Annotated in this window: 43 protein-coding genes, 1 other RNA gene and 1 pseudogene (2 of these 45 cut by a window edge); 24 read left to right on the forward strand and 21 right to left on the reverse strand. The window is 37.6% G+C overall.

The genetic code is table 11. The features are described 5' to 3' along the window. The 6 genes from KO529_RS02230 to KO529_RS23575 form a co-directional block, all read right to left on the reverse strand. Positions 1-2,039 carry the start of a thrombospondin type 3 repeat-containing protein gene (locus KO529_RS02230; RefSeq protein WP_215946308.1) on the reverse strand. It extends 5,110 nt beyond the left edge of the window, so the window shows 2,039 of its 7,149 coding nt (coding positions 1-2,039); the start codon lies at positions 2,037-2,039; its stop codon lies off the left edge, out of view. Between the two features lie 434 nt (positions 2,040-2,473). Then, positions 2,474-4,447 (reverse strand): VWA domain-containing protein, encoded by a 1,974-nt coding sequence (locus tag KO529_RS02235; protein ID WP_215946309.1) that lies wholly within the window; start codon positions 4,445-4,447, stop codon positions 2,474-2,476. An 82-nt stretch (positions 4,448-4,529) separates the two neighbouring features. Continuing rightward, entirely contained in the window at positions 4,530-5,867 is a 1,338-nt protein-coding gene (locus tag KO529_RS02240) for a DUF5723 family protein (protein WP_215946310.1), read from the reverse strand. 508 nt (positions 5,868-6,375) lie between these two features. Continuing rightward, positions 6,376-7,074, reverse strand: coding sequence for a helix-turn-helix domain-containing protein (locus KO529_RS23570; protein ID WP_289847746.1), 699 nt, complete (start codon positions 7,072-7,074; stop codon positions 6,376-6,378). Beyond that, on the reverse strand, positions 7,071-7,847 hold the full coding sequence (locus KO529_RS02250) for an alpha/beta fold hydrolase (RefSeq protein ID WP_215946311.1): 777 nt from the start codon (positions 7,845-7,847) through the stop codon (positions 7,071-7,073). Before KO529_RS02250 ends, KO529_RS23570 begins: the two co-directional genes overlap by 4 nt. Before the next feature lie 14 nt (positions 7,848-7,861). Next, positions 7,862-8,554 carry a response regulator transcription factor gene (locus tag KO529_RS23575; RefSeq protein ID WP_289847747.1) on the reverse strand — a complete coding sequence of 231 codons (693 nt, stop codon included), beginning with the start codon at positions 8,552-8,554 and terminating at the stop codon, positions 7,862-7,864. A 1,923-nt stretch (positions 8,555-10,477) separates the two neighbouring features. Here KO529_RS23575 and KO529_RS02260 point away from each other — a divergent pair. Continuing rightward, on the forward strand, positions 10,478-10,906 hold the full coding sequence (locus KO529_RS02260; RefSeq protein WP_215946312.1) for a BLUF domain-containing protein: 429 nt from the start codon (positions 10,478-10,480) through the stop codon (positions 10,904-10,906). A gap of 126 nt (positions 10,907-11,032) precedes the next feature. Here the strand turns inward: KO529_RS02260 and KO529_RS02265 are convergent, their stop codons facing one another. Genes KO529_RS02265 through KO529_RS02275 form a run of 3 tightly spaced genes read right to left on the reverse strand, consistent with a single transcriptional unit; the run spans position 11,033 to position 12,228 of the window. Beyond that, positions 11,033-11,377, reverse strand: coding sequence for a hypothetical protein (locus KO529_RS02265; protein ID WP_215946313.1), 345 nt, complete (start codon positions 11,375-11,377; stop codon positions 11,033-11,035). Positions 11,378-11,398: 21 nt separating this feature from the next. Then, positions 11,399-11,752, reverse strand: a complete 354-nt coding sequence (locus tag KO529_RS02270) for a hypothetical protein (RefSeq protein ID WP_215946314.1) — start codon at positions 11,750-11,752, stop codon at positions 11,399-11,401. 17 nt (positions 11,753-11,769) lie between these two features. Continuing rightward, positions 11,770-12,228 (reverse strand): hypothetical protein, encoded by a 459-nt coding sequence (locus tag KO529_RS02275; RefSeq protein ID WP_215946315.1) that lies wholly within the window; start codon positions 12,226-12,228, stop codon positions 11,770-11,772. A gap of 147 nt (positions 12,229-12,375) precedes the next feature. On the opposite strand from KO529_RS02275, the gene KO529_RS02280 reads away from it, so the two are divergent. Together KO529_RS02280 and KO529_RS02285 are read left to right on the forward strand one after the other, a co-directional pair. Then, complete coding sequence (locus KO529_RS02280; RefSeq protein ID WP_215946316.1) at positions 12,376-12,594, forward strand: helix-turn-helix domain-containing protein; 219 nt, start codon at positions 12,376-12,378, stop codon at positions 12,592-12,594. A 584-nt stretch (positions 12,595-13,178) separates the two neighbouring features. Continuing rightward, entirely contained in the window at positions 13,179-14,798 is a 1,620-nt protein-coding gene (locus KO529_RS02285; RefSeq protein WP_252734281.1) for a type IV secretory system conjugative DNA transfer family protein, read from the forward strand. Positions 14,799-15,143: 345 nt separating this feature from the next. On the opposite strand, the gene KO529_RS02290 is transcribed toward KO529_RS02285, so the two are convergent. Beyond that, positions 15,144-15,965 carry an AraC family transcriptional regulator gene (locus KO529_RS02290; protein ID WP_215946317.1) on the reverse strand — a complete coding sequence of 274 codons (822 nt, stop codon included), beginning with the start codon at positions 15,963-15,965 and terminating at the stop codon, positions 15,144-15,146. A 332-nt stretch (positions 15,966-16,297) separates the two neighbouring features. Here KO529_RS02290 and KO529_RS02295 point away from each other — a divergent pair, with 332 nt between their 5' ends. The 10 genes from KO529_RS02295 (at position 16,298) to purU (ending at position 37,096) form a co-directional block, all read left to right on the forward strand. Then, the gene (locus KO529_RS02295) at positions 16,298-18,523 is read left to right on the forward strand and encodes an alpha-N-acetylglucosaminidase (protein ID WP_215946318.1); all 2,226 of its coding nucleotides are present in this window, start codon (positions 16,298-16,300) and stop codon (positions 18,521-18,523) included. 136 nt (positions 18,524-18,659) lie between these two features. Next, positions 18,660-20,900: an alpha-N-acetylglucosaminidase gene (locus KO529_RS02300; protein ID WP_215946319.1), complete on the forward strand. Its 2,241-nt coding sequence runs from the start codon at positions 18,660-18,662 to the stop codon at positions 20,898-20,900. Continuing rightward, positions 20,887-22,626 (forward strand): N-acetylmuramic acid 6-phosphate etherase, encoded by a 1,740-nt coding sequence (locus KO529_RS02305; RefSeq protein WP_215946320.1) that lies wholly within the window; start codon positions 20,887-20,889, stop codon positions 22,624-22,626. Before KO529_RS02300 ends, KO529_RS02305 begins: the two co-directional genes overlap by 14 nt. A 127-nt stretch (positions 22,627-22,753) precedes the next feature. Continuing rightward, positions 22,754-24,574 carry a sodium:solute symporter family protein gene (locus KO529_RS02310; protein WP_215946321.1) on the forward strand — a complete coding sequence of 607 codons (1,821 nt, stop codon included), beginning with the start codon at positions 22,754-22,756 and terminating at the stop codon, positions 24,572-24,574. Positions 24,575-25,433: 859 nt separating this feature from the next. Continuing rightward, entirely contained in the window at positions 25,434-28,568 is a 3,135-nt protein-coding gene (locus KO529_RS02315) for a SusC/RagA family TonB-linked outer membrane protein (RefSeq protein ID WP_215946322.1), read from the forward strand. Between the two features lie 11 nt (positions 28,569-28,579). After that, on the forward strand, positions 28,580-30,202 hold the full coding sequence (locus KO529_RS02320) for a RagB/SusD family nutrient uptake outer membrane protein (protein WP_215946323.1): 1,623 nt from the start codon (positions 28,580-28,582) through the stop codon (positions 30,200-30,202). A 544-nt stretch (positions 30,203-30,746) separates the two neighbouring features. After that, complete coding sequence (locus KO529_RS02325) at positions 30,747-30,971, forward strand: hypothetical protein (protein WP_215946324.1); 225 nt, start codon at positions 30,747-30,749, stop codon at positions 30,969-30,971. A 211-nt stretch (positions 30,972-31,182) separates the two neighbouring features. Continuing rightward, positions 31,183-32,967 (forward strand): alkaline phosphatase family protein, encoded by a 1,785-nt coding sequence (locus KO529_RS02330; RefSeq protein ID WP_215946325.1) that lies wholly within the window; start codon positions 31,183-31,185, stop codon positions 32,965-32,967. Between the two features lie 706 nt (positions 32,968-33,673). Then, positions 33,674-36,169, forward strand: a complete 2,496-nt coding sequence (locus KO529_RS02335) for a GcvT family protein (protein WP_215946326.1) — start codon at positions 33,674-33,676, stop codon at positions 36,167-36,169. Between the two features lie 54 nt (positions 36,170-36,223). After that, a complete protein-coding gene (purU, locus tag KO529_RS02340) occupies positions 36,224-37,096 on the forward strand; it encodes a formyltetrahydrofolate deformylase (RefSeq protein ID WP_215946327.1) in 873 nt (290 codons plus the stop codon). 493 nt (positions 37,097-37,589) lie between these two features. Here the strand turns inward: purU and KO529_RS02345 are convergent, their stop codons facing one another. Genes KO529_RS02345 through KO529_RS02360 form a run of 4 tightly spaced genes read right to left on the reverse strand, consistent with a single transcriptional unit; the run spans position 37,590 to position 40,002 of the window. Then, on the reverse strand, positions 37,590-38,102 hold the full coding sequence (locus KO529_RS02345; protein WP_215946328.1) for a hypothetical protein: 513 nt from the start codon (positions 38,100-38,102) through the stop codon (positions 37,590-37,592). Positions 38,103-38,114: 12 nt separating this feature from the next. Beyond that, the gene (locus KO529_RS02350) at positions 38,115-38,900 is read right to left on the reverse strand and encodes an META domain-containing protein (protein WP_215946329.1); all 786 of its coding nucleotides are present in this window, start codon (positions 38,898-38,900) and stop codon (positions 38,115-38,117) included. Positions 38,901-38,926: 26 nt separating this feature from the next. Then, entirely contained in the window at positions 38,927-39,355 is a 429-nt protein-coding gene (locus KO529_RS02355; protein WP_215946330.1) for an META domain-containing protein, read from the reverse strand. Between the two features lie 2 nt (positions 39,356-39,357). Continuing rightward, positions 39,358-40,002 carry a Pr6Pr family membrane protein gene (locus tag KO529_RS02360; protein ID WP_215946331.1) on the reverse strand — a complete coding sequence of 215 codons (645 nt, stop codon included), beginning with the start codon at positions 40,000-40,002 and terminating at the stop codon, positions 39,358-39,360. A 774-nt stretch (positions 40,003-40,776) separates the two neighbouring features. Here KO529_RS02360 and KO529_RS02370 point away from each other — a divergent pair. The 5 genes and pseudogenes from KO529_RS02370 (at position 40,777) to KO529_RS02390 (ending at position 43,726) form a co-directional block, all read left to right on the forward strand. After that, positions 40,777-41,394, forward strand: a pseudogene (locus tag KO529_RS02370) (recombinase family protein). A gap of 11 nt (positions 41,395-41,405) precedes the next feature. Further along, positions 41,406-41,783, forward strand: a complete 378-nt coding sequence (locus KO529_RS02375) for a hypothetical protein (RefSeq protein ID WP_215946334.1) — start codon at positions 41,406-41,408, stop codon at positions 41,781-41,783. Between the two features lie 28 nt (positions 41,784-41,811). Continuing rightward, positions 41,812-41,991, forward strand: coding sequence for a hypothetical protein (locus KO529_RS02380; protein WP_215946335.1), 180 nt, complete (start codon positions 41,812-41,814; stop codon positions 41,989-41,991). 89 nt (positions 41,992-42,080) lie between these two features. After that, on the forward strand, positions 42,081-43,460 hold the full coding sequence (locus KO529_RS02385) for a serine hydrolase (protein ID WP_215946336.1): 1,380 nt from the start codon (positions 42,081-42,083) through the stop codon (positions 43,458-43,460). A gap of 56 nt (positions 43,461-43,516) precedes the next feature. Then, complete coding sequence (locus tag KO529_RS02390; protein ID WP_215946337.1) at positions 43,517-43,726, forward strand: hypothetical protein; 210 nt, start codon at positions 43,517-43,519, stop codon at positions 43,724-43,726. A gap of 105 nt (positions 43,727-43,831) precedes the next feature. Here the strand turns inward: KO529_RS02390 and KO529_RS02395 are convergent, their stop codons facing one another. Both KO529_RS02395 and ssrA read right to left on the reverse strand, forming a co-directional pair. Next, positions 43,832-45,055 (reverse strand): site-specific integrase, encoded by a 1,224-nt coding sequence (locus KO529_RS02395; RefSeq protein WP_215946338.1) that lies wholly within the window; start codon positions 45,053-45,055, stop codon positions 43,832-43,834. A gap of 235 nt (positions 45,056-45,290) precedes the next feature. Continuing rightward, positions 45,291-45,689: a transfer-messenger RNA gene (ssrA, locus tag KO529_RS02400) on the reverse strand. A gap of 454 nt (positions 45,690-46,143) precedes the next feature. On the opposite strand from ssrA, the gene KO529_RS02405 reads away from it, so the two are divergent. Continuing rightward, positions 46,144-47,367 (forward strand): NAD(P)-dependent oxidoreductase, encoded by a 1,224-nt coding sequence (locus KO529_RS02405; protein ID WP_215946339.1) that lies wholly within the window; start codon positions 46,144-46,146, stop codon positions 47,365-47,367. A 64-nt stretch (positions 47,368-47,431) separates the two neighbouring features. Here the strand turns inward: KO529_RS02405 and KO529_RS02410 are convergent, their stop codons facing one another. After that, on the reverse strand, positions 47,432-48,547 hold the full coding sequence (locus tag KO529_RS02410; RefSeq protein ID WP_215946340.1) for an Sb-PDE family phosphodiesterase: 1,116 nt from the start codon (positions 48,545-48,547) through the stop codon (positions 47,432-47,434). A gap of 93 nt (positions 48,548-48,640) precedes the next feature. Here KO529_RS02410 and KO529_RS02415 point away from each other — a divergent pair, with 93 nt between their 5' ends. Next, a complete protein-coding gene (locus KO529_RS02415; RefSeq protein WP_215946341.1) occupies positions 48,641-49,000 on the forward strand; it encodes a DUF1801 domain-containing protein in 360 nt (119 codons plus the stop codon). A 99-nt stretch (positions 49,001-49,099) separates the two neighbouring features. Here the strand turns inward: KO529_RS02415 and KO529_RS02420 are convergent, their stop codons facing one another. Further along, complete coding sequence (locus KO529_RS02420) at positions 49,100-50,707, reverse strand: sulfatase family protein (RefSeq protein WP_215946342.1); 1,608 nt, start codon at positions 50,705-50,707, stop codon at positions 49,100-49,102. Positions 50,708-50,865: 158 nt separating this feature from the next. Beyond that, positions 50,866-51,684, reverse strand: a complete 819-nt coding sequence (gene kdsA / locus KO529_RS02425; RefSeq protein WP_215946343.1) for a 3-deoxy-8-phosphooctulonate synthase — start codon at positions 51,682-51,684, stop codon at positions 50,866-50,868. Between the two features lie 179 nt (positions 51,685-51,863). On the opposite strand from kdsA, the gene KO529_RS02430 reads away from it, so the two are divergent. The 4 genes from KO529_RS02430 (at position 51,864) to KO529_RS02445 (ending at position 56,391) form a co-directional block, all read left to right on the forward strand. Further along, positions 51,864-52,349 carry a DinB family protein gene (locus KO529_RS02430; RefSeq protein ID WP_215946344.1) on the forward strand — a complete coding sequence of 162 codons (486 nt, stop codon included), beginning with the start codon at positions 51,864-51,866 and terminating at the stop codon, positions 52,347-52,349. A gap of 198 nt (positions 52,350-52,547) precedes the next feature. Further along, the gene (typA, locus tag KO529_RS02435; RefSeq protein WP_215946345.1) at positions 52,548-54,347 is read left to right on the forward strand and encodes a translational GTPase TypA; all 1,800 of its coding nucleotides are present in this window, start codon (positions 52,548-52,550) and stop codon (positions 54,345-54,347) included. Positions 54,348-54,654: 307 nt separating this feature from the next. Further along, positions 54,655-55,443 carry an SDR family NAD(P)-dependent oxidoreductase gene (locus KO529_RS02440; protein WP_215946346.1) on the forward strand — a complete coding sequence of 263 codons (789 nt, stop codon included), beginning with the start codon at positions 54,655-54,657 and terminating at the stop codon, positions 55,441-55,443. 39 nt (positions 55,444-55,482) lie between these two features. After that, positions 55,483-56,391: a hypothetical protein gene (locus KO529_RS02445; protein WP_215946347.1), complete on the forward strand. Its 909-nt coding sequence runs from the start codon at positions 55,483-55,485 to the stop codon at positions 56,389-56,391. A 137-nt stretch (positions 56,392-56,528) separates the two neighbouring features. On the opposite strand, the gene ppgK is transcribed toward KO529_RS02445, so the two are convergent. Next, positions 56,529-57,281: a polyphosphate--glucose phosphotransferase gene (gene ppgK / locus KO529_RS02450; protein ID WP_215946348.1), complete on the reverse strand. Its 753-nt coding sequence runs from the start codon at positions 57,279-57,281 to the stop codon at positions 56,529-56,531. A gap of 145 nt (positions 57,282-57,426) precedes the next feature. Then, positions 57,427-57,671: the end of a sulfatase gene (locus KO529_RS02455; RefSeq protein WP_215946349.1), read on the reverse strand. The gene runs 1,243 nt beyond the window's last position; 245 of the gene's 1,488 nt are visible here — the last part of the coding sequence; the start codon falls outside the window, past its right edge; it ends in the stop codon at positions 57,427-57,429.

A 57,671-nucleotide genomic window follows, 5' to 3' on the forward strand; every position in this document is an offset into this window, starting at 1 on the left:
CCCAAAACCAAGAGGCTACCATCAGCATTTATGATAAAATTTATAGCTTCATTTTGGCTGCTATTGAACGTATCAAACGCCTGAAAACCATTATCCTCAATCCCTTCTGGACTGAATTTTTTCAAAGTAAAACTCTTGTCGAAACCATTGGTCAACTCTCCGCTGACAAATATGGCGCCATCTGTCGCAATCTTTATTTTTGAAGGAACAAAATCTCCTCCAGAAATTATTGGCGTAAGAACGCCATTGGTGCCAAATGAATTGTCTAATGTACCTGCATTTGGGCCTTCTGCAAAGTAACGTACAAGCACAAAATCTGAATCGCTTGTGCCAGCGACCAGTAATCTAATCTCCCCATTTATATTTTGTAATGCTGCCGACTTGGCAATATCATCACTTCCATTATTTATATCGGTTCTCACGATTTCGTCTGCTAGTCCCCCAAAGTTTATAGTTCTGAAAGTACCAAAACTAGTCTCAGAAAAGCGTACTAACATAAAGTCATTATTAGTGGTTGCAATTACAGAACCTACTCCAATAATATGTTCGTTTTGCAAGTCTGAAGCATTATTGTCCTTATAATAAAGTCTGTCATTTAGCTCTAAATCAGTATATGTGGTAAGGAGCTCTCCGGTTATTTCCTTTGGCGAATAAGGATTCGTCACTTGTATTATTTTTTGTCCCGTTAATGGTTGCTCACTAATACCGATCAAAGGAAATTGAAAAGTGCTGTTGGGCGTTTTGGTAAGTAGGTTTTTGCCAGCTTTATAGGTTGGTTCTAAAATATATTTACCTGATCGATTACCAAATGACGGATCCTGCTGGGTATTGGATTGCAGTTTAACCATGGATAGGGTATAATTATAATTTTGGCCAGAAGAAATATCCCCCGTTGAACTATAACCCACTGCTAAGGCCTCAGCGTTATCCATCTTAAACCCCTTCACCAAAAAATCCTGAAAGCCTAGCATATCTATTTCGGCCACCCCATCTGGACTAAAGGTATTAACAAGCCCACCTCCTGAGGCTATTTTTCTAAAATGAAAATTGTTAAACTGGTTATCGCTTCCGTAATAGAGAATTTCACCATTTGCATAATCTTTAAAGTCTTCTCTTCCAATTCCATTTGCAGATGTAAAAAGCGCAAAACCTGAATCAAAAGACCCAAAATCACCGTAGTCATGGAGATATTCCCCCGTACTAACGTTGAACATTCTGAAAGTACCCCCACCAGCCATTGTAATACCGTTTGGAGTAAACTTTGCAACGGCTTCATTAATATCATAAGGGCCAACTACAATTTCACCAGTATGCCTAATATAAGTCAGTTTTGCCCCCTGATTTCGTTCTTGATGGGTAACTATATAATCGCCCACCCCATTAAAAGTTTCTTTGTTAACAGAATGTATTCGACCAACTAATGGATCTGTCAGTCCATTATTTCCAAATGTAGCATCTGGCAAGCCATCTGAAGTTAACTTAAACAGGTAGCTTTGGGGATTAATACCTCCTTCAAATATATTAAGGGCAAACACAATTCTATTGTCGGAAGGGAAGGCGATCGGGGAAATGGCCATTTCTACATCCTCTGGTAAGTCTATAATGGCTTCGCCGTTTACCCCAAAATTAAGATCTAACTGCCCTTGTGGATTATATTTAACAACTTTAGGGTTATAGGTATCATATTGCTTAACAACAATAAACGATCCGTCAGGAAAAGCATCTAAATGATTAACTTGAAAAACATCAGTAAAATTTTCTTCAACAACTACAAATCCATTATTTCCAAAATTAGCATCTAAAACCCCGTTGTTATTGAAGCGAAGTACTACATACCTATTTTTAATTCCATCAAAGTAATTGCCTAGTACCGTTATTCTATATTCCTCGTAGGCGGCATCAAGGGTTGTGAAATTAATCTTTTTTAAATAAGTTGAAATCACTCCATTAACCCCGTAGTTGGGGTTCAATTGCCCAGGGGTTTGAGATTGTAAATAAGTGCTGATGAGTAGAATAAATAAAAGTAAATTCTTATTCATATTAATAGAATTTTGAAATTATAAAATTTTCTTGTTGAAAAACGGTCATTAAATATAAATACTGGACCATTTCCGTTATCGACTTGATCACCTCCATCACCACACAGGTCTGGGTTAAGTTTGAATTGCTATGATTGTAAAAACTGGTTGGTCAGTCTTCAAAAATTCTAACTGTTTAATCGCAGGGTACCGTTGAGGCCTCTAATTTCATTGGGATGATCAGTTTAACTACATTAATTATTGGAGGATTGTCGCCTTCATTTAATTTAAAACCAAGATTTAATAGGGCATTTACTAGATCTTGTGGGTAGATATCTTCAATATAAGTTATACAACAATAAAAGGATGAAGATTCTAGTTTATTACATGAATTAAACTGCAAAAGAAATATCAAACCGAGTATGATACGTTTTAATTTTTTCATGATTTAATATTTATAGTTGGCAGTTGCCGTTTAGCAAATCGTCATGGGAAGGATTAAATAAATTGCCCTTAATTTTGGAAGAATTTAGCTTGGTAAAGCTATGTTCAGGTAAGCCACAATAATTTGCCAGTTTAATATTGTCCTCAAAGGATGAGTTGAACCAGGTTCCTGAAGAGGGCTCTTGCAGTTTCTCAAGACCTAGTAAACTTTCCAAATTAAGGTTGTTGGTCAAATTAATTTGACCTAATTTTTCAATATTATTAAGTCCGTTTAATGAAGTAATTGAGCTATTTGTAATCTGCAATGCATTTAGCTCCTTTATGTTTTCAAGACCTTCAAGGCTAAGTAACCTAAATTCATCTTTACAATAAAAACTGATATAATTAGACTTTTGGAGATTGTTTAATCCATTAAGGGTTGTTACTTCTGTATTACTTACTATTAGGTTACCACCAACTAATGTCAATCCATAAAGCCCTTCCAAATTATTTATAACTTCAGTTGTATTAGAATCAGAAACAATGATTAAATCGCCTAAAATCTTATTATAGCAAAACTTGTCAACTTCATGTTGATTGTTTAAAGTGAGATTTCCATTATAGATAGCCTCTTCGAAATAAAATTTATTAACTTCAGTTGATATATCAAGAGAAGAATCATCGTTGTCCTTTGTTATTACCTTCCAAAAATATTCCTTGAAAAATTCTAATTTTCCAGAACTATAGAGGTATATCAGTTCGTTATTTCCTGAAGCAATAAATTCATCCACAATAATCATATTACTTTCTGTTTCTCCAATTAATAATTGATAAGTAATGTTATCTTTATCAGAAACATCTGGGTCTATGCTTCTACCAATTGTGAATTCAACATTACACGTGTTGTATAATGTAATTTCTTCATTTAACGCTGGACTTATCAAAACAGCTTTTGATGGTCCACTAGGTTCATAAAATCCTGTTGATATAAATTCACCCACAGCATATTGGTCGGCACCTGTATTAATATTGTCTTGATGGTAGATTTTGAGATAGTGATTGTTTTCCCCTCTTTTTGGTGTCTCGTAATTCAATACATAAACACTATTGGCAACATTTTCAATTTCAGCTTGAATGAATACAAAGTTTTCGTTGACACTTCCAATAGTTTCAGATGCGAAATAAAAAGAATTACCAAAGAGATTTCTGATATTATCTTCGTCTAAATCTGCACTGCTTAAACCAACGACATAAGCACTTTTGTTAGTAAGTGCCTCTTTGGCCGCCACAAAAGTGTTGCTTGCCTGTGTGTCATCACCATCGGTAAAAATGATGAGGTTGCCAACGCTCACCTCATTCACAATAAAACCGTTCTCAAATGAATTTGCAGCGGTTACCACGGCACCATATAAATCTGTCGAGCTGCTACCCAATTTTAGATTATCGATGGCGGATTTGAGCTGTGCTTTGTCCTTTGAATAATCCAGTACAAGTTCAGTCGTGGAGGAAAAGCTATAAATAGCTATTTCTTGATAAGGCAAGGCCGCATCTATCAAAAGCTTCAACTCGTTTTTAAGTGATTCAAAGTCGGTCTGTATAGAGTTTGAAACATCTATTAAGAGTGCCGTTTTCATTTTTAAATCAAAAGTATTTTTGTCTAGCAAAATCGCCTTTGATTCATCAATAGGGCTCTCTTCATCATTTTCTGTAACCCGCAAGTTTCCAATATTTAGGTTAGGTACACCTCTGTACATACTATCCGAAACTTGAAATAATACGTTTACATCAAAAGGGTCTGCTGTGGAGGTTTGATAGGTTGTAAACCGGAAATAATTTGAAGGGTTATCACCCATTGGGTTCTGTTCCTCACCTTCAGGATTTGGAGTTTCTTCAACAATTGGATTTTGATTCGTTTCGCTATCTTTTATAAGATCATTTTCTGTTTTTGAACAACTAAATGTGCAAAGGACAAAAATGGTTACAATTAATAAGTTATTTTTTTTCATTATCAAGTTTTTTATAAGAAGTTAGTCACAGGCCCATAATTCTTTGCCCTGAAAATTTAGGCCTGTACTTGCTAACTCAACATTAGTTTTTATGATATATAGGGGTTTTAATGGCTAAATATATATTTGCGTTTTGTGTATTCCTACTGAACAGATTGGTTAAAATACTTCCAGATCCAAGTGTCAATGGATCAATTTTGAATCCTGTTCCAACACCTAATTTTCCTAGATGACTATAGCTTACGGGGAGGTAAAAGCCAATTTTTTTTCTTTCAAATCTCGGTGTGAGTGAAATTAGGTTTAACCTATTATTATTAAAATAATTCTCTTTTTTGACCAGAGTTTGATTTACATCTAGATTTAAGTAAATAGAATTGGTGAATTTATAGTCTAGGTTGATTCTTAAAGACGTTGGTAGGGCAACTGTTACATCACCTAAAGCATTGGTACTGGTAAAATTATTTTTAATTGCGTCGATAATATCTTCTTCAGCCTCATTGGCGTCAAGGTTGCTGTTAAGGGAATAGCTCTCCAACTCCACATTTTTGTAGGTAATAGCACCAAAGTCTAATAGAGAGGCTCCAATTTTTAATCTATAGTTATTAATTGATCTAGGATTATTTCTTCCATTTTCCCGACCAGAATTCCGTGTCCGGTACTCATAAACAAAGCCTATATCCGTTCCAAAACCAGGTGAGTGGTCTTTTAGTATATTATAATCATCCTGGGAGTCATCTTCGCTTTTTAAATAAGAAAAATCCCCATTCAAATTAATCTGGTTGGTAGTTGATGAAAAATTACCCGAAAGGTTTCGGGAGTGGGCTTGTGCAACCCCAAATCCTATAAGATATTTCACTGTAACGCCCCCTTTGAAGTAATTTTGGTTGTAGTCATCGTACATGACCCTACCGTATGATAGTCCTATTTCCGCCCAAGCATGCGAGGTGCCATCAAAATTGTTAAGTTCGAAATTGAAATTTTCATTATCAAATCCATCTGAAAGGCTCTCAATTAGTTGACCATTAAGATTATTGTAATTGTTCAATGCCCTAATTCTGGTAGTGAGTGCCAAGCTGTTCGTTTCATTTAATGAGAACATAAATGAAGGACCCAATATCTCTATATTCAACAATAGATTGTTTTCATTAGAAGTGGCTGTGGTAAGGCCTGAAAAATCATTATTATTTAGAAATTCTTTTAAATTGTTAATTGAAAGTCCTAAATAATCATTGGCACCCATGGCACTTATGGAAAAAAGATTAAAATCTGCTCTAACTCTAGAATCCGATAGGTTGCCAGGATTGCTTAAAATGCTTTGAATGCCACTATAGTTATCAATGTCATAACCAATATAGGATTGAGCAATACAAACAAGAGAGTGCAGGGTGAAAAATAGGAAGGGTGTTTTTGTTAATTTCATTTCAATTAATGCTAAATTGATCTTCCAGAATTAGATATTTTAAACTAAATGAAAATCTGGACTGGATTGGATTATGAAAATGTCGTGAACGGCAACATAAATGACGTTAATGAATGTTATCAACTTATGATTTCGCGGGAAAGATATGTTCTACTGTTAAGGGAATCAATACGCCGCACGGCCTATATTCTTTTAGTAATATTGAATATGTTCGTTCATCGATATTAATGAACTCTTTGTCGTGAAATTCAAAGCCGTGTGCCTAAAAAAAATCAAAATCAAATCGATAATTGAGTTTGCATTTCAAAATTTGTGATTCAAATTCAGAGGGTTGGCTCCAAATTGGTTTTACTTTTAAAAGAGGAACTAAAGATCCCGATTTGGAAAAGCGAGTGAAATAAGGGTGATGTTATATTACATTTGGAAGTTGTGATATATAGCTCTAGTGAAGACTAACAATTTAGGAAATTGCCATTGGGAATTTCTATAATGAGCAGCATTTAAAACATTAAAGAATAGAAAATAATAACCCAATTTTTTTTAATTCGGACCTTTTGGAGGTGCCCATTTTTTTAAAGATATTTTCACAATGTTTTTTCACAGTTTTTTCTGAAATAAACAATAGGCCCGATATCATTTGCCGTGATAGTTCTTTACATAATAATGTGAAAATTTCTTTTTCACGTTTGGTCAAAGTTTGAAAACGTTGCCAATCTAGATTATTTTGTTTTTTGTTTTCAAATAAGTTAATCATAAAATTGCCAATACTACTTTTTGTATTGATAATACTGCTTACATTGAAAAAGTGATTCTCATCTAATAATACCTTGTGCGTAAAAAGTAACAATGAGGTGTTTCTGCTATCCAATAAAATTTTTTGCGGATAGGAACAAACACCTAAATGATCATTTTGATTGTCAAAAGTCTTAATTGTTCTAACCGCGTTCGTTAAAAAACTTGCCTCTGTTATTTTTGGCAAATAGGAACCTCCAATTTCTAGCAGCGTTTCAATTTCTTTAGCCTGTTTTTGCAAATTAAAGGAAGCATAGGAAATGCTTAAATCGTTACGATTATTTACATGGATGGAGTAGGGTAGATAATCTACTAATTGATAAAATAAATTTGGGTTTTCAATATATAACTTCCTTAGTTTAAAAGCATATAGCTGAATGTTTAGTAGTTCTTCTTTTTCTGATAAAACACTCATACTTTAAATACTGTTTTGGAGATTGAGGCTATCGATTCAATAAATGTATCTTCCTGTTCTATACTGGCAAAATGTCCGCAATTTTTAAAGTCGATGATACTGCTATGGTCATTTGCTTCGGTAATTATTTTTTCCAAATAATCCGGATTTACTGAGGGATCATGACTTCCCCTAAAAATATATTTAGGAACAGCCAGCGAAATAAAAATTTCCTTTTGGTCAGACCAATTATTTTCTATTAGATCTTTGGCAAGAGCCACGCGAACCTTTGGGTCCGTATTTTTAAAGTCATTGATAAGTAATTCGACAAAAGTATTATCGAATACTGCAGTCTTTGTCGCAACTTTAATGTCTTCAACTTCGGGATTTTCTGTTAAAAAACAGCTGAGCGCATCGCATTGTAAAAAGGCATCTGAAAAATTAATAGGCTTTTTTACAGGAGGAGCTCCAAAAATCACTAATCCTTTCAATCTTTTTATACTAGAAGCTATTTTCATGGCTAAATGCCCACCAAGTGAATTGCCTACCAATAAAATATCATCTTCAATTTCATTTATTCTTGTAGTTAGTACTTCAGAGTATCTATTAAGGGAATAATAAGATTCGCAATAGTGCTTTTGGGATTTTCCATGTCCGGGTAGATCAATCGCAATTTGGGTATATTCAATTTTTATAGAGTTTATGGTTCTTAAGAAAACTTGGGATGAAGATGAGTTGCCATGTATGTAAATTATAGTACCGGCTTTCTTCCCTATATTTTTAATTTCATGCATTTTTTCGAAAAGGCTTAAATGATCCCAAATGATTTGGCAATTTTTTCTACTTCTGATCTTTTTGATGTCCCCAGTTTCTGATATATGTTTTCACAATGTTTTTTTACCGTTTTTTCGGAAATAAAGAGCGTGTATGCAATTTCTTTTCTAGTTTTTTCTTTCCCTAACTCATTTAAAATTTCTTTTTCCCGCAAGGTTAGACTGTTATAATGTGTGAAATACCGGTTTACAATTTTGTTAATTCCAAAAAGGTTATTCACTTTATTAGTCAGGTATTGAATATCTTGTGGAAATAAAGAAATTGAGATCAGTTGGTTGTGATTTAGAATTTTGGTTGAAGTAAAGTGAAAGACGAAATTTTTATCTTTCGCATATTGCCAATCTTGAAAAAATGGGATAACTTGATTTGGGTCTTTTTTATTTAATTCGGCCATTAACTTTGGGTAGGTATGAGTTCTTGTAAACTCGCTCTGATGTATTTCAAATATTTTCGAACCTAATGTGTTAAGCTCTTCCTGAGTATATCGAAGTATATTACAGCCTTTTTTGGACATATACTCTATGGCTAAATCGTCCCTGGAATTTACGTGCATAATTCCAGGAACTATATCCGCTAAATCATCCAAGGATATTGTACCCTTGTTAAGAAGATTTGATAATTTGAATAATTGCTTTGGTTGGTCTTTAAGTAATTCTTTCTCTGTCATTACTATAGGATTAATCACTATTAGTTAAGGGGACTTAAAGCTTACTGTAATATTAAAAATAAATAAAAACATTATAAAATGGTGATTTTTTGTCTTTTTTTCGGTGTTTTTCTATTCTTAAAAGTTGAATTGTCTGAAAATATAAATGGCAATGATCTAATAATTATGTTTTATGGGTTTGGTAAGATAAAAAGAATGCTGTACTCATGTCAAAGGTCTAGAAACACTTGCTCCGCACAATATTATTTGGTTGTCAATATTGAAACTTTAAATGGAATGTTTTTTGGGCAACCGCTACAACTTCATTAATTACTAATTATAGCTGCTTGAATTCTATTTAGTGGAAAGTAACTCCGCCCATTCCCCTCCATTACATTCCGGCCAAAGCGCATCGTAAAAAAGTCTTGGACACAAGCCGTTTTTGAAAAAGAAACGGCTTAAGTCCGCTTCAGTTTTTCAAAGTTTTTTTTTTCAACTGCCTATTTTTTATAAAAATTTAATATCATACCAAATGAAGGCAAATGTCAACAAATGCTATTAACGTACTGATAGTCAGTCAATTACTCATTTTAAAGCCATGTGACGACTTAATTTCGAGGTAAATGAACTCTACTATTCACCGCTGGTGAAAAGCGTTAAAATCATGCTTAAAATCCCAAAAAAGTCTATGTTTATATATAAGATTTAAATGAAAATTCAATATTGGGGCAATGGGCGTTTTTAAAAAAAATGCCCAACCATTTATATAAGTTTTATTTTGTTTATTAATGTTTTATATAGTTTATATATGGTACCACTACTTGTCCAGTGCTTGTCCTTGTTTTGGGATGGTATGGGTACACAACATGTCCATCACTTGTCCCATTGCTTGTATTGGATTTGGTTATGTGGTTAGTGCTCTTGTCAAAATCAATCAAAAGACATCAAATGGTAAGTTAGGTTTTTTGTAATATATGTCTTTGTACAATGGTGAAGTTTAATCTTATACTTTCCATTTCCGATACCAAAGTTGTCCGATTTCGTCTTAATCGGATTGCATAACCGGTCTTGTTCCTCGTTACTTTTATAAATCCTCTTTAAGTCTTTATCGGTTGGGAGAAGTGTATCGAAAAAGTGAAAAATTTAGGAGGGAAGGGCAATGGAAAAATATGATAGTTTTAGTTTGTGATCTTTTATGAAATGTAGGTATTCCTTTTAGATGTTTACGTTTTGAAACGAACGTAGATGAGTGAAAATGTAAAGCAAGAGGGTAACACGCCAAGGCGGTGTTACGGTTTATTATGCCTTATTTTTAACACCAAATTGAATTATTAATTAGTGACACTGTACTATTTTTAATGTAAATCAAGGCCAACCTCCTATAATCATTGAAGTTTTTACTGTAAATAATATTCTATTAATGTATACCAGTCTTATAATGACTTGGATCTGAAGAATCTAATAGACTTTAATCAATTGGATCAAAACGCTTTCTAGAGCTTAGAAACGTTGTAATATTCTCGACTAAACATACTCAATGGAGCACTGGTACAATAGAAAACGACTATTTGTGTGATTTGAAATTAATCGTGTACAAACAATGATTATCGCATAATATTCTGATAAAAGTATTGGCATTGTGCTCCTGAACATAAGCACAATGCGCCCTAATTCGATTTTACTTAACGCTTATCTTCCCGAACGCTATAAAATTGAATCAGGATCCATGCGCAGGTTAGTTATGGTAAGATTTGGGATAGGCTAATCACAATCAATATAGCTGAACTTCAAATTCTGCCAAATAGTGCGATTTTAAAAATCATTTACATTAATACACTAAATTTAGCGAATTATTCCTTAAAGTGACTTTTCTGATAATTATCATTTCCACTATATTACCAATCTTTTATTTTAGCTTTCAATAATCAATCAAAATGTATTAAATTGTTTTTAGAACTTGCATTCTCGTCTCGAGCTTCTCCTAAGCTTAACGAAAAGGATATTTTATCAATTCAAAGTACCTCACATCAATTGAATTTGAAGAAAGGCATAACTGGATACCTGGTTTTGCACAAACAAAAATTTGTCGGAATATTGGTGGGTGATGTAAGAGTTGTAAGAAAACTGTTTTCAGTTATCTCATCGGACGTTAGACATAGCGATCTGACCTTGCTTGCCAAAGAAAATACTCCTTGTAAACAGTACGAAAATTGGAATATGATATTTCAAGTAGGTGATAGTCAATCGGCTGCCATACCTACCGAACAACTTTTTAAGAACAATCTTATCGGTCTGGCACAACTTGCAGAAAAAAGAACTTACACGTCCAGGGTTTATTGGAAAACGGTAACAGAATTGATGGATGACGGATAGGTCTTACATTATGGCTGTGATTTGTTTTTTCTTGAGCCAATAAATAATGTATATCTTTTTGATATATGGTTTTGATTCATGAGGTCCATCATCTATATCTTTTAACAGCTTCTTATTTTAAAGTTGCTATTGCAATCCCTCCCTCAATTTCTCTTCCCTATAATAAAGGTTAAGCTCGTCTAGGAGCGCCTCTTCGCCTTGCGGCAATAACCTATTGGCAATTGTAAGTGCCTGGCGGATATATTCCTTTTCGTACCTGTCATTGATATCATCAGATATTTCAGGGTCAATTGCCTTCATAGCCAAGTAAAGTAGGGCACGAACTGTCAATACTAAGTCTGCATGATTGTCTACGTAAAAGAGACTGACCTCAAACTTGTTTTTAAAGAAGGAGTGGGGCTTTAGGGTAGGGTGGTGGTCCATGGCATGGTACCTTAAGCTATGGATCAGTTTTTCTTCGTTAGGGTTCATAGTTCTCAGTTATTCAGATGATTATGTTTTGGCATTTTCCATACCGTTCAGCTTTTCGGTTACATAGTCCAAAAAATCCATTTGACTATGGGGTAGCATATTTAGGACCAATTCCAACACTCGGCAAACGCTGTCATGTTTGGCAACATTTTGATTGTTGGGAGACAAGAACATTCCGTTGCCGTCCAATGCAAACACACATACCTCGAGTAGGCTGCCAATGTTCAACATCAGATCGCTGTTGTCTTTAACTTCAAAGGAAACCTGGTAGCAATTTGTTGGACTATCTGGTTGCTGCTTCAAAAGGACCATAAGATTTTGGTGCAGTTTATGTATATCGTTCAGGGACTTGAGTTTTTTCTTGTTCGTTTTCATGGATTTTTTTTTAACTGTTAACCCTGTTTCTCCTCGTCCGGTATTGCATGCCGTATTTTATCAAGGAATTCCATTTCTTCATAGGGTATCATATTAAGTACATATCCAAGAACTTCTTTAATGTTCTGGTCGGGTTCTGGAACTACTCTATTTGGGGTGCGTTCTGCATCCAATGCTGTAATGCATACCTTTAATAAACTGGAAATCATAAAGGAAGTTTCCAGGTAACCCTCTGTAATAAGATTAACGGTATAGAGTTCCTTTTTGGAGGGGTAGCGTTTCAAAGTATGGAAATGTTCCATGGTTAATTCCCTAATTTTATCCAGGAAGTTTATTTCCTCCAATCCCGCTCTTTCCACTTGAGAAGTACCTTCTTTAACGAAATGAGATCCTTTAATTGGTTCTTGATTTTCAAAGTAATTTCCGTATTGTGTATCATTTATGTTTTGTCCTGATTCACTCCTTACATGGCCCATAATGTCAAATGTGCTAGATTTATTAATAATTCTTTAGAATTTCTAATCAAATCTATAGATAATCTATTAAAAATCCAAACAAAATTATAGAAATTCTAAAGTGTTCATTAAGAAAAGTATATTTATGTAATCAATTTCAAAAGATATATGACCTCATTAGGATTGTTTTTAACCAAGAAATCAGTAAATCGAGCTATGGTCTCAAGACGCACAGGTATTAGCCAAGCAAGGCTTTCCCAATTAAGTTCCAACAAATCTACCCAACTGCGGGTGGATGAACTTTATTTGATTGCTTTGGCAATAGCTGTAGACCCTAGTGAATTATTAAACGAAGTGTGTAAGGGGCTTAAATTACCAAAAGAATAGTGGGCAAAGGTCGACGACTTTTAATAATATTTCAATTGTTCATTTACAATAAACCGAAATCAGCAACATGCAGTAGCTGTATGCATAAATTTATAAATTGAATCTAGCTGTTGTAGATAATTCTTTAGAATACTCTATTTGCAACATGTTTGCTTATTCGACCCTTATAGGTAAACTAATTGGGGTATTTGGAAAGTTCAATTATGGGTGGGTTTAAATTATACCAAAGAAACCACCCTACCTCGAAGTTGACAGCTGTATCAAAAAAAGATTTTTGACTTTAAAAACAAACAATCTGAATAATTATGAAATCATGGTTACTTTTATTTTTTACAACCCTTTTATTTGCTTGCAATACAACTCCTCCGAATAAAACCATCGATGGAGTTCTAGAAGTCCCAGATAACCGAAATAATTCCGATTCTCGAACCCTCAAATTAGTATATAAGGTCTTAAAGGCTAAAAAGGCCGATTAGTTAAAGGCTCCTTTTGCGGTTTCAGAGGGCGGCCCTGGAGGGGCAACCTTGATTCTTGAAGAATTCTGAAAAAATAACCAACTTAGAACAGATAGGGACATTGTACTAATGGACCAATGGGGAACGGGGGCATCAGGGGCAAATTGTATCGAAATGGGTGGCGCCATCTTTGCTGTTTTAAGACGAGACTTAGACGCTAAAAAAGAATCAAGGGCTTTAGACTCCATCTTTAAACAATGTAACGAGACAGTTAATCAAAAAGGAGTTAATCTGGCAGTGCTTACCCATTTTATTCCGTTGGTCCAGGGAATACTATATTTAGGATGTCCCTTGTTACTGATAAATACAGTTTTGTATGTTTTTCTTCATAAATCGGATATACTTGTCTCTTTTAATGATAAATATCAAGTCAGCTTTAAAACTACCAATGGAAATTTCATAATCAATAATATCAAACGGGGCGTTTCCATTATAGGATCTGCCGGAAGTGGTAAGACTGAAAGTGTGGTCTATGGCTTCTTACAACATTTTCAAAGAAATGGTTTCTGTGGGGTCATCCATGATTATAAGAATTTTGAGATTACCGAAATGGCGTACCCGCTGTTTAAGGATTCCGATATCCCGTTCAAAGTAATCTCTTTTGATAATATCATCCATCGGGTGAATCCCATAGCACCCCGATATTTGGAGAATCCGGAAAGTGTAAACGAGGTTTCCAGGGTATTAATAGAAAACCTATTGGAACAGAAAGATTCCGTTTCGATTGGTGCTACCAAGTTTTTCCACGATGCCGCGGAAGGCTTGATAGGTGGATTGATTTGGAGACTCAAATCTTCGTATCCCGAATATTGCACTTTGCCACACGTCATCGCCATATACCATTACCTGGATACTGAGAGCCTTATTACATTTTTGGAGTCCAATATAATCTCAAAAGGAATGGCCGACGCCTTTATTAGCGGGATGGATTCGGACAGGCAGACTGCAGGGGTGAAAGGTACCTTAAGCAATGCATTAAAAAGGATAAGTACCCCACGAATATTTATGGCCCTGTCCGCGGATGAAGTGCCGCTCAATATCAACCACAAGGATAATCCTGGCGTTATTTCCGTGGTGAACAATCCTAGGTTTGAAACCTCGTATTCACCAATAATTGCCACTATTATCCACACCATAACCAAACAGATGAGTGTTAGACATTCTAAACCTTCTTTTTTATTAATGGAAGAAGCCCCTACCATTAAACTTTTGAACATGCACCGGATTCCCGCAACTCTTCGGAGTTATGACATAACAACAATCTATGTTATGCAGGACAAGATTCAAAATGATATGATGTACGGTGATAAGGCGAGCAGGGCCATTTTGAGCAATCTTTCCTATCAGTTTTTTGGCAAGGTCAATGACCCGGACACTGCAAAATATTATGAACGGTTTTTTGTGATTATCAAAGACCCGACCAAGAGTGTTAGCCGAGGCCATAGTCTCGATTTTGATACCCGAGTAACCACAGGAGAAAAGGAAATTCCAAAAATTAGAGCGGATGTGTTTTTTCGATTAGAACAAGGCGAATTTATCACCTATGCAGATGGAAAGGATAAGAAGGTGCACTTTAAACTACAGGACATTCAACGGGGGCTTCCTAAACCTTCTAAAGAATTTTCTAAGTCTGATCTAGAAACTAATTTCGAGAGAATTTATAGAGAAGCCAGGTCTATATTTGAGTAAAATTTTCTGATAAAATTATAGGAGGGGTATTAATTGAGTGGTTACACTAAAACCAAATTTAATTCAGTAAAAGGTGAATTAACCATACTTGGTAAGTATAACTAAACAACCTATAGTTAACTTAAAGGTTGTAGTTTTTCTTATAGCCATAAAGTATTATTAAACGGGGGGTTAGACATTATAGGTAACCAAATCAATTGCAGCAAAAAATAAGCAGGCTAATTAAAGTGTCGTTTTACTGTGCACCAAATTCTCATTAAGGTATAGTTGTAAGCACCCTTTTGTAAATTTGTTTTTTCAGCTATTCTATTCCAAGAATTCATTAAAATAATTATTCTTTACTGTTTATTTTTTTTCTGATATCTCGTTAAACCTTTTTTGAAGTAAATTGCTAGGCGGAACTCCGTAATACTTTGAAAACTCACGTGAGAATTCATGTATTCGGGGATATCCTAAGTATTCCGATACTTGAGTAACATTTAAATGAGCAAAGTTTAAAAGGCTCTTCGCTTCCTCCATTCTAATGGTTTGGATGCGATTTATTGGAGTATTTCCAGTCGCTTTATGACAGGAGCGAATTACAGTTGATCGACTATATCCCGAAATTCTAAGAAGATCATTAAGAGAGGGTCTGAATATTTTATCTTTGCGAATTCGCCTTTCAATGGACCACCAAAGTTCTTCTTCTAAAGGTCTTTTATAGGAATCAAAGTAAATTCCGTCTATATTATTCAAAATGCTTAATAGTAAGGCATATACGTTGTAATGTGTAGACATTATGTCCTGGGTAGAAAATTCTTCATGCAGTTTCTGAAACAAACTCTGTAAATTTTTATCGGCGGCGAACACCCGCATTTCAAATGGTAATGGAAGGACTTTTGGTGCTTGAAAGCTAATTGAGTAAAAATTTACTTCATGTTTATTGCCTATGGTTTCCACCTCTTCCGATCCATAATAATAGACTATATCTCCTTCTTTTACATTATATTCTCTGCTATTTATCTTTACAACATAGGAACCTTTTGTGACAAGGTGTAGTAGATGACCTGAAAGGGAATAACACATAAATCTGAAATACGAAGGTCTTTTAAATTCCCAAATGCCGGTAATGCTTTCAATCGGACACGAAATATTAGTTGTTTCAAAATCATATTGATTATTATTCATAGATATTCAAAATTATACTGGTATTTGATATTATTTGCGAAATAATTGAAATTTTATGCTAAAATAATGATTTGTATTTTTTTTTGTTTTGTTTAATGAATTTTAGGTGCTCATTATTTCGGTCGTTTCTACGATGATAGGACCTAAATGTCAAAATTACTTAATACTAGTTTCTTGGAAAGAAGGAATGATCTTAATTTTAAGTTGTGAGAATGCGAAATGAATCTCTGAAAAATACTTTACAAAGTGTTGCGGAGATGAGCATTTAGTCTCTTAACATATTTTTAATAAATCGTTAATAACTGTTAATAAAATTCATAAATGATATTCATATGATAACGTACAAAAATTTGAGACTTATTGCCCTTGCGTCGATATTAATTACGGCAGCAACATCAATTTCTTGTAATGAACATATTGCCAAAATTCCAGAAACTATTGTTTCACCCGCGGTGAAATCGGCAAGGGACCTAGCCGGTCGGATTGTACCCGATCAAGCAGATAATTTTATCTTCGAAGAAATCGCTAAGAAGGACGGCGAGGATGTTTTCGAGCTCGAGACTTCGGGGGACAAGATTGTCGTTAGAGGAAATAATGGTGTTTCAATGGCTATGGGCCTTAATTGGTACCTAAAGGAATTTTGCAATGTTAACGTGTCCTTACGAGGTAACAATCTAAATCTTCCGGAAAAGTTACCGATTGTTGAGGGGGTGTTGAGAAAAACGAGCTGGGCCGAGCACAGGTACTTTCTTAATTATTGTGCTTTTGGGTATTCTATGCCGTGGTGGGATTGGTCACAGTGGGAACGTTTGATCGACTTCATGGCCCTCAATGGTGTCAATGCTCCGCTCGCGATAACGGGGCAGGAAGCTACCTGGCAGGCAGTGTGTAAAAGATTGGGGATGGACGATGATCAGATTTCCGACTTCTTGGCTGGACCACCATATCTTCCCTTCGGTTGGATGGGCTGTCTCGACGGATGGGGAGGGCCATTGCCCCAAAGCTGGATCAGTAGTCATGAAGTACTTGGGAAAAAGATATTGGAACGTGAGAGATCACTCGGAATGGTACCTATCCAGCAGGGTTTTACGGGACATGTCCCCCCAACATTATCGAAAGAGTACCCCGATGCCAAGATTAACACAATAAAATGGACTGAATTTACCTCTGATGTGTTGGATCCTCTGGATCCACTTTTCCAACAAATATCGGACATTTTCATAGAAGAACAGACACATATTTTTGGGACGGACCATATGTATGCGGCCGATCCTTTCATTGAGATGCAGCCACCAAGTGGGGACCTTGATTATCTGGGAAACCTGAGCAAAGCCATTTATAAAGGCATGAGCAAGAGCGACCCGGAAGCAGTATGGGTCTTCCAGACATGGTGCTTTTCCCACAGACGAGACTTCTGGACTCAGCCCCGAATAAAAGCCTTTCTGGACGGCGCTCCGAATGACAAAATGATCTGCTTGGACCTGTATACGGAGAACAAGCCGATGTGGAACCGAACAGAATCATTTTATGGCAAGCCCTGGCTATGGTGCAACATACAGAACTTTGGCGATAAAGTGTTCCTGGGAGGAGGACTTAACAAGATTAGTGATGGAATTGTTGAGGTCAGACAGAACCCCGCTAATGTAAATCTGAAGGGATTGGGCTTTGTAAACGAGGGATTGGGATACAATCCTATTGTACAGGATCTTATGTTCGAAATGGCGTGGAGCGAAGAGGGGATTGACCTTAAGGATTGGGTTGGCAGGTATGCCGAATATAGGTACGGCGGTCCGAACTTAGATATCGCACGTGCCTGGAACACCCTTAAAGAAACGGTTTATAGCGCCCCTATGGATGGTTATGCATCATTATCTATGATTACAAATATGCCAACATTAAAAAAGGCCCAAAATGTAATGCCTTATAGTAATAAAAGATTAGCGAGTGCCTGGGAAGATCTCCTAAAGGCCTCTGACGAATTTGGCGATGTGGATACCTACAAGTATGATGTCGTGAACATTGCGAGACAAGTGTTGTCGAACCATGCTGCCGTACTCCATGGCGAGATGGCGAGTGCGTACGACGAAGGGAACCTAAAGGACTTTGAGGCAACATCGCAGGATTTCATCCAATTGGCTTTGGACTTGGACGAACTATTGGGTACTCGAGAGGAATTTTTACTTGGAAAGAACCTCGAGGACGCAAAGCGCTGGGGGGTGACCCCAGAGGAAAAAAGTACTCTTGAATGGAACGCCAGAAGGATGATAACACTTTGGGGGCCGACCACACGACTAAACGATTATGCACTTAAAGAATGGTCGGGACTTATTTCCAGTTATTATAAAGTTCGTTGGAAAAAATTTATTGATGAAATCCAAAAGGAGCTCCAAAACGGTAAATCGTATAACGAATCCGAATTCAAGAATAATCTTATAGAGTGGATGGATGATTGGTCGGACGCCAAGGATATATATCCCCATGAACCTAAGGGAGAGAGCGTAGCAATCGCTAAGAAACTTTGGGCCAAATATGGACAGATAATACTCACTACTAATTAATATGAAGAAAATTAAAGCATCACCCATTTCGACTTTTTTGAATCAAAGTGCGAAGATAAAAGTGCAAGCTTTTAAGCTTGTTTTTGATTAAATCGGAAACAACCGTATGTGTGATGCGTATGTAAATTATATTTATATGAAAACGAATAAAAGGTCGAGCCACATGGCCCTGGCATTGTTATTAATTGTGGGTGCAATCTTGATGTCGTGCATAGATCGTATCTCTGGAACTCCGGAGGCAGAGGCTTCGTCTGCGGTGAACTCTGCAAGGGACCTAGCAGGACGGATAGTTCCCGAGCGAGCCGATAATTTTATCTTCGAGGGGATCGCCATGGACAATGGCGAGGATGTTTTCGAGCTCGAGTCTTCCGGAGATAAAATTGTCGTTAGAGGGAATAATGGTGTTTCAATGGCGATGGGCCTCAATTGGTACCTAAAGGAATATTGCAAGCGTAGCGTATCCCTACGAGGCAATAATCTAAATCTCCCTGAGGAACTGCCCAAGATTGAAGGAAAGTTCCGAAAAACAAGCTGGGCCAAGCATAGGTACTTTCTTAACTATTGTGCCTTCGGGTATTCTTTGCCGTGGTGGGATTGGCCACAGTGGGAACGCTTGATCGACTTCATGGCGCTCAATGGAATCAATGCTCCACTTTCCGTTACAGGGCAGGAGGCCACTTGGCAGGCTGTATGTAAACGATTGGGATTGAATGATGAACAGATCGGTAAGTTCCTAGCAGGACCCCCATACCTTCCGTTCGGGTGGATGGGCTGTCTTGACGGATGGGGAGGCCCATTGTCACAAAACTGGATAGATGATCATGCACTTCTTCAAAAGAAAATATTGGAACGTGAACGGGCTTTCGGAATGACACCTATACAACAAGGTTTTACCGGGCATGTGCCGACGATGCTAAAAGAGAAGTACCCCGATGCGAAAATGCATTCGGTAAAATGGAGCGAATGGAACACGACCCTGCTAGATCCGCTAGATCCGCTCTTCGAAGAAATGTCCGCTCTCTTTATGGAAGAACAGAAAAAACTTTACGGCACCGATCATATGTACGCCGCCGATCCCTTTATCGAGATGTTGCCTCCTAGTGGAGAACTCGACTACCTGGATAACTTGGGAAAGGCCATTTACAACGGTATGGCTAAAAGCGATCCAGAGGCTGTATGGGTGTTCCAAACATGGGCATTTTGGTTCCAAAATAGTTTTTGGACCCAACCTAGGATAAAGGCATTTTTGGATGCCGTACCAAACGAAGGGATGATATGCCTAGACCTAGCCTGCGAAGAACAACCAATGTGGAACCTTTCCGAGTCCTTCCATGGCAAGTCTTGGTTGTGGTGTAACATACAGAACTTTGGGGACAGGGTATTTCTTGGCGGGGGACTGGATAAAATCAATAGTGGAATAATGGAGGTAAGGCAAGATCCTGCCAAGGGAAACTTAGTAGGGTTGGGCTTCGTCAATGAGGGATTGGGATATAACCCTATTATACAGGATCTTATGTTCGAGATGGCATGGCGGGATGAAGCTGTGGATCTTGGATCGTGGGTCGATCGTTATGCCGGATATCGATATGGTCAACCCAATTTTGATGCTGAAATGGCTTGGAGTATCCTTAAGGAAACAGTCTATGCAATACCTAAAGAGAATCATTCTTACCCTTACTCTATTTTGACCGTTTCCCCGACATTGGAGCCTCCCAAGCTCAATTTTACTTATAGCAACACTCGTTTGTCCAAAGCTTGGGAAAGCCTTCTCAATGCGTCGGATATACTGGGAGAGTTAGATACCTATAGGTTCGATCTTGTAAACGTTGCTCGGCAAGTGTTGTCGAATTACGCTTCAGTACTCCAAAGCGAAATGGCCAAGGCTTACGATGAGAAAAATATAGAGACCTTTGGTGCGGTGTCCAGCGACTTTCTTCAGCTTTTGATGGATATGGACGAACTGCTTGCCACTCGTGAAGAACTGTTATTGGGTAAGAACCTCCATGATGCAAAACGTTGGGGAAATACCGCTGAAGAAAAGGCGGTTTTTGAATGGAACGCTAAAAGGGTGGTCACACTTTGGGGAACCAATAATTTAAATGACTATGCACGCAAGGAGTGGTCAGGGCTTATTTCCGGTTATTACCAGGTCCGTTGGAAAAAATTTATTGATGAAATCCAAAAAGATCTCCAAGGCGGCAAACCTTATAACGAAACCGAATTTAGGAAGGAGCTTATGGTATGGATGGATAATTGGTCCAATGCAGGAGACATATACCCCCATGAGCCTCAGGGAGAGAGCGTAGTCATTGCTAAGAAACTTTGGGCCAAATATGGACAGAAAAAACTCGATACAAATTCATATGAAAAAAACTAATATCCCTAATATTTCGTACTTTTTGGCCTTGGACATAGGAGGTACCTGGATTAAAGGGACAGTCATTAAGGAAACTTTCCTTAAATCGGATTTGAATCAACTATCTTCTGTGAAGGTGAAGAGTCCATTAAAGATAAATGCCCAACCTAAACAATTGACTAATGCCCTGAAAGAATTATTAACGAATTTGCAGGTATCTTCAGAAAATATAAAAGGTATTGGCATATCTACTCCGGGAATCGTAAACTATGAGGGATCAAAGGTTGTTGGTGGAAACCCTTATTTAGAAATATTACAAAGTGAAACTTGGAAGAATGAACTCGAAACCCTTTTTCAATGCCATGTCAGTTTTATAAATGATGCAGACGCAGTAGCAATAGGCTTATCACAATTGGGCAAACTGAAAGGCAATAAGACGATTGGACTCATGCCTATTGGCACGGGCGTTGGGTTTTCCATTTGGCGAAATGGTAGACGTTGGCGACCTGGGAAACTGTTGCCATTAGTGGGCAGCATCATTACACCTAAAGGTGATTACAATAATTTGGTCAGTGCCTCAAATCTGGCAGTATTTGATAAGAATCACGATTTAATCGAAGTCTTGCTCAATAATACTTACCAAAAAGAAAGAAAACAATACCATCTAAACTTACTTAATCTAATATATAGTGTTGCAATTATATATGGACTTGATGAAGTTATTATTTCAGGAGGACTCGTAGAAGCAGCCAATGTTTGTAATTATCCTTTGCAAAAGGAACTGGATAGAAATTATCCAGAATTTTCGACAAAATTAGATAAACCACTTAAGATAATTGTTTCGGAAAATGGGAACAGTCTTCAATTAATAGGAGCCTTGGCCTTGGCAAAAGCAGAGTCGATCGCTTACAAATATAGAGAGGTGGTACCTAATAATAAAATGGTCACTGAGACACCATATATCAAAGATATACAACTCCAAAATATGGATTCTGGAGCGATAATCGAGACGATGTGGGAAGCTGAACAAAGATCAGGAGAGGCACTAAAAGAAAGTCTTTCCAAAATTTCCAACGTTGTTGATATTGTGGTAAAGAAATTAGAAAAAGGTGGAAGAATTATTTATGTGGGGGCGGGCACCAGTGGTAGAATTGCAGCAATGGACGCTGTTGAAATACCCTGCACCTTCGGTTTTCCGGAGGATAGAGTCTTGGCGTTAATTTCAGGAGGTATTACAGATGCAACAATGGAGATTGAGACCAATTTTGAGGAAGACGCTAGTGCCATTCCTGAGATGTTATTACTTGATTTATGTCCAGAAGATTCTGTTATTGGTATAACAGCAAGTGGCTCGGCTTATTACGTTCAATCAGCATTAGCATTTGCTAAAAGTATAGGATCATATACCGTAATGATCCGTGCTGAGATTGCAGAATCAAAACTGTCACTGTGTGACGATGTTATTGCATTACATTCAGGACATGAAGTCATTGCAGGGTCAACACGAATGAAGGCCGGCACTGCAACTAAAAAAGTGTTAAATTTTATGTCCACGACAATTATGATAAAGTTGGGCAAAGTGGCTGGTCCATATATGGTTAATATGGCATGTATAAATACCAAATTAATTGAACGGGCCGTAAACATCCTTAAAACCCTATACAATCTAACTGATAATGAGGCTTTGCAAAAACTTAAAGATTCCAATATGGAATTAGACAAAGCGATCAAAAATAATAAACTTTAACTGCTCAAAATTGGTATCTAAAATATAGTATTTGTACGGATTATTTACCCGGTCAATAAACATTTACAGCATTTCTAATATTAGTTAGTCCAGGATAGTAAAAATACATTTTAAATAGATAATCATAATGGAACTTAAATCGATTGATTGGGTAATTATAATTGCATTCTTTTTGATTTCATTGATAATAGGGATCATAGTGTCTAAGCAGGCTGGAAAAAACACCTCGGAATTCTTTTTATCCGGCCGCAAAATGCCTTGGTGGTTATTGGGAATATCTATGGTGGCTACAACATTTTCTGCGGATACACCCAATTTGGTTGCCGATATTGTAAGAAATAATGGTGTCTCGGGTAATTGGGTATGGTGGTCCTTCTTATTAACAGGAATGCTTACCGTTTTTGTATATGCCAAACTTTGGAGACGTTCTGAAGTATTGACTGATCTTGAATTCTACGAACTAAGATATAGTGGGAAGGCTGCCGCATTTTTACGAGGCTTTAGAGCCATCTACCTTGGTTTTTTCTTTAATATCGTAGCCATGGCAGGAGTCTGCTTGGCCGCTATAAAGATTGGAGGAGTTCTATTGGGGCTTTCTCCGATACAGGTGCTATTGATATCCTCAATAGTTACTGTTGTTTATAGTTCGCTAGGGGGGTTAAAGGGAGTGTTGATAACAGATTTCTTTCAATTTTTTATCGCTATGATAGGATCTGTATGGGCCACTATTACGATTGTAAATCTCCCAGAAATAGGAGGTTTAGAAAATCTGATATCCCATGAAAATGTAAAGGGTAAGCTGGATTTATTACCAGATTTCTCCAATACTGATCTACTAATCACGGTTTTTATAATTCCAATAGCCGTACAATGGTGGAGCGTATGGTATCCAGGGTCGGAACCTGGAGGTGGTGGCTATATTGCCCAACGTATGCTTTCCGCCAAGAATGAAAAAAACGCCGTATGGGCAACACTTTTGTTTAACATTGTGCATTATGCAATACGGCCATGGCCATGGATATTAATAGCGTTGGCGTCCCTAATACTATATCCCGAAACAAACGATCTGATTAATGCATTACCTGGTATTGATCCCTCCATTGTAAGTGATGACATCTCGTATTCGGTCATGCTTGGACATTTACCATCCGGTTTGTTAGGCTTAGTGTTAGCCTCACTAATCGCTGCCTATATGTCTACTATATCAACGCTGTTAAATTGGGGATCATCCTATTTAGTCAATGATTTTTATCAACGTTTTTTAGAACCAAATGCTTCACCTAAAAGACTGGTTTCCATAGCAAGACTCAGCACAATCGCACTAATGGTGCTCTCTGCTACTTTGGCAATGTTTTTAAGCAATGCATTACAAGCATTCAATATTATTCTACAGATAGGGGCGGGCACAGGTCTTCTTTTTATCTTAAGGTGGTTTTGGTATCGTATAAATGCCTGGAGTGAAATCACCGCAATGACAACCTCTCTATTTATTGCCTTATACTTTGAAATTGCACAACCTCATACTGAACTATTCGAGCTAACATCATCCGTAAAATTAATGATAGGCATAACGATAACCACCGTGGCATGGGTAGGAGTTACCTTACTGACAAAACCATCAGATGAAAAAATACTAATGAAATTTTACAGATTAATTAGACCAGGAGGTCCTGGTTGGAAAATAATACAGGATAAGATTAGATCGGAAAATCCAAATGATAGAGAAGTTTTGGAAAAGTGGGATTTTCCATCTGCGATTCTTTGTATGGTGATTGGTACATCCATGATTTTTTCGACACTATTCACTATAGGATATCTTATTTATGGCAAGCTTGAAATGGCAACCTTGTTTTTTATATTGGATTGTATTTGTAGTGTAATATTATTTAAACTATGGAAACGATTAAAATGGACTGAATCATCCAATAATAAAAAAACACCTATATAGAAAATGTATTCTTAACATTTATATTATGAAATTTTAAAATCGAATAACATTTAAAATCTCAACTTCGCAGTAATTTGGATTCCACAAATCATGGGACGTTAATATTTAGGTATTTATTATAAGTTGACATTATAGTTGGATTTTTGCCAATCTTATAAATCTTTCCGGCCACATTGGCGGATGTCTTTATGTTACTGCTTTAACAGTTTGAATAATAAATAGTTGAGGGACTTTTAAGGAGTGAATTATCAAAAATTTTAAAAAATATTTTAAGCTCTACCATTAAAGATTATAATATCCAAAATGTCTAATAAAATATTATTCACATGGTACTATTTGCGCAATAGAAGAAATTATATGCGAATAAGAAAACATAACTTTTTATTCCTTTTGTAATAATTAACAAAGAATATTTTTTTCAAATTGGTCTTTGGAAATTTTTCAAAAGTACAGCAATGAACAATCGAAATAATTATAACAATAGGTTTTTATTGAACAGATTTGACGTTGCAGTAACCTGTCGGAAAGGTATATATTGCCTCCCTCTTATTGCAATATGGTTAAACAAACTATATAACTAAGAAAGAAGACCTCAATAGTTAGATTGAATATGAGTAGAATTCTAGAAGTAAATAAATATTAAACAGAGATTAATAATAAATTAAAACAATTGCCTATGACATTAATTCCAATCAAAAAAAAGGAGAATAAAGTTTAACCCGCAAAAGTTGATAGCTCTATCTCCTTGTTATTATTATCAATTAATCAATATTTTAATCAATCAATAACAAACAAATTTATGGAAATTAAATTTACCAAAGGTTATTTTCATTATAGAAAATACCTAATAATGATCTTTATGAGAACGTTCATCTTTTTATGTTGTCCAACCGTTTTTGCTTTAACTTCTAATCATCTTGTGTCGCAACCTTCTAAAGAAGTCAAGGAACTTCAAAATGTTGTTTCTGGTACCATAACTGACGAAAATAATCAACCTTTGCCCGGTGCCTCTGTAATGGTAAAGGGAACAAGTATTGGGGTAATTACTGATTTTGATGGAAATTTCGAAATCAACTTACCAGATCCAGCTAATATTCTAGTTATCTCCTATATAGGTTATATTACCCAAGAATTAAACATTAATCAACAGACTGAAATTTCGGTTTCCCTTCAGGAGGATGTTGCCCAACTTAGTGAAGTTGTGGTTGTGGCATTTGGGGAGCAGAAAAGGGAGAACCTTACTGGGGCTGTTTCCACAATAAGTGTCGAAGATGTTGAAAGCAGACCTGTGGTCAACCTTGCAAATGCACTGCAAGGTGCCGCACCGGGATTGAATATTACTCAAACCAATGGTCAGCCAGGAAGTACAAACCTAGGTATTCAAATTAGGGGGGCAAGTTCTGCTAATGGAGCTGTTGATCCGTTGGTCATTATTGATGGTGTTACCAATCCTATAGATGCTTTACAGCGTTTAAACCCTGATGACGTTGCATCCATTTCAATACTTAAGGATGCAGCGGCAGCATCTATATATGGGGCTAGGGCCGCAGGCGGTGTGATAATAATAACAACAAAAATTGGAGTGTCCGGTAAGCTAACATTTAGCTATAATGGGCAAACAGCTATTCAACAACCATTAAACCTGCCCGATCGATTGACCCTTTTGGAGGAAGCTGAATATTCCAATCTAGCCAGATCAAATGCGGGGGTTGGTTTGGAGTATAGCGAATTTGATTTGGAGAATATTAGGAACGGTGTTGAAATTGTAGTTGACCCAATAAGCCAAAGATATAAGACGTACAACCAACAAAGCATAAAAGATCAAGTCCTTGAGAAACAATATATTCTCCAATCGCACAATTTCAGTGTTAGTGGAGGATCAGAGAAAACAAGACATTTATTCTCTTTAGGATTTTTGGATCAAGACGGTTTTTTTAAGGTTGGCCCGGATGGGTATAGAAGGTGGAACCTAAGATCTAATATTTCCAGACAGTTAAATAAAAACTTTTCACTTGATTCTAGGATATCCTATTCCAATGAACTGATTGAAAGTGCATCCGCAACGATTAATGGCTATGGAATCATCGAGGAAATCTATCAAGCTAGGTTAAGGTTCCCAATATTCTTGCCGGATGGCAGGTTGTACGGTGGGGCGGGAGGCTCAGGAAACAATAGTTATGCGTATTTAACTGAGGGTGGGTATGCCAATGATAGCAAGGGAAGTTTAGATGGTGCTTTTACGTTAACGGCCAAAGACCTAATAAAAGATGTTGAGTTCAAGGCAATATATGGTAGACAGGAAGGCAGAAGAAATTATGACAGATTTAAAAGGACTGTTGAACTATATGACAACGGGGATGACCCACTCTATTACCTCAACAATCCAAATTCATTTTATGTCCTGGCCAGAAATACCGTAACTGAAAATGTTCAGTTATTAGCCGATTGGACACCTAATATTGGTGATAAGCATAACTTGAAAATCCTTGGCGGTTACCAATGGGAAGATTATCGCGCGGAGGATTTGGTTGCGACAGCAACAAATCTAATAAGTAATGATTTGCCAAGCCTTAATTTTGGTGATGTTAACAGTCTTTCCAATTCCCAATCCATACAGACTTTTGCTAACCAATCCCTTTTAGGGAGAATAAATTATTCCTTTAAGGATAAATATTTGTTTGAAGCATCTATACGTTCAGATGAAAGTTCCAGACTTGCTCCGAGAAGCAGGATAAAATGGTTCCCATCATTATCTGTTGGTTGGAATATGTCACGAGAAAATTGGTTCTCGGATAGTTTTGTTTCTCAATTAAAACCGCGTTTTTCATGGGGTAAATTAGGAAATTCCAATGCAGATATCATCGGGAATTATGATTACATCAATGTCTTGGCCTACAATTCCAATTTTGTTATAGGTGCAAATGAAGATAGGGAAACATACTTCTATCAAAATGGTTTGCCATCATCAAGCCTTTCTTGGGAAACCATTGAGACTTCCAATTTTGGTATAGATTTTGGATTTTTACAAAATAGGATTTTTGGAAGTTTTGATTACTATATCAAAAGGAACAAAAACATGCTCATTCCAACCGTATTGCCAGATATTATTGGAATACAAACTCCTAGGGTCAATGAAGGTGAGCTCAAAAGTTGGGGATGGGAATTGGATCTGAAATATCGAGAAGTGTTAGATAACAACTTTAGTTTTAGTATCGGGTTCAATCTGTCGGACAATCAGAACGAACTGATAAGCTATGGCGGCAACTCTAATTTAATCGGTGGCGGGACCAATTCATTGATTGAGGGATATCAACTGAACACAATTTGGGGTTTTAAAACCGTTCCTGGCTATATAGAAACGGAAGCACAATTAGATCTAGCACCGTATTTAAGTCCAAATACAGGGATTGGAGATATTGAATATGTGGATATGGACGGTAACGGCCTAATTAATATTGGTGGTGGAACCAAAGAGGACCATGGAGATTTAGTGAATCTAGGGAGTACTCAACAGAGATATTTGTACGGCATCACTGGTGGTGTCAATTGGAGTAATATTGATTTCTCCTTTTTCTTTCAAGGGGTAGGTAAGCGAAACATACTTCCAGATAGATATCTTACCCAACCATTGATTTATTCTTGGATACAACCAATGAGCATCCATGCCGATTATTGGACGCCCGAAAATCCAAATGCTGCTTTCCCAAGACCATACATCGGTGGACACCAAAATTTTGCTACTTCTGACAGGTGGGTTTTAAATGCCGCCTATCTGAGGCTGAAAAATGTACAAGTTGGGTATTCTTTTTCCGACAAACTCGTTAAAAGTATTGGATTGACCAAACTGAGATTATATGTGTCAGGTGAAAATCTCTTAACCTTCTCAAAATTGGGAGCCTTCAAAGGTGTAATAGATCCAGAACAGAGAAATGGTGTCCATGCAGACTATCCATTCAATTCTACTTTGGCTTTAGGTCTAAATATTAATTTCTAATTACAAAAATCATGCTATTTAAAAATAATATCATCAATTTATTGGTAATGGGCCTATTCGCAGTAACCTCATGCGAGGTGGATAGATTGCCTGAAACGTCGATAAGCGACCCTTCATTCTGGCAAAATGAAGGTGACCTTCGCTCAGCAACAAATTATTTGTACACTTTTTTGCCAGGTCTACCAGTTTATGAAGACGAATGGTCTGACAACGCATATGGAACAACCCCAAATAGTATAAGTGACGGTAGTAGATTAACACCTGCTTCAGATAACATATATAGTAGACAATATGTATTGATCAGGTCGGCGAACAACATTTTTGCCAAGGAAGATCAATTAATTGAATCTGGGGTTGAACCCACGGTGATTGCGAAATACTTTTCAGAGGCTTATTTCTTTAGGGCGTGGGGATATTTTGAACTCCTAAAACGATATGGGGGAGTTCAAATCACAACAGAGATTTTGAGTGAAAAGGATGAAGTGCTTTACTCTGAAAGAGCCAGTCGAGAGGAAGTATTGAATTTGATCTATGCCGACCTTGATAAAGCAGCTGAGAATTTACCACTACCATCTGATAATGAGGGTGAAGACTATGGCAGGATTACAAAAACTGCCGCTTGGGCCTTTAAATCACGAGTTGCCCTTTTTGAAGGTACACGATCAAAATTCCATGGCTATGGTGATTATCAATACCACTTGAATACTGCGAAAGAGTTTTCGGACAAGGTCATTGGCTCTGGTGAGCATGGCATTTACGAAGATTATTATGACCTTTATCAATATGTTGGTGAAGGGCCTTCAAATAAAGAGAATATGTTGGTCAAACAATATGGTAAGGACATCAATCAATTAATCGTATCACACCGTGTGCACCGTAATTTGGAAGACCGTGTCAATCCAACCAAATCCCTGGCCGATTCATACCTTATGACGGATGGTTTGCCAATAGACAAATCTCCATCATATGTTACTCCGAGCAACACTTTGGAAGTTTTTGCCAACCGCGATCCGCGTATGGATTATTCTTTTTACAAGACAGGAGATACATACTCGGTATTGACACCCACCTTCACTCTTCCTGTTTTAAACTTTCAAACTACTGGCTTTGCCAATCGTAGGTATGGAAACCTAACAGACTATGCCGCTGGAGATTCCTTTATTGACCATATATTGATTAGATATGCCGAGGTATTATTGATCTATGCAGAATCTACTTATGAATTAGATGAACAAATCAGTAATGAGGATTTGGATAAATCCATCAATCAATTGAGAAATAGACCAAGCGTTGGACTTCCTAGCTTAACTAATTCATTCGTAAGTTCAAATGAGCTGGACATGCGCAATGAGATTAGACGAGAGAGACGTGTGGAATTGGCATTGGATGGTTTTCGGTATTGGGACTTAATTAGGTGGAAAACAGCAGAGATTGAGTTGCCAAAACCAATCATCGGCAATTATTTCTTTGATGAATTTGGAGATGCATTCATTCCAAACTTGACAGAGGATAACTATATATTATTGCAGTCTTCGGAAGTTCGGACATTCAACCCAGAAAAGGATTATTTATGGCCATTGCCAACGGATCAAATAGCCATTAACCCCAATTTGGAACAAAATCCAAACTGGTAGGTAAGTAATTTTTATTGGAAGTATAATTTAAAATAGATGCTGCATAGGACTTCATTTAGATTGGGCCTGTAATGGTTTTTTGCTGCCATCATATTTTTATGGAGGTTCAAATCCTTGCCAATGGAATGTTTAAACATGTGATTTTAGTGGGATGTGATGGCCAGGGTTCTAAGTCATTTCTATGTCCTGTATACTGAAATTACGTGAGTTATTGGAAATCGTTTTTTATACCTAGGATGTAAGGGCCATTTTTAAATAGGCAGGATGATTAACAAGGCCTCAATGCTTACTTGGTCCACATCATCAGTCATGGGTTTAAAGAATGCTGTGAAGAAGCTCCAACTGCAACTGCGGTTAATGTTATAGAATAAGGACTCTGACCTACTTTGTTATAGCTGATGAAGAAATAGCAGTCAAGGTTTGAAGCAACTACAACGTATAATCGAGGGGGAGTTGGGGCTTTTATTAAAAAAGCAACCATTGTTGTCAAGCAATAATACCTTGCACTGATGAGAGTGCAGCATATGTTGCAATATTGGTAAGAATGGAAAAACAAACTTTCAAGGTTGTGCATTTTAATGAATCTGGTGGCTTGGGAAATGAGATCGAGTGCGAAATTCCTGCTGATTTTGAAGAGCTCAATAAGACTGATATCCGAATAACACAGATTTTAAAGACAATTTTAGATGTTAGAATAAATTGTATTGATATCTTCTTACATGGAGGAAAAACCTTGGAGATAATGCGGTTTTTCGTTCGTGATACATGACCAACTTATTAAGAAGACAAATGAAGACAGAGAAGTGGTTATCATCAATGATGCGGCTACATAGATAGTTTTGATTTTTAGATAAGCCGATTCATAATGTCTGTGAAATGGGTGATTCAAATTCAGGAAAATTAAAAGACTGTTAAACTATATCAACTTTGTTAGAAAAATTAAATTTCGGACCGTTAATGGTCAATAAAGAATAACAGATATGAAGAATATATTTTTACTACTTCTATTTTTATTTGGCAATCAATATGAAGGCATTGCATCTAAAAAAGAATATAGGAATCAACCTACTATCACTAAGAAAGTATTGCTCATTGGTATTGATGGGCTACAATTAGAAAAGTTAAATGCTTTGGAAACACCCAACTTTGATGTCTTTAATATTGAGAAGGCGTATGGAGGAGGAATTGTTGGTACCACATCACAACAAACTACAGGCAGTGGACCGGGATGGATGACCATTTTAACAGGGGTTTGGAATGATAAACATGGAGTGATAAGCAATGATACGGTAAACAAGGCCAAGGCCAAGAGTATATTTCAGTATTTAAAGGAACATAACAACAATTTCCAGACCACAAGTATTGCCACATGGTCACCCATTCACCACTTTTTGGATGATAAGATGATGTATGTTGATCGACGTTTTGATGGTGGAACCGATTATGAGGCAACAGAAAAAGTAGTGGGCGAACTTCAAAACAATAATTCAGATTTTCTATTTGTCCATTACTCGGAACCCGATAATATTGGGCATCGGTATGGATATGGGAATGAATACAATCAATCCATTAAGGAAATGGATGGCTATTTAGGAAAAATCATGAAGCTTGTTAATAATAGGTCAAAAGAAAAAAATGAACAATGGCTGGTTATTTTGACCACAGATCATGGGCGTAGAGGTGAAGGAAATCATCACGGCTCCCAAACGGTAGAAGAAAAAACAATTTTTGTTGGCATGAACCATAGCGGGAACGAAGAGTTTAATACTATAGTTCCAGAAGTTCCCATTCAGGATTATAATGGTATTTATCAGCACATGCCGCAGACATCGATAGTTCCGACAATTCTAACCTATTTTGATATAAAAATCGATGCTAGATGGCAACTAGCTTCTTCATCTTTAATCGGTGAAGTTGGTCCTAGAAGGGTTATGGTACAACCCAACAATAATACACTTTGGTGGTATTCCAAAAGTTTGGGATATGCCAAAATTTATAAAAACAATATATTAATTGACAGTGTCCCAGCCCAGAAAAGGACTTACAAGCTTAATGAAAGGCAAAATAAAACTTCTACTTATACAATCGTAATAAATGGTCAATCTGGTTCAGCGATCCGAAAAAATATTCAAATCAATGTAGGAATGGACTGGGGCAATGATGAGCAGGTATTGATTTATAATGATAAGACATATGTTCGTTATCTAATGGGCAAGAATAAGGCAAAGGACAAAAATCCAAAAGTTATGTCCAATAAGGATTGGCATGGTGTAGAGGCTTATGCTGAAAAAATTGAAGCTGCTTTTAGATTAGACAAAGAAAAAATGTTCCTTTTTTTGAACGATGGCAGATTTATACTTTTCAATATTCAAGAGAATAGGATAGAGGACGGTTATCCTAATGAGATTACCAATACAACCTGGCCAGGGTTGGAGCCTTATAAGAACGGTATTGTAGCTGCTGTGAAGATAAATGATTCCGTAGTCTATTTTTTTATTAGGGATGGACGGTACATGGTTTATAATCTGAAGGAAAATAAAACAGAAACTACCTACGCGCAAGCCATAAACGAGAATACATTGCCAGGATTAAGTGCTTATGCCCCTAAAATCAGTGCAGCAATCAACAGTTCTCCAAGATGGTTTTATGTGTTGTTAAATGACAATACATATTTGAAATATGACAAAATAAAGAATAAGGTATTATCAGCCTATCCCAAGCCTATAAATAATAAGAATTGGCCGAAAAATAAAAGAACCAATTAAATGTGAGTTGGTTATAGATATCATAGTGATCCATATGAATGTGCAAATATGTAGTAATTTTTAAGGTTGGTTGGTTTGCCCCGACATGGACTATATATGTTCTGTTGGGGCTTTTTTTAGATTGTGGATATCCAATCTTTTGGGACGGGTTTCGCTAGATTTATATTGAGCCTGACCTATTGTTTTTTAATGTAATAAAAAATTGATAATATATTTTATATCAATCCAAAGATCCGTGACATGCAATTTGACAAAGGCTTTGCCCCATTAACACTTCTGAAGCTTTCAATTATAACTTTATTTCAGAGAACGGTTGGGGTGTCTATAGACCAATTAGAAGTGATTCGCACCAAGATAATTCAATTGTTTTGAACTACGGAAACATTTATTTAAAGAGCGTTAATCTTGGCTTTAACAATGAAAACTGTAAGGGTGGTTATGTTGTCATTAATGGTAAAACAGTGGGAAATCAATATATAATAAAAAGTAATGAGATAAGCATTACCATAAAATGAACAATTTTAAATGTGGGGGATACTGTAAAAATTAATATCGAATATTGAATAAAATACATCTTCACACTTTGTGTAAAAGTTTAATAATACAAAGGAAACCTGAAAATCATACCCTGGCAAATTTCACTTCGGAAGATTCAGTAAGGTTTGGTCCAATCATAACAACCAAAAACTAGATTAATATGTCAATTGTGCAAACACTTTTTAATAATACGCCAGTTAAAGCAGCTTTTGAGCTGCCACAATTGGAAATCCCTAAATCGGCGAACGTCCTGATAATAGGAGGTGGTATAGCCGGAACCTCAATTGCCTACCATTTTGCCAAGGCCGGTTGGAAAGACGTTTATTTGCTGGAACAAAATAAACTATCCTCTGGCACAACATGGCATTCTGCAGGTCAAGTTGGTCAACTGCGTAGTAGTTCTGCGCAAACACAGGTCAACAGGGAATCTGCAAAACTTTACGCCCGTTTACAGGAAGAAACTGGTCATGACCCCGGTTGGTTAAATTGTGGTGGTTTGCAATTGGCTTCCACCCAAGAACGCATGTATCAGTTGCAGCGCACGGCATCAATGGCCGATGTCTTCGGTATTGAAGCCAATGTGATTTCAAGCGAAGCTTGTAAAGAGTATTGGCCAATGCTCAATACCCAGGATTTGGTTGGAGGGGTATACCTTCCGGGAGACGGACGTGTTTTACCGGGCGAGTGTACCATTTCATTGGCAAAAGGTGCCATACAGGGAGGCGTAAAAATTATTGAAAATATAGAGGTACAGGAGCTTGTATACCAACAGTCCAATGCTGGGATAAAAACAATTATTGGCGTAAAAACCAATCGGGGCGAAATAAAAAGTCAGTGGGTTGTTATGGCCGGAAATATGTGGATGCGTCAACTTGGGTTAAAAGCGGAAATAGACATACCCCTGTATCCTTGTGAACATCACTACGTAATTACCAAACCCATTGAAGGGGTTACCAGAAATTCCCCCTGTACAAGAGATCCCGATGCAGGTTTGTATTTTAGGGCACTTGACGACGGCGGGTTAAAGCTGGGGGCATTTAAAAAAAGGTCAAAGCCATGGCAGATCAAGGATAGCGTTCCCAATAATTTTGCTTTCGATTTATTGAAGCCGGATTGGCTAGATTTTAAAGAACCTTTTGCAGATCATATGCACCGTTTAACAGGGGTCACCAGGCACGACGTGGTGAAGTTTGTTAATGGTCCAGAGGCATTTACTCCGGACAATAACTTCATTATGGGACAGCCATTTTTAACCGAAGGACTTTTTGTTGCAGGAGGTTGGAATTCAGCTGGCATTGCCTGTGCTGGCGGTGCTGGAAAATACGCTGTTGAATGGATTGAAAATGGCGGTATGACAATGGATTTAAATTCAGTGGATATTAAACGTTTTATACCTTTTCAAAACGGCAGAAAATATTTGCAGGAACGAGTTAGTGAAGTTTTAGGACTTCATTACCAGATGGCTTGGCCCGGACGCCAAATGGAATCCTCAAGAGGTATTCGCTCAAGTGCCCTTTATAAAAAGCACAAAGACAAAAATGCATGCTTTGGGGAAACTGCGGGTTGGGAACGGGCACTTTATTTTGCGCCTAAAGGGATAGAGCCAAAAACAGAATATTCATTTATTCGTCAAAACTGGCATGATTGGGTAAAGGACGAAGTTAAAGCCTGTCGCCAAAATGTTGCAATTTTAGACCAATCGTCCTTTGCTAAATTTACTTTCAGAGGACCGGATGCTTTGGAAATCCTACAGGAATTATGCGGAGCTAATATCGATTGTGGTGTAGGGCGAACCGTATATACAGGGATGTTCAACGAGAGAGGGACATTTGAGTCCGATTTAACGGTACTTCGTCAAAGTGAAGAGACCTTTTATATTGTTTCGGGAACTGGACAGCAGCTAAAGGACTTTGATTGGATTTCCCGGCATATCGGGGAACGTGATGCAAGGCTTACAGATGTGACGGAAGATTACAATGTTGTTTCCGTTATGGGACCAAATGCTCCCAATGTCCTTAATAACCTAAATCCGGAAACCTTTCCTTTGGAAGTAACAAAGTACGGATCCACAAGAATATTTACAATTGGTGGTGCAGAAATTCAGGCACTAAGATTGAGTTATATTGGTGAACTAGGGTGGGAGTTGCATGTACAAACAGACCATACGTGTATGCTTTATGACGCAATCATAAAAGCTGGTGAAAATTTCGGAATTCGCCCCATTGGCAACCATGCAGTTTCTGCAATGAGAATCGAAAAAGGATTTCGGGCCATTGGACATGAACTCTCCCCTGATGAAACCCCTTTAGAAGCTGGTTTAGGCTTTGCAATTGATTGGGACACCAACTTTTTAGGAAAAGAGGCGCTACTTGCGCAGAAAAATTCTGGCCTTGTTGGCATGAAGAAAAGATTGGTGTGTTTTGTTTTACAGGATCCCGAAATAACTTTATGGGGAACAGAGCCCATTCTATGGAACGGTAAAATTTCAGGATATACAACAAGTGCAAGTTATGGTCCTACACTCGGGGCCAGTGTTGCAATGGGTTACCTTAAAAATCCGAATGGAGGTACAATTCGAAGCAAGGACTTAGAGGAAAATAAATTTGAGATTGTGCAAAACGGCATCGGTTATTCCGCAAAAGCTTCTATAAAAGCCCCACTTTGATGATTGGATTTAAGTGCGATTATAAACTACATAGAAAATTATAAATTAAAAAAAATGAATCCACAAGTAGTTACCTTTTTAATAAAATGCCCAGATCAAAAAGGAATCATTGCAAAATTAACAGGTTTCTTTTATAAGGAAGGGTTTAATATAATTAGCTCTCAACAATACACTAATTCCCAAGAGAAAAAGTTCTTTATGCGAATTCGTTTGGCGTCCGATTCTACGGTAGTTTTAAGCAAAGCCGAGCTAGAGAATAGATTTGAAACACTAGCAAAATCTTACGAAATAACATGGAAAATTGACTATGGGAGTAAAAAGCAAAAAGTTGCTATTATGGTGTCCCACACAAGTCATAATTTATATGATCTATTGCAAAGACATAAAGAACAAAAACTTTCTTGTGAGGTAGTCGTGGTTGTAAGCAATCACTTAAAATTAAAGCCAGTTGCAGATATGTTTGGAATTCCATTTCACTATGCACCTGTTACCAATGAAACTAAGGTAGAACAAGAGGAAGAATTAATTGAACTATTTAATAGTTATAAAATTGATCTAATTGTCATGGCGAGGTATATGCAAATATTAACGGCTAATTTTATTAGTCATTTCCCAGAGCGAATTATCAATATTCATCATTCTTTCTTGCCTGCCTTTCAAGGGGCAAATCCTTATAAAAGAGCTTATGAAAGGGGTGTTAAGTTAATAGGAGCTACGGCGCATTATGCAACTGAAAATTTAGACGAAGGACCCATTATTGAACAAGACGTAGAAAGAATATCTCACGAGTCTACCACTAGTTCCTTAAAAGACCTAGGAGCGGATATTGAAACACTTGTTTTATCTAGAGCGGTAAATTTTCACTTAAACGATCAAATAATCGTTGACGGAAATAAGGCCATTGTTTTTCCTGAGACCGGAGAATAGCTAGATGCCTAACGGACTATTTTTAACAAAATCAATTATCATTTCCATAAAGCTGGAATCGGTCGACATTTAATTAGTTTAATTTACTATTTCTAAGGGTCTAGTTACATTTTTAGAGGATTCATATTTTAATTATTGAAAGTTTCGGTAACAATTTTTAAAAATTGCTTCAATTAGCAATTTTTGATTTCTATTCCATCAGATAGTGCTGTTCCATCCTTTTGTAAAACATAACCTTTACAACTTATCAAATTATAGGTTGTATTTGATCCGTTACCCTCCTTGGTTTTTGTCAAGATCATTCCATTATCTTGGTTAGGCAAAAACAGTTCGGCCTTGGTATGTGCCTCATTGAGCTAGATAAATGCGGGTTTCCCTTGGGTCATAGGCCCTCTTATAAAGGGTTTAATTTTATGTTTAGGGAAGACAGTTCCAAACACTTTTGTTTTAATTCGGAATAAGAGGTACCGTTTTCAAACAAACATTCTGATTTTCATTCCTCACAGTCCATTTTGGTCAGTGGCATTGTAGATGAATAATTGACCGAATTCACATCCTTGAACATGGTTCCGTCCTCATTCAATTCGCCATACCCTTCTACGAATTGATTGTCCTCGAGCATAAAAGCAACTTGTCTTGTACTTTCAATACCTTCCGATTGAAATGTATAGGAACCAACAAGTTTGCCATCGTTAAATTCTCCTTGAAATGTTCCAGTATTCTTATCTTTCTCGGCATAGGCATAGGTCAAATTGGCCTCCACAGGATTCTCGGAATTTGTGATCTCCAAATTCACCATACTCCCATTTTCATGGTACATATAACAGCCTTTTTGTAGAGTTGATGTTATAGCCATTTCGGGTTCCATTGGCGCTTCCTTCATTGTTTCCTCCGTTTTTTCTTTCTTGTTCTTACAGTTGAAAAAAGAGAAGGCAACGAATGTGAGCAAGATTACTTTTTTAGTTGCAGCGCTAAAGTGCGTGTTTTTAGAATTTGAATGTGTCATAATTTTTAGTGTTTAGTCAATTTTTTTGAATACGGTTAAAATACCCGATGGGTCCGATAAGGTTAATCGGTTATTTTCAATTGCATAGGTAGTCATGCTCTGTAATGCTTTTAAAAATTCAGCTTCTTTGTTGTTCGGTACACACATCATTCTCGTGGTGGCAACATCCGTAAACCGAAGCAATCCTTTTTCGTAGAAAAGGGTACCGTTCATCCGGTTACAACCAGCAAAACCTGAAAAGGTGTTTTCGGCCGCTTTAATTTCCAGCATAGGAAGTTCTTTGCTGAAATCTGCTTTGGTACTTGTTTTTCCGTTTAAGGTTTCAAGTACCCAAATATCATGCAACCGGTAATCGGTTTTATAATCGCCACAGCCTTCAAGTTCTTCCACTTGTGATGCGGTCTCTTTTTTAAGGTTTACGGAAACTTTATACGGAGAAACTTTTCCAGACATGGCATTGGTACATTCCGCCTGTAGTATTTGAAAAGTCATCTTACTGGATGTTGTCTCCAGATCATATCGTTTTACATTGCTGTCCTGTGCCAAAATGGGATTGGTATGTAGAAAGACAATGGAATTCGAAGGTGTTTTATAGGTGATCAAATCCTCAGAAATGCTTAAACTCCAAAATGGTTCGGTTCCGGAGGCCACAAAATAGGGTCGGGATTCGGTCGATGGAGAAGCCAAATCAGGAACTTCCCCTTGAACCTCTTCTTTAACCTGTTCTTGTATAGCTAGGTTCGATTTACAGCTCATACATAGAAGAAGCATCAACGCTATTTGAAGGGTAAATCTCATCCAATTGAATTTAAAGCTGTTACTTTTTAATTCGCTACGTTCTTAAATCGCATCATTGAAACCTCGTTCATCATGAGATTCAATTTACCATCTGCATCAAAACTATACCGATTGATTTTTTGCATCATATTGAGAAATTGCTGTTCCCCTTGTCCGCAAAACATCATGGTCGTTGGTCCTGGTTCACCAAAGGAAATGGATTTGCCCTCCAAAGTGTAGGACGCTGAATATCCATTACAGCTATTATTTCCTGTAACTTGAGATGCTTCTTTATTAAATGTGAGTTCTGGTTTCTTGTCTGGAAATAGACCATCAAAAGCAATACGTGGTCCAGATATGTATTCCAACTGCCATGTGGCATTGTAAAGTGGATCGCTTTTGGTCATTTGTTTTTGTGAGCCACAGGACATCACCAGTGACAGGAATAGAACAAATCCAATAGATTGAATTTTCATACTTATGGTTTTAATAATTGTCTCTTTAAAAATCGTGCCAATACGTGTAATATTCCCATTAAAACCAACACCACTACACTCAACATCATAAAATTAAAGAAAACCTTCGGATATCCAATACTCGAAACATCTATAAATGGATAGGGATAAAAGCCCGAAAAATACCCTCTGATCATTATGAATATGAAATACATAAAGGGGTACAAAAGCCATGCAAAAAGATTTCGAGGTTTTAGATATGAAGCATTCACATAGAAAAACCAATATACCAACAAATATACTGGCATGACGGTGTGCAGGAGTTCATCAATAATCATTTGAGAACCGGTAGGCTGCCAAATCCAACGCAGGACCACTTGATACACCAAACCAACAATTAAAATAAATGCAGTAATAGGGGTGAGTGCCGAGTCGTTTTTTAAGAACTTGAAAGTTTTCAAGTTGAAAATTTGGCTGGTAAAGTAAAGGGAAACTAGGATGTTCGTTAGAATGGTGAAATAGCTAAAAAACCTGATGGTGGTTTCAAGAATATCTGCCTGTCTGTTAATGATGATCAAAATGAATTGACCGATAACGGCAAGCCACCCCATACAGGCTCCAAATATACTTAGTAAATTACTTTTTGTTTTGCTTTTAGTATCCGGCATTTTAACGGGTTCTCAATTTTTTTAGACAAAATTAAAGTATTTTGTTTAAAAGAAAATGTCAAGGTCAAAGCCTATGTTATGTTAAAATCACCCTCAAATGATAATTCGATTTTCATTACTATTATTTTGAAAATAAAAAACTTAATTAAAATTAGAACAAGTTGATGAATTTATATTTATGGATTTAGGTAAATAATTGAAAATCCAGATTTATTTACTCATTTCAGGTACATTGCACTTCCCTCCTTACTAAGACACGAATAATATGTGTTCCATTATCCTTTGCGATGAAAGTTTTCAGAAACAAATCAATGAAGATGGCAACAACTTTGGACAAGGCACCAACCCACTCAAAAATATGACACAAATTAATAGATTTCCTCAGCACTATAATTCTTTTGCTTCATGGTAGCCATTAAATTCTGTATATCCTCCCCTAACTTCTTTTCAAACACTATGATCTAAATTTGAGTTGTACAATTTGTTATGCCCTAAGAGCTTAGAGACGGTCTCAATAGGCTTGAAATAAGAACTAATTAACAACAAGGTTCAAGTTTTGAAAAGATTACTGGATTTGTTCAAGAATTGGACGCTGGGATAAACAATTCTTGTTCTTTAAATTTCAAAAATGGTTTACTATAAGTTATAGTGATTTTACAGATTCCACCCTTTCATTGAACTTTATAACCTTACATTATTTATTGACTTTAAATAGTTTAAAGTAACGTACTAAATATTTAGTTTGTATTTTGATGTTTATTTATACTTTGGGTCATGGTATTTGGATACGCTAGGGTAAGTACTTCAGAGCAGAATTTAGATTTGCAATTGGATGCCTTTTTAAAAGAAGGCATAGATACAAAGAACATTTATACAGATAAGGTTTCCAGTTCTCAAGAAGAACGTAAAAGCTTAAGCAAGCTTATGGACTATGCCCGTGAAGGGGACACTATTGTTGTTTGGTAGTTAGACCGCCTGGCCAGAAGCTTGATTCATTTTACAAACTTCATCAACCAGCTCAATGAAAAAGGGGTCAAGTTCCGGAGCATTACGGAACCTTTTTTGGATACCACCGATAAGTCTTCACATTCCCAATTCATTGTAAACATGTTCGCTGCCCTAGCGCAGTTAGAACGGGATATTATCATTGAACGAACCAAGGCCGGTTTGGCCTCTGCGAGAGCAAGGGGAAAAGTTTTTGGTGCTCCCAAAGGGATTAGTAAGAAAAATCAGCAAAAATCCATACTTTGCGCAGAGTATTTTAAGGAGGGAAAACTTACGGTAAAAGAGATATGTGAGCTGGTAGATATTTCTCGGGCAACTTATTATAAGTATATAAAATATAGAGGACTTAAGGGAAAATTGAGACCTTATTCTAAAAAAGATGATTAATTCCAGAAGTTATGAGTGAGCTAAAAATAAGTTTCTTTCAGGGACAATCAGACTTACTGTCTGAAGTCAAAAGCACGAACGAGGATGTTGAAAATAAATCTATTGAATCTATAAAGAATAAAATAAGTGAGTTGTTTAATATGAAAAACATTCACTTTCTATTTGGTTCAGGAACAAGTGCAGGTGCAATACCTACAATGGCTCAATTGTATGATAAAGTAGAATCACATATAAATGACTTAGAATTACCACTTCATAAATTTGTTAAAGAAGAATTTGAAAAGATTAAAGATCGAGTAAAGGATAAAAATCTTGAAGATGTTTTAGGAATACTCTACTCACACAGAGTTTACCTAAATGATAATATATATCAAAGATATGTGCTCTAAATGCTTCGAAATCGATTATAAGAAGTTTATGACTGAACAAGAATGGCTTGATTTTGATCTGCAGCTTGTCAAAAAACTTGGCAGTAATAAAATGCAGCATCTTCGTGATGTAGATGGTGAACATTTTTATGAATGTTTGAGTTGCCATGAGAAATGGAAATTAAGAGATCCAGACCAGGGATTTAGGGGGTATTTTTTGAAAGCTTAAATAAACGATAATCCAGTGTAAATAAATTATTGAGCTACAATCGTCTTTTAGATTTTCTGGAAAGGGGGATATGCTTTATGATATAAATTATGAGGAAATATAAAATCATTCTAGTGTTTATTCTATTGGCAATTGTCAACTATAATTGCCAAAAAAAATCAAAACAGTTATACAATAAAAATCTACCGGTAGCAGTAGTTGAGGCTATTGAAAAAAGAATTGAAGAAGGTATTAATCCCAGTATTGCTTTAGCTTTAATCGATTCATCAGGCATTCAATATTTCAATTTTGGTAAAACTGCGGATGACGGGATGGAGGTCAATAGAAACACTGTTTATGAAATAGGATCAATCTCAAAAGTTTTTACAGCACTACTCCTGGCACAACAAGTTTTGGACGATGAACTTAGGCTTAATGATGAAATTAATGACTTTCTCCCGGATAGTATAAAGATTCCGGTAATGGGTGATACGGAAATTACTTTTGGAAATCTATCAGACCATACATCTGGGCTTCCTAGAATGCCAGACAATTTCGCACCATCAAATCCGAAAAATCCCTACTTGGATTATACAATTGAACAGATGTACGAGTTCATCTCAAACTATACGCCAATCAGAGCAGTAGGTTCTGAATATGAATATTCAAATCTTGCTCAGGGGCTTTTGGGTAATCTCCTTGCAAGAAACAAGAATACTACTTATGAAGAACTGATGATTAAAACTATCGCTGGCCCGTTAGAATTGAAAGATACCAGAATCGTACTTACAGAGAAAATGAGAGAGAATTTGGCATTAGGTCATAGTGGTGGGCAAATAGTTGAAAATTGGGATATACCAACTTTGGCGGGTGCAGGAGGAATCAGAAGTTCTACTTTTAATATGGCTAATTTTATTTCTGCCAATCTAGGGTATACAAATACTGATTTAACTAAAGCAATGGAGTTAACACATAAAGTTAGACACCATAAAGCTGGTGAAATGTCGGTTGGTCTGGGGTGGCATATTAAGGAGGGGTCCAACGGTGATATTATATGGCATAATGGAGGAACAGGTGGATACAGAGCATTTGCTGGATTCATAAAAGAGTCGGGGCAGGGAGTGGTACTGCTAACTAATTCAACAAATGGTGCAGATGATATTGGTTTGAACCTGCTCAATCCTGAATCAGATTTAGCTGAATTAAAATTCAAAAGTGATGCGATTGAATTACCAGAAAAGATACTAAAAAGATATATTGGAGTTTATGAGATTGAGCCTAACTTCTTTATCACATTAACATTAGAGGGGTCACAATTATTTGCTCGAGGTACCGGACAAGAAAAATCGCCCATATATCCCGAAAGTAATGTCAATTTTTTCTCACCTATAGACGGCATTGAAATAACTTTTCAAATTGAAGAACAACAAGTTAAAAGTTTAGAGGTAATTCAAAATGGGAATAAAATACCCGCAAAAAAAATCAAATAATCAAAATTGTATATAATCAAAGCGCTAAATAGTTATCGCAAGTTCAAATAAACGATATGTTAGAAGATGGATATAGGTCACATAGATATAGTGATATATTGGACAACTTATGCGAGAATGGTTTTCTGACCACTGAGGATGTTGGTAAGCTGCTAAAAGAATTTACTACCACCCAAAAAATTACTTTTGATTGCATAAGCGATGAAAAGGCCCAAATCGTGTCGGAAGCATTAATTGATAATTATAATCGGTCAAAGTCTAATTAAACGATAGTTTAGGTACTGACGTAAACTGTAATGTGAACTTATAAATTTAAACTTGTAGAGGCGTCCAAGATCCGTGAAGATTGTGGTTAAAGTATTATGAGTAGCCTAAGATGAAAACTGCTCCAACTTCTCCCTCAAAACCTTCATATCCTCCTCTACCTTGGAATCGATGATCTTGGCATAATGCTGGGTAGTCCTCAAATTTTTATGTCCTAGCATTTTGCCGACCGTCTCAATGGGAACCCCATTGGTCAAGGTAACGGTAGTAGCAAAAGTATGGCGGGCTAGGTGGGTGGTAAGGTTTTTTTTGATATTACAACGGTCGGCAATTTCTTTTAAATAGGAGTTGGACTTCTGATTGCTCAATACCGGGATTACGCAATCTTTGTTCACTACCTTTGGATGGTCTTTATATTTTTCTATGATAGCCACTGCGGTCGGCAATAGGGGTATGGTAAATCCGGTATCGGTCTTGGTGCGTTTGGATTTTATGTAAAAACCACCCTCCTCATTTTGATAAATCTCATCTGGCCGTAAAGATTGGATATCTACATAGGCCAAGCCGGTAAAGCAACACAATACAAACATGTCCCGAACCACATTTAGCCTATCTCCTTCAATTTCTTTGTCAATAAGGGCCTGGAGTTCTTCTTTGGAGAGAAACTCGCGCTCCACGGTCTTAAATTGCACCTTGTAGTTGTAGAAGGGGTCTTTGGAGATCCAATCGTTGCCAACGGCAATACGGATTATTTTCTTAAAGTTGTTTACATATTTTAGGGCAGAATTATGGTTGCACTCTTTGGTAATTTTTAAAAAGTATTCAAAACCCTTTATAAACTTGAGGTCCACATCCCGGACCGGAATATCATTTTTTCTGTATTCACTCTTTACGTATTCCGCTACATGGCTACGGGTGGTATGGTATCGTTTATAGGTACCCAGGGCAAATTCGATCCCGACCAGTTTTTCCATTTGTTGATTGTGCTCGTCAAATAGCTTTATTAGCATCTTTAATTTCTCACCTTTCCCTACATATAAGTTTTTAATGTCAGACGAGGTGAAAGGTTTATTCTCATCAATTAATTGCGCATGAATCTTATTTATTTTGTTTCGAACAGTGTCCAAATACGAATTCAATTCGTTCGCTTCCAGGTTCGTTCCCTTCATTTTCCCCGTCCGAGCATTCCATTTTTCGGGGTCAACCTTCCTTGAAATACTCAATTCCGTTCTTTGTCCATTTACTGTCAATCGCAAGTATATTGGGACTTTTACATCTTTTTGAAAGTGTTTTCCTTTTAGGTAAAATAGCTGTGAAAAAGAATGGTTCATTTTTGGTGTCTTTTTTAACGCAAATAAAGATACAAAAAAGAAAATTAATGAATTTGTAATTAACATGATTTCAGTAAATTACGAGGAAATCGGTGAGTGTTTTTTGAGTTTAAGTATACTCACCGAATAGGTGACTTTTTATTTGATATTATTTGGTTTTATATGATATGGAATAAAATAAAAAACCCTGTAAATCATAGGATTACAGGGTTTTTGGTGTGAAATGATATCATTTCAGTGGAGCCGGAGGGATTCGAACCCTCGTCCAAACAAGCAATTACAATGCCTTCTACATGCTTAGTTCCTAATTGATTTTCGATGTGCACCTGACTAGAAACAGCCTAATACACACTTATCTTCTTAAGTTTTGGTGATAGTGTCGAAGCTTCACTACCCTTGTGTTGACTTTGATGGTGCTTCTGAAAGGGACGCCGTCAACAAGGGCTTCCCAGAAACATCTCGCTTCCCTACCTTGTAGGGACGAGGCTAAATCCTACTATGATTCGGATTAAGCGGCAAGAGCGTAATTATTTTCGCCAATTAAAAAGTGTGGAAAATGAGATTAACGAGCTGTAGCCCAGCGCTCGGCATGCTTACATTCCAATTGGTCTCGCTGTCAAAACCAGTCGGCCCCTTCAATGAGATAGGTACGCCTGGGCGTACCGTAATCGAATTGAATCCCGCCATTGGCGGGATATTTTATCCAACCTGCCTAATCGTAGGATAAAGTCAGGTTTGATTCCGCTAGCAGCGGAATATTATTTCGTTGAATAAAATCCCGCCATCGGCAGAAATATTCTCTCATCTTTTTTTTCAATGAACTATGTAATCTTTTCTTGGGCGTTCCCTTTTTTGCTCCTGCAAGGTTTTGAAAACCTTGTAGGAGCAAAAAAGGTCGGGCTATCGGCTATATTTTTTTGATTTTTTCCCGAACACGGTCCAAGGAAAATCAAAAAAGATGCCGCCTCTATCCCTAACGCGGTCGCCAAAGGTACTCCAAAAACTATTCCAAAAAAAGTTTTGCTAGTCAACTTGTCATGTGTTATATTTATAACTTTATTAGCGCATATAGTTATAAAAATATATTTATGAAAATTGGGATAATAAGGGAACGAAAAAATCCACCCGATCGTAGAGTGGTCCTAACACCGGATGCCTGTGTAAAGATACTCGACAAATTCCCGGAAGCGGAAATTACGGTCGAGCCTTCTCCTATAAGGGTTTTTAGTGATAAAGAGTATGAGGCAAAGGGCATACAGGTCGCATCGGAAATGGAAAAATGCGATGTGCTTATTGGTGTCAAAGAAGTGCCCATAGATCATTTGATTCCCAATAAACAATACTTCTTTTTTTCCCATACCATAAAAAAACAACCTTATAACAGACAATTGCTCAAGGCAGTTTTGGAAAGGAATATTGAATTATATGATCATGAAGTAATTACCAATTCCAAACGACAGCGCTTGGTGGCATTCGGGAGGTATGCCGGAATTGTTGGCGCCTATAATGGTTTAAGGGCGTACGGACTTAAATTTGGTTTGTTTCAATTGCCAAAAGCAGAGACTTTGGCGGACCAGCAAGCTTTGATTTCGGAACTTAAAAAGGTGAAATTGCCAAATATTAAAATTCTCCTTACGGGTAGGGGAAGGGTAGGCAATGGCGCCAAAGAAATGCTGGATGCCATGGAAATCAAAAAAGTTGGGGTGACGGATTATCTGAATAAAACGTTCCTGGAACCTGTGTTTTGTCAGATAGATGCCTCCGAATATAACAAGCGCAAAGATGGGGTTAGAGGTAATAAGGCCGACTTTTTTGCCCATCCCGAGGAATACAAGTCCAATTTCTTTCGTTTTGCCAAAGTGACCGATTTTTATATCGCCGGTCATTTTTACGGTGATAAGGCACCTTATCTTTTTACACGGGAAGATGCAAAGCATCCCGATTTTGGAATAAAAGTAGTGGCCGATGTTAGCTGTGATATCGATGGCCCCGTTGCCACAACTATCAGACCGAGTACAATAGCGGATCCCATTTATGGCTATGACCCCATCACCGAAACGGAAGTGGATTTTAAGGGCCCCCATGCCATTGCAGTCATGGCCGTTGATAATTTGCCCTGCGAATTGCCGCGCGATGCCAGTGTTGGATTTGGTGATGCCTTTGTGAAATATGTGATCCCCGCCTTTTTTAACGGGGATGCGGACGGAGTTTTGGAACGTGCAAGAATGACGAAAAAAGGAAAGCTTACCAAAAGATTCGCCTATTTACAGGATTATGTGGACGGCGAAAGGGTAGTGAACAGTAATCAGTAGGCGGTAAACAGTAAACAACTAAAATCGGCAATTAACCCATTTGTAGATTGAATAGGACTGTTTTTTATTCCACTAAAACATTCCACTCTACTATTGGATGTGTTTTTGGAGCAGTGTAAGCTCCTAGGGCCTCTAGTTTTAGTGTTAAGGTATTCAGCTTTTCCAAGGTTTTGATTTTTAAGATTTTCGTATCTCCAGCGGAAATCCGAAATACTGGTGAGCTGTCATAAAAGGTGTAGCCCATTGCATTCTCAAACAATAGATCGCTACTTGATATGTTCTTGAGTTCCACTTCCAAAACCTGTGTTTTTCCAATATACGCTGCTTTCACAATTTCAATACTGGTCTGCAATAATGGCTTTAGGTATTCGGCCTTCCCAACCAACAGCTCGTTATAAACGGCAACTGTTCTACCTGCAAAAAGGGCCTCCTTTAATCCTTCTATGCTCTTTTCTTTGGCAAATACCAAGGTAATAGGTCTATGGTTCCCTTTTTGGGTATAGCTCCAATCTATTAATCCGTGAATGTCACTCGTGCCCATAATGGTTAAATTGTTTTCAAGGGCCAGGGCAAGTGACTCTTCGGAATAATCTACAGTATTAATGACTTCAATACCGTGCAATTCACCTTTTTTAATGCGCTCTTTTTGGAAATCACTGAGTATAGGGGTTCCGGCCGGACTTTGGGCATACCAGGCGGGATGGTTCCAAAATACAAAGGCATTTTGCTTCTTTGCCGTGCTAAAGGCATCCTTGGCATCTTCATGCAATAATTCATTGGCATCCGTAATAAAAACGGCATTGTTATGTCCAACAGGTGCAGAACGCGTTATTTCAGAACCTGGGATTATTAATAGCTCGTGTTCCTTAGCTTCCTCCATGGCCAAATGGTAGGCTCTGTTACGATCAGGGTGCGGAATATCTGCCTTATGGGGTTGGTACTCCAAATGCTCGGTAAGGGATATGGCATCCAAGTTTTCCCGCAGCGCCTCTTGTACCCTAATGGTTGGCCAAACATTGCCATCGGAAAATACACTGTGCATGTGTAGATCGGTCTTCAAGGTAACATATCCGTCGACATCGGGGTAGGATAGGGGCTGGGCCCCGGAATGTGAATGGGTTTGGGCGTTTAAGCCTAGGAAAGTGAAAAGTAACGCCAAGGCTCCAATGGTATTTTTCATTTTGGTTGTTTTTTTCAAAAATAATGGATAGGATACCTTGAAAATAAAGAAAAATATGTTCATTTGGTTAAGAAAAGGTAAATTAAGTCTATCATGAATCCAGCTGAAGAATTTATCCTTAATCAGTCAGAGCCCTACAGAGGTATTCTACTGTACCTTCAATCTGTCATTGAAGGTTCCATTCCAGGTGTGGAGTTAAAATTTAAATATAAAATCCCTTTTTACTACATCAACGGTAGACCCTACTGCTATTTAAACCAAAGCAAAGATTATGTGGATCTGGGGTTCTGGAACGCAGCCCATTTAACGATGCACTTGGAACAAATGAACACAGAAGGACGAAAAATGATGAAATCCCTTCGTTACAAATCCCTAGAAGACATTGATACTACCGTTTTAAAGGAAGTCCTGGTGGATGCCTATAGCGTTAAGGATAGAAAGTTCTGGAAATAAAATCAACCAAAAAAATAATTGGTTATGAGATATTTACATTAATTCCCCCTCATTTTGTCAAATTTAACTGACCACTGACCACTGACCACTGACCACTGCCTACTCCTCTATCAATCCCTTGTCTTTATACAGTTGAATATACTGGTTGCCCAACGAATCGGAATCCTTGTATTTTTTCCTTAGCTCATTAAGTTTCTCCTTCAGTTCAGATACCACTTGGGCATAATCCGGATCGTTAAATATATTGTTTAGTTCCTGCGGGTCTTTTGCGCGATCATAGAGTTCCCAAACATCTACATCGTAATAGAAGTGTATTAATTTAAACTCCTTAGTGGCAATGCCATAATGGCGTTTTACAGCATGTTCCGCTGGATATTCATAATAATGGTAATAAACGGCATCCCTGTCCCATTTTTCCTTTTCCCCTTTTAACAAGGGTACTAAACTTTTTCCTTGCATGTCCTCAGGAGCTGTTACCCCTGCAACTTCCAAAAAGGTCTGTGCGAAATCCAAGTTCTGTACCATTTCATCCTCTGTAGTACCTGGAGTAATTACATTTGGCCATTTTATAAGTAGTGGGGTTTTAAAAGATTCATTGTACATAAACCTTTTGTCGAACCAGCCGTGCTCCCCTAAGTAAAAGCCTTGATCGGAAGTGTATACCACCAAAGTGTTTTCGGTAAGTCCTTCATCATCCAAGTAGTCCAATACTCTCCCCACATTTTCATCAACTGCAGCAATGGTCCCTAAATAATCCTGCATATACCGTTGGTATTTCCAAACCATTAGGGTAGAATCGTTCATGTTGGCGTACTCCTTTTTAAAGGCTTCGTTAATGGGGCCGTATACCTTGTCCCATTCAGCTCTCTGTTCAGGATTAAATTTGTTTAGGCCTCCAATGCCCAAATGTTCCTCAATATTTAATTCTTCCAGTACCTCATCCGTTATCTTTAGGTCATAGCGCAAGGTCATATGCTTAAGGATGTTCATCTCTGCAGGACCGGCCGTAGTTTCACGCGTGGCATAATCGTCGAACAAAGTCGCTGGTAATGGATAGGTTTTGTTTGTAAATTCTTTGTAATGTCTTGGTGCTGGCATCCAGGACCTATGTGGTGCCTTGTGCAAATACATCAACATAAAGGGTTTTTTATCATCCCTACGGTTTTGTAGCCAATCCAAGGTGAGGTCGGTGGTAATATCGGTAACATAGCCCGTAACAGTGGTATCCCCTGTAGCTGTAATGAAGCGGGGGTTGTAATAATCTCCTTGCCCTGGAAGAATCTTAAATTCATCGAAACCCTTGGGGTTGTTCCCAAAATGTAGTTTCCCGAACATTGCAGTCTGGTAGCCTGCCTTTTGCAACAATTGAGGAAAGGTAACATTGGTAGTATCAAATGGGGAGATGTTATCTATCTTACCGTTGATGTGGCTATGCTTTCCGGTCAGGATTACGGCACGCGATGGGGCACATATGGAATTGGTAACACTTGCATTGGTAAAGAGCATACCTTCCTTTGCAATTCTGTCTATATTGGGGGTATTAATAAGCCTGTCGTCATAGGCACTTATAGCCTGATAAGCATGGTCATCGGACATGATGAATACTATATTAGGTTTCTTTGGGGCCAGGTCCTTGGCTTCTTGCTTACAACTTGTTATTAGTATAAATAATCCTGCGAAAACGATTGTTAAAAATGTGGGCTTCATGTAACTTGTAATAAGGTCTAAAATTAAGGGGTAAAAATAGGGTTTTGTTTTTGTAATACCAGTAATAGATTAACTATTTGTAGTTATAAAAAAATGCCGCACAGACCTGTGCGGCATTCAATAATATATGTTTAACGCTTTTGGGTGTTAAATGTAGTTTATAAGGAATTTACCGTTTTTCTTATCGCTACCAAATTGGTCAACAGTTTCTCCAGATGATCCAAATGCAGCATATTGGCACCGTCACTTTTGGCATTGGCAGGGTCAAAATGGGTCTCCATAAAAATTCCATCGGCACCGGTGACAATTCCGGCACGGGCAATGGTTTCTATCATATCCGGTCTTCCCCCGGTTACCCCTGAAGACTGATTGGGCTGTTGTAAGGAATGGGTAACGTCCAATACCACTGGTGCATACTGCTTCATAGTAGGGATGCCGCGGAAATCCACGATCATATCCTGGTAGCCGAACATGGTGCCCCTGTCGGTGACCATAACTTGTTCATTGTTGGAATCCAAAACTTTTTGTACTGCATGTTTCATGCTCTCAGGGCTCATAAATTGCCCCTTTTTTAAATTCACCACTTTTCCAGTCTCCGCCGCTGCCACTACAAGATCGGTCTGACGCACCAAAAAGGCCGGTATTTGCAGAACATCCACATATTCGGCTGCCATATGGGCATCAGAAATTTCATGTATGTCCGTTATGGTTGGTACCTTAAAAGTTTCGGATACTTTTCTAAGAATTTTTAGGGCCTTTTCATCCCCAATACCGGTAAAAGAGTCCACACGGCTACGGTTGGCCTTTTTGAAACTTCCCTTAAAAACGTAAGGAATATTGAGTTTGTCGGTAATGGATACTACCTTTTCCGCAATTCGCATCGCCATTTCTTCCCCTTCAATGGCACATGGCCCACACAGTAAAAAAAAGTTGTTGCTTTTAGTATGTTTAAGTTGAGGTATGAGTTCTAGATTCATCGATCTTAATTTTGGGACAAAGATAGGAATTTGAAGGCAGCAAATTATTCATTGTCCATTGTTAAAGTGTTTTGGAGGTAGGTTAAATTTGTGATAATTCTGGGTTATCGAGGTGCTTGGATGGTAACATAGTGGGATAATTGTTGTAAATTAAAGGGTTAATCAAAAAACAAGACATCATGGAAATTCAAAAATTACTTATTCCGGAATTGGAACACGAAGTAGCCCTTACAGAGAAGTTCTTAAGACGCATTCCTAAGGATAAATTGGACTGGCGCCCACACCCTAAATCCATGTCCATTAAGCAATTGGGAAGTCATTTGGCCGAATTGCCTAGTTGGGTGGTAGGTACTATGTCTCAAGATGAGATGATAATGGATGAATACAAGCCTCCAATTAATGACAATGTGGACGAAATGATTAAAACCCTGAAATCGGCTGCAAAGGAAGCGGTAGATTCTCTAAAAGTAGCTAACAGTGAATATGATAGGAAATGGAAAATGATTCAAGGAGGACAGACTGTGATGGAAATGCCCAAGTATCAAGTGCTAAGGGGGATGGTATTAAATCAATTTCCGCATCATAGAGCCCAATTGGGTGTATGCCTTCGGTTGTTGAACGAGTCGGTTCCTGCCACCTATGGTCCTTCTGCAGATGAGCAATAAATCAATATGGAACAAAATAGGGTTTCAATTTAAAGGGTTAATACTACTTTTCCGCATTTAAGGAGCGTTATCCCAAGCTTTGTAAAACTACTTCAATATCAATAAGATAAGAAAAATTGGGCTTTTGTAGTTGGCGTAAAAAAAATGAGTATCTTTGCGCCCGCATTTAGGGTGCTTAGATGCGTTTAAAATCATATTATGGGAGTTACAAAAAACATAGCTATTATAGCCCACGTTGACCACGGTAAAACCACCTTGGTAGATAAAATAATGTATCACTGTCAACTATTTAGGGAAAATCAGAATACTGGTGACCTAATTTTGGACAATAATGACTTGGAGCGTGAAAGAGGTATTACTATTACCTCAAAGAACGTTTCCGTAGTTTACAAGGATACCAAGATCAACATTATTGATACCCCTGGTCACGCCGATTTTGGCGGGGAAGTAGAGCGTGTACTAAACATGGCAGATGGCGTACTTTTGTTGGTGGATGCCTTTGAAGGTCCTATGCCACAAACTCGTTTTGTACTTCAAAAGGCAATAGATCTAGGTCTTAAGCCTTGTGTGGTTATCAATAAGGTAGACAAGGAAAACTGTACTCCTGAGGAGGTACATGAAAAAGTTTTTGATCTAATGTTCGAACTTGGTGCCGAAGAATGGCAATTGGATTTTCCAACGGTATATGGTTCTGCGAAGAACAATTGGATGAGTGATGATTGGAAAAACCAGACCGAGAACATAGAACCATTGTTGGATATGGTTATTGAGCATATCCCAACTTTTGAACCTAAGGAAGGGAATACGCAAATGTTGATCACTTCTTTGGATTTCTCTTCTTTTACAGGAAGGATTGCCATTGGCAGATTGCAAAGAGGTACTTTGAAAGAAGGTCAACAAGTTTCTTTGATAAAAAGAGATGGAACCATTGTAAAATCTAAAATTAAGGAACTATATACCTTCGAAGGAATGGGCCGTTTAAAGGTTCCAGAGGTAGTGACCGGAGACATTTGTGCTTTGGTAGGTATCGAAGGTTTCGAAATTGGTGATACCGTTGCCGATATTGAAAATCCTGAACAATTGAAAACTATTGCTATTGATGAGCCTACCATGAGTATGCTGTTTACCATCAACGATAGTCCATTTTTTGGAAAGGATGGTAAATTTGTAACGTCAAGACATATCAATGACCGTCTAAAAAGGGAATTGGAAAAGAATTTGGCCCTAAGGGTTAATGAAACCGATAGTGCCGATAAGTTTTTGGTTTTTGGCCGTGGGGTACTGCATCTTTCTGTTTTGATCGAAACCATGAGAAGAGAAGGCTATGAATTGCAAATTGGGCAGCCACAGGTAATCATCAAGGAGATTGATGGTGTTAAATGTGAGCCTATTGAGCAATTGACCATAGATTTGCCGGAAGAAGTTTCAGGTAGGGCAGTGGAAATGGTATCGATCCGTAAAGGGGAAATGACCAGTATGGAAGCCAAAGGAAATCGTATGGTATGTGAATTCTTAATTCCTTCAAGAGGTATTATAGGTTTAAGAAACCAATTATTAACGGCTACCGCAGGTGAAGCCATTATGGCACACCGCTTTTTGGAATACCAACCTATGAAAGGGGATATTCCTCAAAGACAAAACGGTTCTTTGGTATCCATGGAAACAGGAAAGTCTATTCCTTACTCCATTGATAAATTACAGGATAGAGGTAAGTTTTTTGTTGATCCGGGAGAGGATATCTACGAGGGTCAGGTAATTGGAGAAAACTCCAGAGGTGACGACATGACGGTTAATATTACCAAAACCAAAAAACTGTCCAACGTTCGTTCTTCAGGTGCGGATGACAAAGCCAAGATCGTTCCTGCTATTAAGTTTTCTTTGGAAGAAGCTTTGGAATATATCCAAAAAGACGAGTATGTGGAGGTTACACCTAAACACTTACGTCTTAGAAAGATACATTTAACAGAAAATGATCGTAAGCGTAATAAGATAGCATAAGTAGAAAGTCCCTTTTTAAAGGGGCTTTTTTTTACTCTATTTAATAAACTATGAGCCACCTTTTTTGGTGGCTTTTTGTTTATCACACATTTACTATATCAAATTTAAACAGTGGGGCTTGGTGAAATCATTCAGGGAAATTGTCATTTTGAGCTCTTGAATTAAGAAATCACTAAAATTTTGGGCTACATTTTTCTACTTTCTGAATAATTTGAACTAAGTCTATTTTTCTTCGTTTCGGATATGAATTTTAGCTAATTTGAAGTTGAATTACAACTTAATTCGGCCTAACCCAAAGTAATAAAATATGCAACTAGAAGGAAAAAATGTACTCATCACAGGCGGTACTAGAGGGATTGGAAAATGTATGATACAGGAATTGGTAAAAGGTGGTGTACGCCATATTGCCGTGATTGCCCGTGATAAACAAAATTTAAAACAGTTATCCCAAGAATTTGATGACGTTAAGTTTATGCGCATTGCTGGCGATGTAGCAAACATAGAAGTTTTGCGGGAGGCTGCGGCGCTTATAGAAGACAAATGGGGGCATTTGGATATCCTGATCAATAATGCCGGTATAGTATCAGCTGGTCCTTTGGAGGATATACAGGATGAAGACCTTTATGATCAAGTAGCGGTGAATATTACTGCGGTGCTTTTGCTTACTAAATATTGCATACCGCTTTTAAAAGCATCCAAAGAAGCTGCCATTTTAAATATATCTTCTGGTTTGGGTCTGTTAGGTATGCCCTTTTATGCAGCCTATGGAAGCACTAAGGCGGCCGTACGCCAATTTTCGGATGCTATGCGAAGGGAACTTGCGCCGTTCAATATAAGTGTTACCTGCTCTTTTCCAACAGCAACGGATACGGATATGATGGAGAAATTTAAAGGTAGAACAATGGATTCTCCGGAATTTGTGGCCCAGCGCTCAATAGAAGGTTTACTAAATAAAGAATTACATGTAATTTTTGGTGGTGAGGAGCGACTTAAGGAAAATATCATGAATTTTGAAGCGCCTCAAGAATTTGATAAAATGGTAGCACAGAATTATGAGGACCGAAAAAAAGCAAGTATAGGCCATAAGGCCGTTTAATCCTTAGGGGATTAGTAATAGTAAAACACAATTTTCAAAATGAAGTATACGCTTATCTATGCAGTATTAATATGTAGTTCTTTGTTCTCCTGTAAGGAAGCCTCTCAATCAAAACAGGAAGTATCTGAGACCGAAGTGGTTAAAGAAGCCAATCCTGGTCTGATTCCAATTTCTTGGGTGAACAATAGGGTTGAAAAGGCAAAAAAGAGACTTGATGGGTCTGAAGCGGGAAAAGTGGTTTGGGATGCCATGGAAGCGATGGGAGGATTGAAGAAATGGTATGGTAATGGCTATTTGTCCTTTAGATTCAATTATCAACCCTTGGATGGTTCCGTACCCCGGGATACATACCAGACTATTGATACGTGGAGCAATAAAGCCAGACACCGCAGTGTTACGGACAGTACTGCAATTTATGGATGGGATGGAAAAAACGCTTGGGTAAAAGTCAAGGACAGTACCACTTTTAAATATAATTTGCGATTTTGGGCCTTGACCCCTTTGTATCTTGCCGCGCAGCCTTTGGTGTTGGACGGGGAAGGTGTTAATTTGGAATTGTTGCCGCAAGTAAATTATAAGGATACACTACAAGATGTGGTGAAAGTAACTTTCGCTTCAGGGACCGGTGATGCTCCGGACGATTATTATATATTGTATTTGGATACCAAAACGCACCTTTTATCAGCACTACGGTATATAGTTTCCTATCCAGGATATTTTCCCAATGGGGGGAATAATCCTGAAAAAATTATGGATTTGGTAAGTCGTACTACCGTTAACGGTATAAATTTTCCTTTAAAATTCAATACCTATTGGTCTACAGACGACGGCCAACCAAAAGGAGAACCTATTACGACCATTGAATTGAGCGATATAGAATTCCAAAGTCAGTTGGAAGAGAATTTCTTTGAACAGCCGGAAGGGGCAAAACTTTTGGAGGGTCTGTAATATTGAATAAAAAAAAGGTGATTTCCATGGAACGGAAATCACCTTTTTTTTAATTGCCTATTAGCTAATATTGCTTCTTATTTGGGAGCTACATTTTCAGGAATGAAAAATAGCGATTTAATTATGGTCAACTACTTTTAATGTAGTACCCCTTTTTTATTATAAGCTGCGGCTGCCGCGCCAATAATCCCGGCATGATTTTGCAATTCTGCAGGAATTACAGGGGTTTCAATAGTGATATAATCCTTAAACTCGTCCCAATCCTTGGAGGTTCCTCCCCCTAATATAATTAGATCCGGAGATACGATCAATTCAACCAACTCCAAGAAGACGTTAAATCGCTTGCCCCATTTCTTATAACTAAGTTCTTCCCTTTCCTTGGCCGAGGCTGCTGCCCATAATTCAATTTTATCATACTTTTTATAAGGGATCTGGCCCAATTCAAAATTTGGTATCAATTCTCCATTGTAAAAGGCACCACTGCCCAAGCCTGTTCCTATAGTGATCATCAGCACAAGGCCTTCCTTGCCCCGGCCTACGCCAAAATTCATAGATGCGTATCCTGCGGCATCTGCATCGTTTACCACGGTAACCGGTAATCCCGTTGCCTCGCTGAACAATTCATTTACATTTACACCGGCCCACCTTTTATGTAGATTTCCCGGAGTCTTACAGATGCCATTTTTTATAACGGTTGGAAATCCACAGCCTATGGGTCCGCTATAATCAAAATGCTTTACAATTTTGGCTACCACTTCGGCCATGGGTTTTGGTTTTCTCGATTTTGGAGTGGGTATCCTAAACCGCTCCGATATCATTTCACCAGTTTCCATATTCACTAAAGCTCCTTTTATGCCCGAGCCACCGACATCTATTCCTAGGATTTCCATGTATTATATTAATATATTTGTAAACAAAGTAACAAAAAACTTTTGGGAGTTGTAGTATGCATACTTCAAGGACAGACTTTTGCAGTCTTGTTGGGCCTTACTTATATAAAATTACTGCAATAGCTCTTAGGTTCTTATTAATTCTCTATTTTCCTTCATATAGGCCGGTATTTCCCTTTTCCAACAAAGGCATAAGTGACTTGACAATGTCTGGATTTAATTGGGCAATATTTTTGGTTTCATTGGGATCCGCAATATGATCGTATAATTCAACCGTAGGTTCCTCCTCTCTAAAGTATTTGGTTAATCTGTATTTTGTGGTCCGCAACGAAATGCCATTTCTAAAATAGCTGTAGGCCACCAGATCTTCTTTTGGTGTGGCGGCTGTGA

The sequence above is a fragment of the Arenibacter algicola genome, assembly GCF_018860365.1.
Taxonomy (GTDB): domain Bacteria; phylum Bacteroidota; class Bacteroidia; order Flavobacteriales; family Flavobacteriaceae; genus Arenibacter; species Arenibacter algicola_B.

Coding starts and splice junctions, on each gene's coding strand:
- KO529_RS02235 (WP_215946309.1), bottom strand. CDS start 4,447: ATGAAAAAAAATAACTTATTAATTGTAACCATTTTTGTCCTTTGCACA.
- KO529_RS02240 (WP_215946310.1), bottom strand. CDS start 5,867: ATGAAATTAACAAAAACACCCTTCCTATTTTTCACCCTGCACTCTCTT.
- KO529_RS23570 (WP_289847746.1), bottom strand. CDS start 7,074: ATGAGTGTTTTATCAGAAAAAGAAGAACTACTAAACATTCAGCTATAT.
- KO529_RS02250 (WP_215946311.1), bottom strand. CDS start 7,847: ATGCATGAAATTAAAAATATAGGGAAGAAAGCCGGTACTATAATTTAC.
- KO529_RS23575 (WP_289847747.1), bottom strand. CDS start 8,554: ATGACAGAGAAAGAATTACTTAAAGACCAACCAAAGCAATTATTCAAA.
- KO529_RS02265 (WP_215946313.1), bottom strand. CDS start 11,377: ATGAACCCTAACGAAGAAAAACTGATCCATAGCTTAAGGTACCATGCC.
- KO529_RS02270 (WP_215946314.1), bottom strand. CDS start 11,752: ATGAAAACGAACAAGAAAAAACTCAAGTCCCTGAACGATATACATAAA.
- KO529_RS02275 (WP_215946315.1), bottom strand. CDS start 12,228: ATGGGCCATGTAAGGAGTGAATCAGGACAAAACATAAATGATACACAA.
- KO529_RS02280 (WP_215946316.1), top strand. CDS start 12,376: ATGACCTCATTAGGATTGTTTTTAACCAAGAAATCAGTAAATCGAGCT.
- KO529_RS02285 (WP_252734281.1), top strand. CDS start 13,179: ATGGACCAATGGGGAACGGGGGCATCAGGGGCAAATTGTATCGAAATG.
- KO529_RS02290 (WP_215946317.1), bottom strand. CDS start 15,965: ATGAATAATAATCAATATGATTTTGAAACAACTAATATTTCGTGTCCG.
- KO529_RS02295 (WP_215946318.1), top strand. CDS start 16,298: ATGATAACGTACAAAAATTTGAGACTTATTGCCCTTGCGTCGATATTA.
- KO529_RS02300 (WP_215946319.1), top strand. CDS start 18,660: ATGAAAACGAATAAAAGGTCGAGCCACATGGCCCTGGCATTGTTATTA.
- KO529_RS02305 (WP_215946320.1), top strand. CDS start 20,887: ATGAAAAAAACTAATATCCCTAATATTTCGTACTTTTTGGCCTTGGAC.
- KO529_RS02310 (WP_215946321.1), top strand. CDS start 22,754: ATGGAACTTAAATCGATTGATTGGGTAATTATAATTGCATTCTTTTTG.
- KO529_RS02315 (WP_215946322.1), top strand. CDS start 25,434: ATGAGAACGTTCATCTTTTTATGTTGTCCAACCGTTTTTGCTTTAACT.
- KO529_RS02320 (WP_215946323.1), top strand. CDS start 28,580: ATGCTATTTAAAAATAATATCATCAATTTATTGGTAATGGGCCTATTC.
- KO529_RS02325 (WP_215946324.1), top strand. CDS start 30,747: ATGGAAAAACAAACTTTCAAGGTTGTGCATTTTAATGAATCTGGTGGC.
- KO529_RS02330 (WP_215946325.1), top strand. CDS start 31,183: ATGAAGAATATATTTTTACTACTTCTATTTTTATTTGGCAATCAATAT.
- purU (WP_215946327.1), top strand. CDS start 36,224: ATGAATCCACAAGTAGTTACCTTTTTAATAAAATGCCCAGATCAAAAA.
- KO529_RS02345 (WP_215946328.1), bottom strand. CDS start 38,102: ATGACACATTCAAATTCTAAAAACACGCACTTTAGCGCTGCAACTAAA.
- KO529_RS02350 (WP_215946329.1), bottom strand. CDS start 38,900: ATGAGATTTACCCTTCAAATAGCGTTGATGCTTCTTCTATGTATGAGC.
- KO529_RS02355 (WP_215946330.1), bottom strand. CDS start 39,355: ATGAAAATTCAATCTATTGGATTTGTTCTATTCCTGTCACTGGTGATG.
- KO529_RS02360 (WP_215946331.1), bottom strand. CDS start 40,002: ATGCCGGATACTAAAAGCAAAACAAAAAGTAATTTACTAAGTATATTT.
- KO529_RS02375 (WP_215946334.1), top strand. CDS start 41,406: ATGAGTGAGCTAAAAATAAGTTTCTTTCAGGGACAATCAGACTTACTG.
- KO529_RS02380 (WP_215946335.1), top strand. CDS start 41,812: ATGACTGAACAAGAATGGCTTGATTTTGATCTGCAGCTTGTCAAAAAA.
- KO529_RS02385 (WP_215946336.1), top strand. CDS start 42,081: ATGAGGAAATATAAAATCATTCTAGTGTTTATTCTATTGGCAATTGTC.
- KO529_RS02390 (WP_215946337.1), top strand. CDS start 43,517: ATGTTAGAAGATGGATATAGGTCACATAGATATAGTGATATATTGGAC.
- KO529_RS02395 (WP_215946338.1), bottom strand. CDS start 45,055: ATGAACCATTCTTTTTCACAGCTATTTTACCTAAAAGGAAAACACTTT.
- KO529_RS02405 (WP_215946339.1), top strand. CDS start 46,144: ATGAAAATTGGGATAATAAGGGAACGAAAAAATCCACCCGATCGTAGA.
- KO529_RS02410 (WP_215946340.1), bottom strand. CDS start 48,547: ATGAAAAATACCATTGGAGCCTTGGCGTTACTTTTCACTTTCCTAGGC.
- KO529_RS02415 (WP_215946341.1), top strand. CDS start 48,641: ATGAATCCAGCTGAAGAATTTATCCTTAATCAGTCAGAGCCCTACAGA.
- KO529_RS02420 (WP_215946342.1), bottom strand. CDS start 50,707: ATGAAGCCCACATTTTTAACAATCGTTTTCGCAGGATTATTTATACTA.
- kdsA (WP_215946343.1), bottom strand. CDS start 51,684: ATGAATCTAGAACTCATACCTCAACTTAAACATACTAAAAGCAACAAC.
- KO529_RS02430 (WP_215946344.1), top strand. CDS start 51,864: ATGGAAATTCAAAAATTACTTATTCCGGAATTGGAACACGAAGTAGCC.
- typA (WP_215946345.1), top strand. CDS start 52,548: ATGGGAGTTACAAAAAACATAGCTATTATAGCCCACGTTGACCACGGT.
- KO529_RS02440 (WP_215946346.1), top strand. CDS start 54,655: ATGCAACTAGAAGGAAAAAATGTACTCATCACAGGCGGTACTAGAGGG.
- KO529_RS02445 (WP_215946347.1), top strand. CDS start 55,483: ATGAAGTATACGCTTATCTATGCAGTATTAATATGTAGTTCTTTGTTC.
- ppgK (WP_215946348.1), bottom strand. CDS start 57,281: ATGGAAATCCTAGGAATAGATGTCGGTGGCTCGGGCATAAAAGGAGCT.